At 67.0% G+C, this 54,138-nt stretch carries 57 protein-coding genes and 3 pseudogenes (2 of these 60 running past the window's edge); 30 read left to right on the top strand and 30 right to left on the bottom strand.

The genetic code is table 11. From position 1 onward, the window contains the following. Positions 1 to 593: the 5' portion of a poly-gamma-glutamate hydrolase family protein gene (locus MLGJGCBP_RS12460; protein ID WP_236581053.1), read on the bottom strand. 49 nt of this gene lie to the left of the window's left edge; the window shows 593 of its 642 coding nt (coding positions 1-593); it begins with the start codon at positions 591 to 593; its stop codon lies beyond the left edge, outside the window. 373 nt (positions 594 to 966) lie between these two features. On the opposite strand from MLGJGCBP_RS12460, the gene MLGJGCBP_RS12455 reads away from it, so the two are divergent. Further along, positions 967 to 1,332 (top strand): DsrE family protein, encoded by a 366-nt coding sequence (locus MLGJGCBP_RS12455; RefSeq protein WP_160095913.1) that lies wholly within the window; start codon positions 967 to 969, stop codon positions 1,330 to 1,332. A gap of 97 nt (positions 1,333 to 1,429) precedes the next feature. Continuing rightward, positions 1,430 to 2,395 (top strand): nucleoside hydrolase, encoded by a 966-nt coding sequence (locus MLGJGCBP_RS12450; protein WP_160095911.1) that lies wholly within the window; start codon positions 1,430 to 1,432, stop codon positions 2,393 to 2,395. Positions 2,396 to 2,611: 216 nt separating this feature from the next. On the opposite strand, the gene MLGJGCBP_RS12445 is transcribed toward MLGJGCBP_RS12450, so the two are convergent. The 5 genes from MLGJGCBP_RS12445 to MLGJGCBP_RS12425 form a co-directional block, all read right to left on the bottom strand. Continuing rightward, positions 2,612 to 3,331, bottom strand: a complete 720-nt coding sequence (locus MLGJGCBP_RS12445) for a DUF3105 domain-containing protein (RefSeq protein WP_160095909.1) — start codon at positions 3,329 to 3,331, stop codon at positions 2,612 to 2,614. A gap of 108 nt (positions 3,332 to 3,439) precedes the next feature. Further along, entirely contained in the window at positions 3,440 to 3,694 is a 255-nt protein-coding gene (locus MLGJGCBP_RS12440) for a hypothetical protein (protein ID WP_160095907.1), read from the bottom strand. A gap of 5 nt (positions 3,695 to 3,699) precedes the next feature. After that, positions 3,700 to 3,894, bottom strand: a complete 195-nt coding sequence (locus tag MLGJGCBP_RS12435; RefSeq protein ID WP_087557546.1) for a hypothetical protein — start codon at positions 3,892 to 3,894, stop codon at positions 3,700 to 3,702. A gap of 97 nt (positions 3,895 to 3,991) precedes the next feature. Next, entirely contained in the window at positions 3,992 to 4,321 is a 330-nt protein-coding gene (locus tag MLGJGCBP_RS12430; protein ID WP_201453043.1) for a hypothetical protein, read from the bottom strand. Positions 4,322 to 4,550: 229 nt separating this feature from the next. Then, positions 4,551 to 5,306: a GntR family transcriptional regulator gene (locus MLGJGCBP_RS12425; protein WP_160095903.1), complete on the bottom strand. Its 756-nt coding sequence runs from the start codon at positions 5,304 to 5,306 to the stop codon at positions 4,551 to 4,553. Between the two features lie 165 nt (positions 5,307 to 5,471). On the opposite strand from MLGJGCBP_RS12425, the gene MLGJGCBP_RS12420 reads away from it, so the two are divergent. The 4 genes from MLGJGCBP_RS12420 to MLGJGCBP_RS12405 are packed head-to-tail and all read left to right on the top strand — an operon-like array spanning position 5,472 to position 8,669. Further along, complete coding sequence (locus MLGJGCBP_RS12420) at positions 5,472 to 6,359, top strand: phosphate/phosphite/phosphonate ABC transporter substrate-binding protein (protein WP_160095901.1); 888 nt, start codon at positions 5,472 to 5,474, stop codon at positions 6,357 to 6,359. After that, entirely contained in the window at positions 6,356 to 7,141 is a 786-nt protein-coding gene (phnC, locus tag MLGJGCBP_RS12415) for a phosphonate ABC transporter ATP-binding protein (protein WP_160095899.1), read from the top strand. Before MLGJGCBP_RS12420 ends, phnC begins: the two co-directional genes overlap by 4 nt. A gap of 2 nt (positions 7,142 to 7,143) precedes the next feature. Continuing rightward, positions 7,144 to 7,962, top strand: coding sequence for a phosphonate ABC transporter, permease protein PhnE (gene phnE, locus MLGJGCBP_RS12410; protein ID WP_160095897.1), 819 nt, complete (start codon positions 7,144 to 7,146; stop codon positions 7,960 to 7,962). Continuing rightward, positions 7,959 to 8,669 carry a tyrosine-protein phosphatase gene (locus MLGJGCBP_RS12405; protein ID WP_160095895.1) on the top strand — a complete coding sequence of 237 codons (711 nt, stop codon included), beginning with the start codon at positions 7,959 to 7,961 and terminating at the stop codon, positions 8,667 to 8,669. The genes phnE and MLGJGCBP_RS12405 overlap by 4 nt, the downstream gene beginning before the upstream one ends. A 37-nt stretch (positions 8,670 to 8,706) precedes the next feature. Here the strand turns inward: MLGJGCBP_RS12405 and MLGJGCBP_RS12400 are convergent, their stop codons facing one another. Next, positions 8,707 to 9,183, bottom strand: a complete 477-nt coding sequence (locus MLGJGCBP_RS12400) for a DUF1707 SHOCT-like domain-containing protein (protein WP_160095894.1) — start codon at positions 9,181 to 9,183, stop codon at positions 8,707 to 8,709. A 102-nt stretch (positions 9,184 to 9,285) separates the two neighbouring features. Here MLGJGCBP_RS12400 and MLGJGCBP_RS12395 point away from each other — a divergent pair, with 102 nt between their 5' ends. Then, complete coding sequence (locus MLGJGCBP_RS12395; protein ID WP_087557587.1) at positions 9,286 to 9,804, top strand: PadR family transcriptional regulator; 519 nt, start codon at positions 9,286 to 9,288, stop codon at positions 9,802 to 9,804. A gap of 39 nt (positions 9,805 to 9,843) precedes the next feature. Here MLGJGCBP_RS12395 and MLGJGCBP_RS12390 read toward each other — a convergent pair whose 3' ends face one another. The 3 genes and pseudogenes from MLGJGCBP_RS12390 to MLGJGCBP_RS12380 form a co-directional block, all read right to left on the bottom strand. Further along, positions 9,844 to 10,374, bottom strand: a complete 531-nt coding sequence (locus tag MLGJGCBP_RS12390) for a hypothetical protein (protein ID WP_160095931.1) — start codon at positions 10,372 to 10,374, stop codon at positions 9,844 to 9,846. 60 nt (positions 10,375 to 10,434) lie between these two features. Further along, positions 10,435 to 10,932 (bottom strand): annotated as a pseudogene (locus tag MLGJGCBP_RS12385) (ionic transporter y4hA); the annotation flags it as partial. 125 nt (positions 10,933 to 11,057) lie between these two features. Beyond that, on the bottom strand, positions 11,058 to 11,657 hold the full coding sequence (locus MLGJGCBP_RS12380; protein ID WP_160095892.1) for a TetR/AcrR family transcriptional regulator: 600 nt from the start codon (positions 11,655 to 11,657) through the stop codon (positions 11,058 to 11,060). Between the two features lie 107 nt (positions 11,658 to 11,764). Here MLGJGCBP_RS12380 and MLGJGCBP_RS50480 point away from each other — a divergent pair, with 107 nt between their 5' ends. After that, complete coding sequence (locus MLGJGCBP_RS50480) at positions 11,765 to 12,142, top strand: hypothetical protein (protein ID WP_201453042.1); 378 nt, start codon at positions 11,765 to 11,767, stop codon at positions 12,140 to 12,142. Positions 12,143 to 12,290: 148 nt separating this feature from the next. On the opposite strand, the gene MLGJGCBP_RS12370 is transcribed toward MLGJGCBP_RS50480, so the two are convergent. Next, positions 12,291 to 13,676, bottom strand: a complete 1,386-nt coding sequence (locus MLGJGCBP_RS12370; protein WP_160095890.1) for a DUF2252 domain-containing protein — start codon at positions 13,674 to 13,676, stop codon at positions 12,291 to 12,293. 175 nt (positions 13,677 to 13,851) lie between these two features. Between MLGJGCBP_RS12370 and MLGJGCBP_RS12365 the strand changes: the two genes are divergently transcribed. Genes MLGJGCBP_RS12365 through upp form a run of 3 tightly spaced genes read left to right on the top strand, consistent with a single transcriptional unit; the run spans position 13,852 to position 17,035 of the window. Beyond that, positions 13,852 to 15,123: a GTP cyclohydrolase II gene (locus MLGJGCBP_RS12365; RefSeq protein WP_087557538.1), complete on the top strand. Its 1,272-nt coding sequence runs from the start codon at positions 13,852 to 13,854 to the stop codon at positions 15,121 to 15,123. Beyond that, the gene (locus tag MLGJGCBP_RS12360; RefSeq protein WP_160095888.1) at positions 15,120 to 16,385 is read left to right on the top strand and encodes a URC4/urg3 family protein; all 1,266 of its coding nucleotides are present in this window, start codon (positions 15,120 to 15,122) and stop codon (positions 16,383 to 16,385) included. The genes MLGJGCBP_RS12365 and MLGJGCBP_RS12360 overlap by 4 nt, the downstream gene beginning before the upstream one ends. A gap of 20 nt (positions 16,386 to 16,405) precedes the next feature. Further along, positions 16,406 to 17,035 (top strand): uracil phosphoribosyltransferase, encoded by a 630-nt coding sequence (gene upp / locus MLGJGCBP_RS12355; RefSeq protein WP_087557536.1) that lies wholly within the window; start codon positions 16,406 to 16,408, stop codon positions 17,033 to 17,035. Positions 17,036 to 17,049: 14 nt separating this feature from the next. Here the strand turns inward: upp and MLGJGCBP_RS12350 are convergent, their stop codons facing one another. The 5 genes from MLGJGCBP_RS12350 to MLGJGCBP_RS12330 form a co-directional block, all read right to left on the bottom strand. Next, entirely contained in the window at positions 17,050 to 17,349 is a 300-nt protein-coding gene (locus tag MLGJGCBP_RS12350; RefSeq protein WP_087557535.1) for an HNH endonuclease, read from the bottom strand. A gap of 13 nt (positions 17,350 to 17,362) precedes the next feature. Beyond that, complete coding sequence (locus MLGJGCBP_RS12345; RefSeq protein ID WP_236581052.1) at positions 17,363 to 18,799, bottom strand: FAD-binding oxidoreductase; 1,437 nt, start codon at positions 18,797 to 18,799, stop codon at positions 17,363 to 17,365. Beyond that, the gene (locus MLGJGCBP_RS12340; protein WP_087557533.1) at positions 18,783 to 20,252 is read right to left on the bottom strand and encodes an APC family permease; all 1,470 of its coding nucleotides are present in this window, start codon (positions 20,250 to 20,252) and stop codon (positions 18,783 to 18,785) included. Before MLGJGCBP_RS12340 ends, MLGJGCBP_RS12345 begins: the two co-directional genes overlap by 17 nt. Before the next feature lie 251 nt (positions 20,253 to 20,503). Continuing rightward, positions 20,504 to 20,902, bottom strand: a complete 399-nt coding sequence (locus MLGJGCBP_RS12335; RefSeq protein ID WP_160095886.1) for a hypothetical protein — start codon at positions 20,900 to 20,902, stop codon at positions 20,504 to 20,506. Positions 20,903 to 21,090: 188 nt separating this feature from the next. Then, positions 21,091 to 21,573 carry a DUF1931 family protein gene (locus tag MLGJGCBP_RS12330; RefSeq protein ID WP_087557531.1) on the bottom strand — a complete coding sequence of 161 codons (483 nt, stop codon included), beginning with the start codon at positions 21,571 to 21,573 and terminating at the stop codon, positions 21,091 to 21,093. Positions 21,574 to 21,749: 176 nt separating this feature from the next. On the opposite strand from MLGJGCBP_RS12330, the gene MLGJGCBP_RS12325 reads away from it, so the two are divergent. The 3 genes from MLGJGCBP_RS12325 to MLGJGCBP_RS12315 all read left to right on the top strand — a co-directional run bounded on the left by MLGJGCBP_RS12325 (position 21,750) and on the right by MLGJGCBP_RS12315 (position 27,541). Continuing rightward, a complete protein-coding gene (locus tag MLGJGCBP_RS12325) occupies positions 21,750 to 23,285 on the top strand; it encodes a hypothetical protein (protein WP_160095884.1) in 1,536 nt (511 codons plus the stop codon). Positions 23,286 to 23,461: 176 nt separating this feature from the next. After that, complete coding sequence (locus tag MLGJGCBP_RS12320) at positions 23,462 to 24,694, top strand: hypothetical protein (RefSeq protein WP_160095882.1); 1,233 nt, start codon at positions 23,462 to 23,464, stop codon at positions 24,692 to 24,694. Between the two features lie 15 nt (positions 24,695 to 24,709). Next, the gene (locus MLGJGCBP_RS12315) at positions 24,710 to 27,541 is read left to right on the top strand and encodes an FtsW/RodA/SpoVE family cell cycle protein (RefSeq protein WP_160095880.1); all 2,832 of its coding nucleotides are present in this window, start codon (positions 24,710 to 24,712) and stop codon (positions 27,539 to 27,541) included. Here MLGJGCBP_RS12315 and MLGJGCBP_RS12310 read toward each other — a convergent pair whose 3' ends face one another. From MLGJGCBP_RS12310 to MLGJGCBP_RS12300, 3 genes are all read right to left on the bottom strand, one after another. Continuing rightward, positions 27,542 to 28,531: a rod shape-determining protein gene (locus MLGJGCBP_RS12310; RefSeq protein WP_087557527.1), complete on the bottom strand. Its 990-nt coding sequence runs from the start codon at positions 28,529 to 28,531 to the stop codon at positions 27,542 to 27,544. Between the two features lie 111 nt (positions 28,532 to 28,642). Then, positions 28,643 to 29,989, bottom strand: a complete 1,347-nt coding sequence (locus MLGJGCBP_RS12305) for a permease prefix domain 1-containing protein (protein ID WP_160095878.1) — start codon at positions 29,987 to 29,989, stop codon at positions 28,643 to 28,645. Next, positions 29,989 to 30,351, bottom strand: coding sequence for a PadR family transcriptional regulator (locus MLGJGCBP_RS12300; RefSeq protein ID WP_087557526.1), 363 nt, complete (start codon positions 30,349 to 30,351; stop codon positions 29,989 to 29,991). Before MLGJGCBP_RS12300 ends, MLGJGCBP_RS12305 begins: the two co-directional genes overlap by 1 nt. A gap of 142 nt (positions 30,352 to 30,493) precedes the next feature. On the opposite strand from MLGJGCBP_RS12300, the gene MLGJGCBP_RS12295 reads away from it, so the two are divergent. Next, a complete protein-coding gene (locus tag MLGJGCBP_RS12295; RefSeq protein ID WP_160095876.1) occupies positions 30,494 to 31,237 on the top strand; it encodes a Clp protease N-terminal domain-containing protein in 744 nt (247 codons plus the stop codon). A 40-nt stretch (positions 31,238 to 31,277) separates the two neighbouring features. Here the strand turns inward: MLGJGCBP_RS12295 and MLGJGCBP_RS12290 are convergent, their stop codons facing one another. Both MLGJGCBP_RS12290 and MLGJGCBP_RS12285 read right to left on the bottom strand, forming a co-directional pair. Continuing rightward, on the bottom strand, positions 31,278 to 32,174 hold the full coding sequence (locus tag MLGJGCBP_RS12290) for an SDR family oxidoreductase (protein ID WP_160095874.1): 897 nt from the start codon (positions 32,172 to 32,174) through the stop codon (positions 31,278 to 31,280). Between the two features lie 39 nt (positions 32,175 to 32,213). After that, positions 32,214 to 33,086, bottom strand: coding sequence for a hypothetical protein (locus MLGJGCBP_RS12285; protein ID WP_160095872.1), 873 nt, complete (start codon positions 33,084 to 33,086; stop codon positions 32,214 to 32,216). A gap of 345 nt (positions 33,087 to 33,431) precedes the next feature. Between MLGJGCBP_RS12285 and MLGJGCBP_RS12280 the strand changes: the two genes are divergently transcribed. The 6 genes from MLGJGCBP_RS12280 (at position 33,432) to MLGJGCBP_RS12255 (ending at position 40,593) form a co-directional block, all read left to right on the top strand. Then, the gene (locus MLGJGCBP_RS12280; protein ID WP_160095870.1) at positions 33,432 to 33,857 is read left to right on the top strand and encodes a hypothetical protein; all 426 of its coding nucleotides are present in this window, start codon (positions 33,432 to 33,434) and stop codon (positions 33,855 to 33,857) included. Between the two features lie 151 nt (positions 33,858 to 34,008). After that, entirely contained in the window at positions 34,009 to 35,349 is a 1,341-nt protein-coding gene (locus MLGJGCBP_RS12275; protein WP_236581051.1) for a hypothetical protein, read from the top strand. Then, positions 35,349 to 36,371, top strand: a complete 1,023-nt coding sequence (locus MLGJGCBP_RS12270; protein WP_160095868.1) for a glutamate ABC transporter substrate-binding protein — start codon at positions 35,349 to 35,351, stop codon at positions 36,369 to 36,371. The genes MLGJGCBP_RS12275 and MLGJGCBP_RS12270 overlap by 1 nt, the downstream gene beginning before the upstream one ends. 138 nt (positions 36,372 to 36,509) lie before the next feature. Then, positions 36,510 to 37,631: an agmatine deiminase family protein gene (locus MLGJGCBP_RS12265; RefSeq protein WP_160095866.1), complete on the top strand. Its 1,122-nt coding sequence runs from the start codon at positions 36,510 to 36,512 to the stop codon at positions 37,629 to 37,631. A gap of 67 nt (positions 37,632 to 37,698) precedes the next feature. Further along, positions 37,699 to 38,274: a TetR/AcrR family transcriptional regulator gene (locus MLGJGCBP_RS12260; protein ID WP_160095864.1), complete on the top strand. Its 576-nt coding sequence runs from the start codon at positions 37,699 to 37,701 to the stop codon at positions 38,272 to 38,274. 303 nt (positions 38,275 to 38,577) lie between these two features. Further along, positions 38,578 to 40,593: a TerD family protein gene (locus MLGJGCBP_RS12255; protein ID WP_160095862.1), complete on the top strand. Its 2,016-nt coding sequence runs from the start codon at positions 38,578 to 38,580 to the stop codon at positions 40,591 to 40,593. A 30-nt stretch (positions 40,594 to 40,623) separates the two neighbouring features. Here MLGJGCBP_RS12255 and MLGJGCBP_RS12250 read toward each other — a convergent pair. The 3 genes and pseudogenes from MLGJGCBP_RS12250 to MLGJGCBP_RS12240 form a co-directional block, all read right to left on the bottom strand. After that, positions 40,624 to 40,915, bottom strand: a pseudogene (locus tag MLGJGCBP_RS12250) (hypothetical protein); the annotation flags it as partial. Between the two features lie 166 nt (positions 40,916 to 41,081). Beyond that, on the bottom strand, positions 41,082 to 41,513 hold the full coding sequence (locus MLGJGCBP_RS12245; protein WP_143543056.1) for a hypothetical protein: 432 nt from the start codon (positions 41,511 to 41,513) through the stop codon (positions 41,082 to 41,084). A 71-nt stretch (positions 41,514 to 41,584) separates the two neighbouring features. Next, positions 41,585 to 42,160 carry an FHA domain-containing protein gene (locus tag MLGJGCBP_RS12240; RefSeq protein WP_442972094.1) on the bottom strand — a complete coding sequence of 192 codons (576 nt, stop codon included), beginning with the start codon at positions 42,158 to 42,160 and terminating at the stop codon, positions 41,585 to 41,587. Positions 42,161 to 42,508: 348 nt separating this feature from the next. On the opposite strand from MLGJGCBP_RS12240, the gene MLGJGCBP_RS12235 reads away from it, so the two are divergent. After that, on the top strand, positions 42,509 to 43,741 hold the full coding sequence (locus MLGJGCBP_RS12235; protein ID WP_160095858.1) for a DUF6745 domain-containing protein: 1,233 nt from the start codon (positions 42,509 to 42,511) through the stop codon (positions 43,739 to 43,741). A gap of 33 nt (positions 43,742 to 43,774) precedes the next feature. Continuing rightward, the gene (locus tag MLGJGCBP_RS12230) at positions 43,775 to 44,230 is read left to right on the top strand and encodes a hypothetical protein (protein ID WP_160095856.1); all 456 of its coding nucleotides are present in this window, start codon (positions 43,775 to 43,777) and stop codon (positions 44,228 to 44,230) included. A gap of 33 nt (positions 44,231 to 44,263) precedes the next feature. On the opposite strand, the pseudogene MLGJGCBP_RS12225 reads toward MLGJGCBP_RS12230, so the two are convergent. Continuing rightward, positions 44,264 to 44,704, bottom strand: a pseudogene (locus tag MLGJGCBP_RS12225) (VOC family protein); the annotation flags it as partial. 179 nt (positions 44,705 to 44,883) lie between these two features. Between MLGJGCBP_RS12225 and MLGJGCBP_RS12220 the strand changes: the two are divergent. Then, a complete protein-coding gene (locus MLGJGCBP_RS12220; RefSeq protein WP_160095925.1) occupies positions 44,884 to 45,249 on the top strand; it encodes an MmcQ/YjbR family DNA-binding protein in 366 nt (121 codons plus the stop codon). A 131-nt stretch (positions 45,250 to 45,380) separates the two neighbouring features. Beyond that, complete coding sequence (locus tag MLGJGCBP_RS12215; RefSeq protein ID WP_160095854.1) at positions 45,381 to 46,814, top strand: sensor histidine kinase; 1,434 nt, start codon at positions 45,381 to 45,383, stop codon at positions 46,812 to 46,814. A 9-nt stretch (positions 46,815 to 46,823) separates the two neighbouring features. Here MLGJGCBP_RS12215 and MLGJGCBP_RS12210 read toward each other — a convergent pair whose 3' ends face one another. After that, on the bottom strand, positions 46,824 to 47,273 hold the full coding sequence (locus MLGJGCBP_RS12210; protein WP_201453041.1) for a DUF5990 family protein: 450 nt from the start codon (positions 47,271 to 47,273) through the stop codon (positions 46,824 to 46,826). A gap of 219 nt (positions 47,274 to 47,492) precedes the next feature. Between MLGJGCBP_RS12210 and MLGJGCBP_RS12205 the strand changes: the two genes are divergently transcribed. From MLGJGCBP_RS12205 to MLGJGCBP_RS12195, 3 genes are all read left to right on the top strand, one after another. Continuing rightward, on the top strand, positions 47,493 to 47,936 hold the full coding sequence (locus MLGJGCBP_RS12205; protein WP_087557514.1) for a DoxX family protein: 444 nt from the start codon (positions 47,493 to 47,495) through the stop codon (positions 47,934 to 47,936). An 82-nt stretch (positions 47,937 to 48,018) separates the two neighbouring features. Next, positions 48,019 to 48,777 (top strand): haloacid dehalogenase type II, encoded by a 759-nt coding sequence (locus MLGJGCBP_RS12200; RefSeq protein WP_160095852.1) that lies wholly within the window; start codon positions 48,019 to 48,021, stop codon positions 48,775 to 48,777. 76 nt (positions 48,778 to 48,853) lie between these two features. Then, a complete protein-coding gene (locus tag MLGJGCBP_RS12195) occupies positions 48,854 to 49,267 on the top strand; it encodes a hypothetical protein (RefSeq protein WP_160095850.1) in 414 nt (137 codons plus the stop codon). Between the two features lie 8 nt (positions 49,268 to 49,275). On the opposite strand, the gene MLGJGCBP_RS12190 is transcribed toward MLGJGCBP_RS12195, so the two are convergent. Together MLGJGCBP_RS12190 and MLGJGCBP_RS12185 are read right to left on the bottom strand one after the other, a co-directional pair. Next, positions 49,276 to 50,262 carry a glutamate ABC transporter substrate-binding protein gene (locus tag MLGJGCBP_RS12190; RefSeq protein ID WP_160095848.1) on the bottom strand — a complete coding sequence of 329 codons (987 nt, stop codon included), beginning with the start codon at positions 50,260 to 50,262 and terminating at the stop codon, positions 49,276 to 49,278. Continuing rightward, on the bottom strand, positions 50,262 to 51,626 hold the full coding sequence (locus MLGJGCBP_RS12185) for a hypothetical protein (RefSeq protein ID WP_160095846.1): 1,365 nt from the start codon (positions 51,624 to 51,626) through the stop codon (positions 50,262 to 50,264). The genes MLGJGCBP_RS12190 and MLGJGCBP_RS12185 overlap by 1 nt, the downstream gene beginning before the upstream one ends. A gap of 164 nt (positions 51,627 to 51,790) precedes the next feature. Here MLGJGCBP_RS12185 and MLGJGCBP_RS12180 point away from each other — a divergent pair, with 164 nt between their 5' ends. Further along, positions 51,791 to 52,867, top strand: coding sequence for a substrate-binding domain-containing protein (locus MLGJGCBP_RS12180; protein WP_160095923.1), 1,077 nt, complete (start codon positions 51,791 to 51,793; stop codon positions 52,865 to 52,867). A gap of 13 nt (positions 52,868 to 52,880) precedes the next feature. Here the strand turns inward: MLGJGCBP_RS12180 and MLGJGCBP_RS12175 are convergent, their stop codons facing one another. Continuing rightward, positions 52,881 to 53,300: a nuclear transport factor 2 family protein gene (locus tag MLGJGCBP_RS12175; protein ID WP_160095844.1), complete on the bottom strand. Its 420-nt coding sequence runs from the start codon at positions 53,298 to 53,300 to the stop codon at positions 52,881 to 52,883. Between the two features lie 126 nt (positions 53,301 to 53,426). Between MLGJGCBP_RS12175 and MLGJGCBP_RS12170 the strand changes: the two genes are divergently transcribed. Next, positions 53,427 to 54,041, top strand: a complete 615-nt coding sequence (locus MLGJGCBP_RS12170; RefSeq protein WP_160095842.1) for a class I SAM-dependent methyltransferase — start codon at positions 53,427 to 53,429, stop codon at positions 54,039 to 54,041. Here MLGJGCBP_RS12170 and MLGJGCBP_RS12165 read toward each other — a convergent pair. Continuing rightward, on the bottom strand, positions 53,992 to 54,138 hold the 3' end of the coding sequence (locus tag MLGJGCBP_RS12165; RefSeq protein ID WP_160095840.1) for a TioE family transcriptional regulator. The gene runs 603 nt beyond the window's last position; the window shows 147 of its 750 coding nt (coding positions 604-750); the start codon falls outside the window, past its right edge — the gene reads right to left on this strand; its stop codon occupies positions 53,992 to 53,994. The two genes, MLGJGCBP_RS12170 and MLGJGCBP_RS12165, sit on opposite strands and share 50 nt — an antisense overlap.

The raw sequence follows: 54,138 nt of genomic DNA, 5'->3' as shown, positions 1-54,138 counted from the left end.
GCGGCAGCGATGGCTTCTCCGTACAGCGTCCGCGCGGACCGAGGCTGTTCGATCTGAATTCCGCCCACGCCGTCGACGGTCAGGCGGTTGACCAGGTTGGACGCGGATTGACCGCTGTACCGCTCTCCGGGATCGGCCACGCGAACACGGACTCCGGTTCCGTCGAGTGCTTTCGCGACTGCGTTGCGGACCTCCGATTTGAGCCGTGCGGATGCTCGGCCCCCGATGAGGACGTCGTGTCCTCGGTAGCCGTGGAACGAGACCGCCCACTGGAATCGTCGTGCAGCCAGGGAACGTAGAAGCGGGAAGCTGCGCACGCTGAGATCGCCCGAGGAAATGTGCCATGCCCGGTACGCGTTGCCTGCCGGTCGCCACCCTTTGCACGTCCACAGCGTCGAATCGCGCGATCCGAGCGCCGCAAAAACCTGTTCGGCCTGCTGATCCGTGTGGCTTTCGATGGCGCCGCCGTGGGGTGCAAGGACCACGAGGCGGTGGTGATGCCCGTCGTCTTCGAGTCGCTCGATGAATTCGCCCTCCACTTCGGCCGCTGCCTCGGAGATGGCGGGGTCGATACACCGAAGGTCGAGGACCACCGCGTGTCCGGGCTCAGCGCCGATCCGACTGCATCCACCATCTGTTACCCAAACGGTGTCGATCCTTGCTGCATCGGCGTCCGGTATCAGTGTGAACAACGCGGTCGTTCCCCGGTGACTCACCCGCGCCTGCTGGCGGGGCTCTGCTCCCATCCGGGCAATTAGGCACGGGTGAATCCCGACATGCTCGGCGACGTTTGCGCTGGTGGAGCGACCTCGACGGACTTCGAGGCGAACGGTGACCCTACCGTCACCATTCCGCCGCGTCGAAATCTGCTGTAACGGACGCTCTTCGAACACCTCCTCAGGTTAGGCGCGATACTATCCCCTCGGGCCCTTGTCGGCAGTTGTCGCGCGGCGAAGACTCGAGTTCATGACTAATAGAGCAGTGGTCAGTCTCACCACCGGTCTCGAGGACGCAGAGAAGGTGACGGTTGCGTTTCTGGTCGCGGTCGGCGCGGCAGAACAACAGCGCCAGACGCGGATGTTTCTCACGAAGGAAGCGGTACGGCTCGCGCTCGACGGCACGATTCAGGGCGTCGCCTGCGAAGGTTGTCCGCCGCTCCCCGACCTGGCGGCACGATTCGAGAACGCCGGCGGCACGTACATGGTGTGTCCGATCTGCTTCGAGGCCAAGCACCTCGACAAGGACGCGCTGGTATCCAATGCCGAACTCGCCGGGACGGTGCCGATGTGGCAGTGGATCGGTGACGAAGGGGCGGTCACGTTCAGTTACTGAACCGGCACGGGGCGCGAGCGCTGCTGACTCGGTTACACTGCGCGCGAGTGCATTCGAGTCCGAATCCGATCGAGGATCGCAGGGGACGGGACGGGCAGTGATCGATCGCTACGTACTCGTCGACACCGATACCGGCGTCGACGATGCCCTCGCCCTGCTCACTCTCGCGCATGACCCCGGCACCGAGATCGTCGGTGTCGGAAGCGTCTTCGGCAACTGCACCGAAACACAGGCCGCGTCGAACGCCCTCACGGTCCTCTCCGTCGTCGGTCTCCGCGACGTTCCGGTGTGTATCGGACGGCCACGTCCCGGGCCGCCGCCCGCAACGCCGTCTGCACACGGTCTCGACGGACTCGGCGACCGCGGCCATCGGCCACCGCTGGACACTTGTTCGGCGCCCGGTTCCGCCGTCGAGCAACTATTCCGCGCCGCGGAAGAACGGCCCGGGGCGGTGGACCTGCTGTGCCTGGGACCGCTGGCCAACATCGCCGCCGCCGTCGCACGCGATCCACTGATCCTGACGCGGTTCCGGTCCGTCACCATCATGGGCGGAATGGGACTCGCCTCGCGGAGAGGCGCCGAGGCCGCATCGCAACCACAGTTCCTCGGGAAAGGCGACACGAACACCAACCACGATCCGGCCGCTGCAGCGGTTGTGGCCACATCGCCGGGGCCGATCACGTGGGTGGGAATGAATGTCACCGGCCGACTCGAATTGGACTGGGCCGACCTGGTCGCGCGCTCCGCATCGGGGAAAGTCGCGTCGTTCGTCCGCGACATCACCGAGAACTACCACCGGCACTGCACCAGCACCTACCGCGCAGAGCACCCGATCTACACCTCACACGATTCCGTCGCAGCCGCCGTGATGCTCGACCCGACGGTTGTGCTGTCCGCCACCGACGCCCAACCCCGGGTGCACCGGGTGGACGGGCGGTCGAGTGTCTGGGGCGTCACTCCGACGCAGGGGCGCGTGCACCGTTTCGTGACCGACGTCGATTACCGCTCGATCAGAGACCGGATCGCCGCCACCCTCGACGCAGACATGTCCCGAAGCGACTGACGGTACGCGCGCCGCGGCTCGCATTGCCACTCATACGGTGGCATCGAGCAGATGAAGCTCCTCCGCAACGATCAGGTCGACTTCGTCACTGGTCAGACCGGACAACAGATGTGCCGACAACATCGCTCTCACCTCCTCATTGTGCTTCTGTCAATGAGTCGAATGAGCAAGCGCGATATCGACATGATCGCCGAATCCCGGCGAGAAATTTCAGAGTTAGTTGCCGTCCACCGGAACTGCGTCCACGCCCGGTGCGGAGGGATCGAACGGCGGCGGATCGGCGGGGTCGAATCCGCCGCCCACCGTCGAGCAGGTCGCTCCGGGCTCGGGGTAGGTGTTCGGGTTCTGTCGCAACGCTACGAGGAAGTCGGCGATCCGCTGATCGTGGACGTCGTCGAGTCGGAGTTGGTGTCCCCACGACTGCAGCGACACCGCCGAACCGAGACCCGGATACGGCGACATCAGCGTGTACGGTTCGCCCTCGACGTGCGCAGCCAGTGCGGTGACGTCGTCGGCGCTCAGGCGATCCGGGTCGTACGTCACCCACACGGCCCCGTGCTCGAGGGAATGCACGGCGTTCTCGGTGCGGATCGCATCGGGATAGACAATTCCGGTGCACGTCGCCCAGTACTGATCGTGTGCGCCGCCGAACGGCGGACTCTGGTCGTAGGCCACCCGTTGTGGTGCCTGCACATGGTCGGCGGGCCCATAATCGACGGTGACGATCCCCTCGATTGCCAGTGACGGGTCGGGGTTGTCCGCGCTGGGTGCGAAGTCGTGGGCTTCACCGGCGTCGTCGGATCCGGCGGTCAGCACGTACGCACCGACGGCGACAACCCCCACCACCGCTACCGCGGCAGCCACCAGCCAGGGAGGACGCCGCAGGCCGCCCGGCTTCGATTGGGATTGCGGGCTCTCGCTGCGGTCGTTCGTCATCGCCGATCCTTCGTCTCACCGGGCGCCCGGACCGTGCGTCCCATCTACGAAGGATCGTAGTAGACGGGTGAGGTGTTGCTGACGAAGGGAAGTCGCGGTGCGACTAGCTCACAGCGAGGGGCGCGGGCGGGATATCGCGGAATCGATCATGGCGAAGATGTCGCGCTGTGACATCGTGTCGCCCACGCCGTTCGTTTGAGCGGCCTCGATGAGGTCGTCGGTGAGACTGTCGAACAGCAATGCTGTGCGGGGATCGGCCCGAAGGCTGCCCTGGGTTTCGAGGGCGCGCAGCGCATCGACCGCGTCGCGGTAGTCGGCGAGACCGTCACGGGGCGGGAGCAACTGCATCGCTTGCATGTTCATCGTGCTCAGCTCCGAACCAGGCTGTCGGACAGTCGCGCTTCCTGCAGCGCTCGACTGGTGGGATCGCAGCGGTACTGACCGGTCGTGGTGTGCCGGTAGCCCGGGCCGTCTTTCGCGACGGCGTGCCCGCAGTAGCGGCATTCGTGACCGTACTGCCCGATGCGGATGGTTTCGATGGTGGGATATGTGTTGGTGCTCATGGTCTCGTTCGTCGGTGTGGGTGGTGTGGTCGGTGCAGCGGCGGGGTCGAGTCCGGCCGGGGTGGACTTCGCGGTGACATTGCCGTCGGCGGGCGGGTCATGCGTATTCGACGACGGCGTCGGCCGACCCGGCGTGTGCGGTTCGTTCCAATGCTTCCCACACGAGGTCGTAACGCTTGAGAGTGATCTCGTCCGCGTTGGCGAGTAGGGCGCTGAGGAGGGAGTGCGGGTCGTCCTGCCAGGAGTCCAGGGCTGCCGCGACCATTCCGTTGCTGAACAGGCCCGACTGGGCGAGGGCGTGTGTCCACTCGTCGAACAGTCCGCGGTGGATGCGCTCGACTGTGTCGTGGTCGAATCCGTCGGCGACGAAGTCGCGGGCGAAGGTGGCCGTGACGTAGTCACCGCAGGTCATCGGTTGTGCGTTCATCGGTGCGGGCATCCTCCGTCAGTGGCGGCGTCGGACCATCGGGCGACTCCGTGCTTATGAGTGAGACAGCTCACATCGTCTCCCATACGGGGTGCGTGACACATCGGCCGAATCACCGGGGGGTATACCTATTTCTGGTCCGCGCAACCCCGGCCCGGTCGGAGTCAGGGAGTGTTTGGCCTGCTCACAGCCTCGAGAGTGGGCCGACACACGCTCCGGATATACCCGGTCAGTCTTTCGCGGCGTAGTTCGCGACGAACCGCACCCGGTCGCTGCGGCACGCGCGGTGGATGTACACGGTGGGGGTCTCGTCCTCGTCGAGATTCAGGCCGTCGCGAAAGAGGACCGCTGCACCCGGAGGCACTCCGAGCAGTGCAGCTACCCGGGGAGACGCCGCGCCCGCAGCGAATGAACGCCACGACGCCTTCAGTCGGACGCCGTAGACGTCGCGCCACACGGTGTACAGCGGGACGCCGTCTCGCAGGTGCCGGTCGATGTCGGCGAACCGGCGGTCGTCCATCCAGACCGAATTCGCGAACCACGGCTCACCGTCGACCGCGAGCACCGTGTCGACGCGGCGCAACCGGCATCCCGGCAGGTACTCCTCTGCCTGCGGTGCACTACCGCCGAGGACGATCTCGCTCGAGACGAGTGACTCGGTCAGTGTGCGGCCCACGGACCGGAATGCTTCGCTGAGACCGTCCGCATCGTTGATGTAACTGGCGGCGAGCTCGATGGGGAAGTGGCGGGGCGGCGGGGCGACGAACGTGCCGGACCCCTGCTTGGCGACCAGCCGCCCGGCCCGGGTCAGTTCGCCGATCGCCTGCCGCACCGTCAGCCGGTTGACGCGGAGTTCGGCGGCGAGGTCGGTCTCGGGCGGCAACCGGTCTCCCGGCCGCAACGTGCCACCGTCGAGTCGCTGCAACAAGACGTCCTGCACCTGTCGGTAGAGCGGCACCCGACCGGGGGGCGTTTTGCTCGGCATCCCATAAGTCTAGAGGACTTCGACCTGGGTCGGACGGTGTAGCCGACGTGTCTTGCGAGTTCAGGATGCATTCATTTACCGGTCATCCGAGGTGGTGGTTTAGGCTACTTGTCTAGATGAATATTCGGATATCAGCTTCGGATACATCTCGGAAAGGCCCCGCCCGTGAGCATCAACCCGACCCTGCGCCGCACCTTGGCTGCCGCCGTGTGTGCGGTGGCCCTGTGTGGTGCCGCCGCCTGCGGCGACTCCTCCGCCGAAGACGGCGCGCCCGACGTGCTGAAAGTGGGGTTACCGCCGGCGGAGGCCAATGCGAACCTGCAGGCGAAGTTCGAGCCGGTCACCTCGCTGGTCGCGGCGGGCACGGGGAAGTCGGTCGAGGTGAAGCCGACGAGTGACTACCTGTCGATCGTCGAGGCCATGCGGTCCGGGCTCATCGACGTCGCTGCGTTCAGCCCCTTCCCGACGCCCCTCGCCGAAGCCGTCGCCGGTGTCGAGCCGCTCGTGGTGGCGAAGGGCGCGGCCTACAGTTCTGTGTTCGTGTGCCGCACGGACCGTGGCATCGACTCGCTCGACGATCTTCGCGGGCGCAGGATCGCCTTCGTCGACGCCGGCTCGACCAGCGGCAACTACATCCCCAAGCTCCTGTTGAAGCGGGCCGGGATCGATCCGGAGAGCGGCATCGAGGGCAGCTACGCGGGCGGCCACGACACCGCCGAACTCGCCGTGAAACAGGGCTCGGTCGACTGTGCCGCCGACGCCCGGTCGTCGTATCAGACGATGGTCGACAAGGGCGTCATCGACGGAGCGGCGCAGACGATCGTCGCCGAGTCCGACCCCATCCCGGTCTCGCTGGTGGTCATCGCACGTAAGGATCTCGACCCGGCCATCTCGCAGGGAATCGTGGATGCTTTCGTGAACGGAGACAATGCGGCGGCGCTCGGAGTGGTCGGGGCAACCAGCTTCGAGAAGGCGCAGGACAGCGATTTCACGATCTTCCGTGACGCGGCGTCCGAACTCGGGGTGGATCTCGAGGAGTTGTCGCGGAAATGACGACACGAAACGGAATTCCCCGCGTACAAGCCGATGCGGTGAGCTTCCGATATCCCGACGGCACCACGGCACTGCACGAGGTGTCGGTGCGGGTGGCGCCCGGCGAGATCGTCGCGGTGCTCGGTCGCAGTGGCGCGGGGAAGTCGACGCTCATGCGCTGTCTTGCGGGGCTGGAGGCGCCGACATCGGGCCGGGTGCTGCACGACGGTGTCGACCGCAGCGGGTTGCGGGGCCGCGCCAGGCGGCGGGCGCACGCGCGAGTGGGGTTGGTGTTTCAGGAGTTTCAGCTCGTCGAACGGGCGACGGTGCTGTCGAATGCCCTGATCGGGCGGCTCGCCTGTCAGCCACTCTTGCCGAGCCTCGTGCATTTCGTGCGGAGCCGTGACCGCGAGATTGCCGTCGAGGCCGTCTGCCGGCTCGGTCTCGAGGACCAACTCCGCAAGCGTGCCGACGCGCTCTCGGGCGGACAGCGTCAGCGTGTGGCGATCGCCCGTGCGCTCGCGCAGCAGCCCGACATGCTGCTGGCCGACGAGCCTGTCGCCAACCTCGACCCCGTCCTGGCTCGCGGAGTCGTCGACGACATCGTGCGATTGGCCCGTGTCGAGGGACTCACCGCTGTGCTGAATCTCCACGACGTCGAGTTGGCGCGGCACGTCGCGGACCGGCTCGTGGGCCTGCGCGCGGGACGGTTGGTGTTCGACCGGCCGACCGCTTCTATTTCCGACACCGATCTCGATCTCCTGTATGCCGATTCGGCGCGCCCCCTCGCAGGAGTGCAGTGACCATGACACTCGACACGAAGCCTGCCGAGCGCACGCCCTCGACCGCCGATCTCGCGGCTCTGCGCCGGCCCTCCTGGCAGACGGGCGCCGGGGTGGTGGTCGTACTCGCCGTCGTCCTGTGGTCGGCGCAGACCACCGAGTTCTCGCTGGCCGCCCTCGTTGATGGCCTACCCCATATCGCCGACTTCGTCGGCCGCATGTTTCCGCCCGATCTCGCCGTTCTCCCGACCGCCGTCTCGCTGATGGGCGAGACCCTCGCCATCGCGGTCGTCGGTACCGCGATCGGCGTCCTGCTCGCGCTGCCGTGGGCGCTGCTCGCGGCCCGGTCGGTGTTCGACCACGTCTGGCTCCACCACGCGGCGCGGGCGTCGATCAACGTCACCCGCGCGATCCCGGAACTGATGTGGGCGCTGCTGTTCGTCTCCGCGGTCGGGTTGGGCCCACTCGCGGGCACATTGGCGATCGTCATCGGATCCGCGGCGGGGATGGCGCGGCTGTTCGCCGACATCTTCGAGACCATGGACATGCGGGCATGGGAATCGGCTGCCGCCGCCGGTGCCACTCGGTCGCAGCGGATCAGCTGGGTGCTGCTGCCGCAGAGTGTGCCGACCGTGGCCAGTTACACCCTGCTCGTGCTCGACGGGAACGTGCGGGCCGCGTCGCTGCTCGGCATCGTCGGCGCCGGCGGCATCGGCATGGAACTGACCCAGCAACTCCGGCTCTTCGAGTACGGCAACGTCCTCACAATCGTCCTTGTTGTCCTGGTGGTCGTGGTCGCATTGGACCGCGCCGCCGCCTACCTCAGAAAGAAGCTCATATGACAGTGACCGACCTCGACGTACTCCCCAACCTGCGTGACCTCGGCGGACTTCCCGTTGCCGAGGGCGGCCGGACGCGGAGCGGTGTGCTGTACCGCAGCGCTCTGCCCGCGCCGGGCGACGCCCGCCCTACCGCGGTCGACGACTGGCCTGCCCGCACCGTCATCGATCTCCGCAGCCCCCGCGAGTTCGCGACCCGGGAGCACCCGCTGCGGTCGGACGAGACGGTGGTGCACTCGATCTCCCTGCTGTCCGACGCGGAGGTCACCGCACCGAATCAGGGGGCTCGGCTCGCCGACATTTACCAGGGCATCCTCGCGAATGCGGGGCAGCGGCTCGTGGGCATCCTCGACTTGGCGGCCACCGCGCCCGGCCCGGTGCTGCTGCACTGCGCGGCGGGCAAGGACCGCACCGGGGTCGCCGTGGCTTTGCTGTTGCGCACCGCCGGAGTCGAGCCAGAGCACATCGTCGCCGACTACGAGTCGACCAACGAACACATGGGCGCCGTCCTGGCGCGCATCACCCGCTTCGCCCCCGAACTCGGTCAGACGCATCCCAACGACCGCGATCTGCGCGGTGCCGTCCCCGAGGCAATCGAGGGTGTCCTCGCCCGTTGGGACGCTCACCCGGGTGGAGTCCACGCGTGGCTACGGGAGCGCGGTGCCACCGAGGAGACGATCCGACTCTGGACCACGCGTTTCACCGGGTGACGCAGCCCGGCTGGGCGGAACGGGTGCCGGCAGCGGTTCAGCGACTCGCGACGGCTCTCGCCCGGTCGTCGCGCAGCGCGTTGGCGAGCTTGCCGCACCCGCTTTCGCGACCGAGCAGGGTCCTGCCCAATAGCACCAACCCCCACGGGCCTATCACCCACACCGGCCAGGGGTAGATCATCGCGCCGGTAGCGAGCGAGATGATGCCCCAGATCGCGATGTTGAGTCCGCCCGCGGCGAACCAGGCGAGCCACTCGATCTGCTGGTGACCCGGGATGCGGCGGCGCACCGGACGGGTGGGTGGTGTCGTGAGCGGGGCAGCGGCCGGTGCTGCGGACGGTAGGTCACGCAACACCTGATGCGCCTGCTGCCGGGTGGTCGATCGATAGACCTCTGCCACCCGCTGGTCGAACTCCCCGATGGTCAGCCGCCCGGCGGTGAGGTGCCGCCCGAGTTCACCGACGACCTGGTCGCGTTCGGAATCGGATATCCGGATGTTGTCCGCGTACTGCATCGGACCCTCCTCGGCGATGACGTTCCACTGTGGAATGTCGCTACCACTATGATCGATATGCCACAGTGGAATGTCAACCCCGACCGAGCGAAGGACCGCGAGATGGACGAACGCCCCCTCAATGCCACCGCGGCATCGCTTCTCGGGTTCCTGCACGAGGGTTCCAAGACCGGATGGGATCTGGTGGTGACCGCACAGGAACGCATCGGCAAGTTCTGGTCGATCACGACCAGCCAGGTCTACCGCGAACTCGCGGCGATGGAGCGTGCCGGTTTGATCGAGGCAGGGGAGCGTGGTGCCCGCGAGCGCAAGCCCTACACGCTCACCGACGAGGGTCGCCGGGCGTTCGCGGAATGGATCGAGCGCGAACCGGGCCAGGAGAACATTCGCTATCCGTTGCTTCTCACCGTCGCGTTCGGGGCGCACCTTCCGCCCGAGCGATTGGCCGCCATGCTGGACGCGCACCGCGCGGCCCACGAGAGTCAGCTCGCCGAGTACGAGCGTGACGCCGCCGTGCACGGATCCAACCGATTCGCGCTGGCCACCCTCGACTTCGGGATCGTCTACGAGCGCGCTGTGCTCGACTGGTTCGACCTGGTCGAGGACCGGCTGGGGCAGTGAACATTCGGTTGCGCCTCGTCGGGCGCCGGTGTCGGGCAGTCAGCCGATCACGCCGCCTTCGGTGACGACGCTCGTCGGCAGGTCCACCTGTCGCGGAGTCCGGGCCTCGTCGTAGATGACGGTGACGAAGGCCGGAAATACGATTCGCCAGGAGCCGGCGACGGGAGACAGCGCGCTCGCGGAGAAATCGGCCCACTCCTTCGGCAGCAGCGTCACCGCGTCTTCGTCCAGCCACTGCGGCGTCGGGACCCGCCGATTCTGCTCCTCGGCGGGATCGACGACGAACCGCACGTTGGTGGCGATTCCCGTTCCGACGTTGTGGAGCCGGAACCGGTCGACGGGTCCACGGATGCGCTGGACGTCGAACTCGACTTCGAGCGGTCGTGGGAGCGCTTGCTGCGCGGCGTCGGCGATCCGGGTCATCGCTTCGAGTTGCTCGAGCGCCGCATTCAGCGCGGCCTCCGCTTCGCGCCTGGCCTGATCGGCAAGATGCGCTTTCCTCCATGCTGCTGCAGCGGTGGCGCCGAGCAACACCGCAGTCGCCGCGCTTACCCACGATGCGGTTCTCATGCGCGGAAACTTACCCGAACGAGAATCGGGCGGGCGCGCTGGTGACGCCTCCACGGGCGACAGCACGACCTGGGTCGGACCGAGGCCTCGCAGAAGCCGTCCGTCCAGCCAGATGGACGCGACGGCGATGGCGGGGACGGTCGAGCCGATGCTGGCCATCGCCGATCCATGCGGGTTATTCCACCTTCGCCAACCCCACGACTGCGCACAGCGCCACGACCAGCAGGGCGAGGCTCATCCCGGCCATCCTGCCCGTCGGGGGTGCGGAGGTCCGATCGCCGGTTTCCGGTTCATCGGCGATGACCGGCAGGAAGAAGTGCCGTTGCGGCCCGGTCTGGGTGAGGACGAACATCCCGTGCGGCACCAGCGAGGCCACCGCCGCGAATATCAATTGGGCGAGGAGAATTCGGGGCCTTGCCGGCTCGTCGTGAAGGTCGCGAGCACCAAGCTCAACGTCGCGAGTGATGCCACCGTCGCCAGCGCCGCGCCGGTGCCCTCGGCATTGAACTGCGCGACCCCGTACTTTCGTGACCCGGCGAACAGCGACAACCCGGCGAGGTCAGGCCCAGCGCCGCAACCGCGACGGGTGGTATCACCAGCGGCCACTCCGCAGCGACCGACCACCACCCGAATGCCATGACTGGACCTTGCCAGCTCGATCCGCTCCCGTGCACCGCAATGGGTCAGGTCCGATCGGTCCGGGCGATCGCGGCGCGGGTGGCGGCTTCGACGGTCATCACGATGAATTCGCGTCTTCGTGAGTCCCGATCGTCGCGGCGCGAAGGAGGAGGCGAGAACAGCCGGTCCGCGGTCTGGAGAGTGACCCAACCGTCGACGAGGGTGATCACCGTGATGAGAAGTTCCTGGGCGTCGGCCTCGGAAAGGTCCGTGGCTTTCCGGGCTCCCGCGACCAACGTCTGCGCGTGCTTCCGACGGGTTTCCTCGGCTACCGGTTTCTCGAGTTCGAGGCCTTCCCAGAACAGCAGCCGGGTGAAGGCCGGGTGCGTGCGTTGGTAGTCGAATCGACGGCCGGCGTAGTCGGCGACGGCGGACACTCCGTCTCCGGACAGTTCGACGGCAGCGAGGGACGCCGTCAGTTCACTCTCGACGACGGCGCTGAAGAACGCTTCCTTCTTGCCGAAGTACTGATAGATGCGCTCCTTGTTCACTCCTGCCTTCGCGGCGATCCGGTCGACTCTGCCGCCGGCCAGTCCGAACGCACTGAACTCCTCGGCGCCGGCCTCGAGCAGGAGTCTCTTCGTTCGTTCGGTATCCCACGCCACCGGTGCATCCTAGAGCAAACTCCAACTGTTTGGTTGCAAGTTGCTTCTCCGCGCTTTACGCTCCGAGTGCAACTGGATAGTTGGAATTTCGGAAAGGCACTCTCAGGATGGAATCTCTCGCTCTCGCATCTGCAGTGCTGGAGCAACTCGCCCCGGCGGCAACGAAGACGCGCCGCACACGGCCGGGCCGGGCTGTCGGGGACGTCGTGCCGGTGCCGTCCATCCACCTGCGGGTTGCCGTCACCTGGGTGTCGATCTTTCCGCTCGTCACGCTGGGCATGACCGTCATGACGCTGTCGGGTCCGATCACTGGCACCTGGCCGACCTGGCTTCGGGCGTTGTCGCTGACCGGTGTCGTCGTTCCCACCGCGGTGTATTTCGTCGTGCCGCGAGTGCTGGCCTTGTCCCTCCGGTGGTTGAGCTGGCGGCGGCGGTCCGCCGCAGCAGAGCCCGGCCGGGAGGTTCGTGTCGGTGGGGCGCGGTAGGTTCCTGCTTGCGACGAAACAGGTCGCCACTCACACTCACGACTCCGAGGCAGTTCGGCTCGGGTGGGTACGAGGCGCAACCGCGCGTCGTATCTCGGGGGAGTGGCGACCTGTCTCGGCCCCCGACGATCCAGGTAGTCGTGCCGATTCAGGCCGGTTCGGCGGCGATCCGCCCCGATTTCACTGCGGCCACCAGTTCTGCGTGGTCGGCTTCGGTCTGATCGGCGTAGCGGACGGCATACCGTCCGATCGCCTCGTCGAGTTCCGTGTCGCCGGCGAAGTATCCGGCGAGCGCCCGCGGATCGAGGGAGCGGGTGTGTGCACGCGCGAGCAGGGCGCCGGCCAGGCGGCCGTAGTCGTCGAGATGGTCCTGCTCCAGACCGGTCGGATCGATGTCGCCTTTGAGGTTTCGGAACTGCCGCACGATATAGGGGAGGCCGTCGATGGTCGTCCAGCCCAGGAGGATGTCCGATTCCGCCTGCACCAGCCGGGCGCCGTGCACGATCCGCTTGCCCTCGTGCTTCGGTTCGTCGACCGGCAGGTATGTCGCCAGTGCGGACGGCCGGGCCTGTTTCAGTTGAAGTACGAGCACCTCGTCCCGATTGCCGTGCAGTAGGGCGATATAGCTGCGCAGACCCACGCTGCCGGTTCCGACGATCCGGAAGGCGACGTCGGACACGGCGAATCGGGTGATCAGATTCCGTCGAGACTCCCGAAGTGACTCGACATAGCGTTCCAGCCCGTCGGTCACCGCATCGGCGGTCGCGCGATCCACGTGGGTGAGGATCGGCGGATCGTCGATGAACCGTCGCCTGCGGATCCCCGTCTCGTGGTTCTCGATGTGGGCGGTCCATTTCGCCGCCACCTTCTCGCTGGTGTTGCGTCGCGCCTTCTGCGCGGCCTTGTCGAAGTCGTCGAGCAGGGCGTCGGCCTTCGCCCGCGCAAGCACCGACTTGTCCGGCAGCGCATTCCAGGACTGGAGGAACGGAAGTTCGGCGAGTTCGCGGATGGTGCGCCGATACGATTTGACGGCGTCGTCGGCGGCCTCGACGCACCCGCTCTCGGACACTCCGCCCTCGCGTCCGGCGAGGACCAGGCTGGCGGCGAGACGTTTGAGATCCCATTCCCACGGACCGGGGATGGTCTCGTCGAAATCATTGATGTCCATGACAATGTGACCGTCCGGTGTCCCGTACAGGCCGAAGTTCGCGGCATGCGCGTCACCGCACAGCTGCGCTGTCAATCCGGTGACCGGAGTAGCGGAGAGGTCGGCAGCCATCAGACCGGCGGCGCCGCGGAAGAAGGCGAACGGCGAGGCGATCATCCGACCGATCCGCAGGGGGACGAGATGTGCCAGCCTGCCCTCGTTGTCGGCCTCGACGAAGTCGAGCACATCCGGTCTGTCGGCGCCGGTCGCGGCGTGATCGTGTGCACGGGACGGCACGGTTGCCTGCAACGTGTTCCCACGCGCGAAGACGTCGTCCGCGTCATCCTGGGTTCGCAGGTCCACGGCGCGCGCTCGATTCTTCGTCACCACGGCGACACTATCGGAGGCATTTGCGCGGCCTGAACGCTCCGCGTCTTCGCCGCACGACATTGTGGCTGAAAGGTGGTTATGCTTCGGTTTCCGGTGGCGGGCAGCATCCGGCGCCGGAGACACGTTCCGGAGGCATGCCGTGCCGCCGGGCCTTCCTTGACGGAGGAACGTCATGTCCGCTGAACCCGTTGCCGCGACGCCCGAAAACCCCGCCGGCCACATCCGATTGACGTCCCACAGCGGCGGTGTCGGGGCTATTCCGGTCCACTGGGGCGCACCCACGGCGTCCGAGCGCGGTCCGGTGGTCGGCACCACCACCAATCGCGCCCACCGCAACGTGATCGGCACGCACAGCGGCTCGTACAGCATCTACCGGGCGTTGGCGGTCGCGTCGGGTGCACTGTCGCGGCACCACAAGGCCGACCTCACCAACACCGCGCCCACCAACGCCATCGGCCCGTATCCGCAGTGGAGCGAGCCCGGCAAGATCGTGAGCCTGGACCCGTGGGGCGCCACGGTGGCCGAGGTCTTCGCGGCCGAGCTGGCGGCCGGTCACGACATCCGGCCCAGCATCGCCGTGACGAAGGCGCACGTGATCCTGCCGGAGATCATGGAGGCCATCCAGAAGGGCCGCCTGCACCCGGACGGCCGTTTCCTGCTGCCCAGCGGTGCTGCGCTGGTCACCAAGGCGGCGATCGAGCCGGTCTGGCATCTGCCTGGTGTGGCGGAACGTTTCCACTGCAGCGAGACGGATCTGCGCCGCGTGCTGTTCGAGGAGACCGGCGGCATGTACCCGGAGCTCGTGACGCGCTCGGACCTCGAGGTGTTCCTGCCCCCGATCGGCGGGCAGACCGTGTACATCTTCGGTGACGCGCGAGACCTGGCCGATCCCGGGGTGGAGCTGACCGCACGGGTGCACGACGAGTGCAACGGTTCGGACGTGTTCGGCTCCGACATCTGTACGTGCCGCCCGTACCTGACACATGCGATCGAGGAATGCATCCGGGGTGCGCAGCGTGGCGGTGTCGGGCTGGTGTCGTACTCCCGCAAAGAGGGCCGCGCGCTGGGCGAGGTGACCAAGTTCCTGGTCTACAACGCCCGTAAGCGTCAGGTGGGCGGAGACACCGCCGATCAGTACTTCGCCCGCACCGAATGCGTGGCCGGAGTGCAGGACATGCGCTTCCAGGAAATGATGCCCGACGTGCTGCACTGGCTGGGCGTCAGAAAGATCCACCGCTTGGTCTCCATGAGCAACATGAAGTACGACGCCATCACCGGCTCGGGCATCGAGGTCGGGGAGCGGGTCGATCTGCCCGCCGACCTGATTCCGGCCGACGCGCGCGTGGAGATCGACGCGAAGATGGCGGCCGGCTACTTCACCCCGGGCGCGGTGCCGGACGCCGAAGAATTGGCGAAGATCAAGGGCCGGGAGTTGGACGAATGAGCATGACCGGCGTCGGTCCCGCCCTGGACGTCGGGCAGGCCGAGGGTGCGGCCGCGGCCCTGCGCACCACGTCCGCCGTGCGGGAACGTGCGCAACTTCTGCTGCGTCGCGCGCGCGAGGGCGGTTCACACTGGTTCGGCGTGGACGACGACGCGCTGCAGACTGCCGCGGGCGAGGTCGTCGACGTCACGCGTGCTCGCTATCCGGACCTGAAGATTCCGTTCCACAGCCGGTGGCGCCATTTCGAGGCCGGTGGAGTGGATCGAAAGGCCGAGTTGGATGGACGGCTGGCCGCTCTGGACGCGCCGGGCCGCGCCCGCGCCATGATCGACCTCGCGGTGGTCAGCGTGCTGCTCGATGCCGGCGCCGGTCCCGATTGGCAGTACCGCGAGGCCGCGAGCGGGCAGCACTTCGCCCGTTCCGAGGGTCTGGGCGTCGCGAGTTGGCACGCCTTCCTGGGCGGATTGTTCTCGAGCGATGCGGCGCAGCCGCTGCAGGTCGACGCGGCGGGACTGCGTGGCCTGGACGCGGACCTGCTGGCCGAGGCGTTCCAGGTGGGTCCGTCGAATCCGTTGGTGGGACTCGACGGTCGGGTGCTGCTGCTGCGCCGGTTGGGCGAGGCGCTCGCTGCGCAGCCCGACGTGTTCGGTCCGCACGGTCGGCCGGGTGGTCTGTTCGACCTGCTGGTCGATCCGCAGGGTTCGGCCGCTTCGACGGTAGCGGCCCACGACATCCTGTCGCAGCTTCTGACGTCGCTGTCGGGCATCTGGCCGGCGGGCAACGCCATCGGCATTGAGCCGTTGGGCGACTGCTGGCCTCACGAGGCAGTGGACGGTCCAGGCCTGACCCGGGGCTGGGTGCCGTTCCACAAACTGTCGCAGTGGCTGACCTATTCGCTGCTCGAGCCCTTCCAATGGGCCGGTGTGCAGGTGGTGGGGCTGGACGCGTTGACGGGCCTGCCCGAATACCGCAACGGCGGCCTACTTCTGGACACCGGCGTGCTCCGCCTGCGCGACCCCGACTGGTCTGCGCGCAGCTGGACGGCGGGCGACGAACTGATCGTCGAGTGGCGCGCATTGACGGTCGCGCTGCTGGACGAACTGGCCCCGCTGGTGTGCGCAGGCCTGGGTGTCGATGCCCGGGCGATGCCGCTGGCCTGCGTCCTGGAGGGCGGCACCTGGGCGGCGGGCCGCGCGCTGGCACAGCGCACGCGTGGCGGGCTGCCTCCGCTCTCCGTCGTCAGCGACGGCACGGTCTTCTAGAACGAAACGAGGACGAACACATGGGGACAGTACACCTGATCGACCACCCTCTGGTGCAGCACAAGCTCACGATGATGCGCCGTAAGGATGCCTCCACCAACAGTTTTCGGCGACTGGCGAACGAGATCTCCGCGCTGATGACGTACGAGGTGCTGCGCGACATCCCGATGCAGGAGGTCGAGATCGAGACGCCGCTCGAGGTCACGACCGGCAGGGTTATCGACGGGAAGAAGCTGGTCTTCGTCTCCATCCTGCGCGCGGGTACCGGCATCCTGGACGGCATGCTGACGATCGTGCCGGGTGCGCGGGTGGGGCATATCGGTCTGTACCGCGATCCCAAGACCCTCGGCGCGGTCGAGTACTACTTCAAGATGCCCGGCGACCTGCACGAGCGCGACGTGGTCGTGGTCGATCCGCTACTGGCGACCGGCAATTCCGCGGTGGCGGCGGTGGAGCGGCTGAAGGAGTGCGGTCCCAAATCCATCAAGTTCGTCTGCCTGCTGACCTGCCCGGAAGGCGTTGCCGCGCTGGACAAGGCCCATCCCGATGTGCCGATCTACACCGCCGCCGTCGACCGCCAACTCGACGAGCACGGCTACATCCTGCCCGGCATCGGCGACGCAGGCGACCGCATCTTCGGCACCAAATAGCACGTTGCCGGTGGTTACGCGGGGAACCGCAACGCGAGCGCTGTTTTGATCTCGATGTGACGCAGGAGGAATGCGCGCTCGTCGAGCCGCTTGCGCCGCAGCCAGCCGGTGACCTCGTCGTTGCATTTGCTGGCGTTGCAGGAGCCGCAGGCCGGGGCAATGTTGTCGAGGGTGTACCGCCCGCCGCGGGACAGCGCCTGGACGCAGTCGCGTTGCAGCGGCTTGTCGGTCGCACCGCAATACGCGCACCCGCCCCACGCCTCGGTGAGCGCATTCCACTGCTCGTCGGTGAGGTCGTGCTCGACACTGTCCATCCGACGCTTGCGTTTACGGGCCCCCCTGGCCTTGCGACTTCGGTTGACCGCCATCGCCCCAGGGTAGGGCTCGGGACGGGTCAGCCGGCGACGGGGGCACGCTCTGCTCGAAGTTGAACACGTTCTCCGGGTCGTAAGTGGCCTTGACCTGCCGCAGCCGCTCGCGGTGGGAGCCGTAGTACTCGCACTCCCAGTCCGACGCGGCGGCGTTGGGCACGTTGACGTAGGCGCCGTCGCCGTAGGGGCGCAGCGCGCGCCAGAAGTCGGCGGCCCAACCCAGCGCCGCCGAGTTCAGTGCAGGGTCGTTCCACGCTGCGCCCGGCTCGCAGTAGAACAGCGCGTCGCGATGCGGGAACGCGGATCCCCCCGGCGGCGCGTGCCGCACGGCCCCGCCGAAGCTCGAGCAGAAGAAGTTGCTCGGCGGGCTGGGGGTGTTGCCCATGAAGCGGACGATCAGATCGATCGCCTCGTCGGGGAACGGACGGGTGACGAACTGGGAGTAGAACTTCCAGAGGGCGACGTCGTTCGGACCCCTGTCCACGCCGCCGTACACGGTCGGCCAGGAACCCTCCGTCACCGTCACGTCGGGACTGCCGATCGTCAACAGCGAGCGCAATTGGTCCTCGAGTTCTCGCCGCGAACCACCGTGCAGCAGCGCAGACAGCTCGACCGCGGTGGAATCCGCCTCGAGTGCGCTCGTCAGCCGCTCGTCGGCGACCGGTGCCGCGCGCTGCCATGCTCGAAGCAGATCTCCGAGATCGCCGTGTCCGGTCCACCTCGCGACCAGGAAGGTGACGTTCGACAGCTCGTGCAGCTTCAATGTGTAGGACGTCGCGATCCCGAAGTTGCCGCCGCCTCCACCGCGGCACGCCCAGAGCAGGTCGGAGTTGCTGTCCGCGGAGGCCTCCACGACCTTCGCCGAGCGTGCGCCGTCGGCGACCACGACGTCCGCGGCGAGCAGGTTGTCGCAGGCCATGCCCATGCTGCGGGTCAGTAGTCCGAAGCCGCCCCCGAGAATCACACCACCGAGCCCCACACCGCCCTCCGAGCCGGTAGGAACGACGAAGCCGTGTTGCCCGAGCGCCGCGACCGTCTCCATCTGCGTCAGACCCGTTCCCACGGTCGCCGTGCCCGCCGATTCGTCGATCACGATGTTCTTCATCCGGCTGACGTCGACAACGAGGCCGCCGTCCAGTGACGACCAGCCCTCGAGACTGTGGCGTCCGCTGCGGGCACGCAGGGCGATGCCTTCTTCTCGCGCCCAACGGACCGCGTTGACCACGTCCTGTGTGTCGCAGCAGAACACGATCGCCTCAGGGTAGCGGGAATACAGGCGGTTCCAGCCGACCCGCGCCTCCTCGTACCCGGAATCGCCCGGACGCACCACGTCACCGGTGAGCATGTTGGTGGCGGTGAGGGGCGTTGTCAGTCGGTCAGTGCGAGAAGACATCGGCGTCTCCGGGCTCGGTTTCCAGTACCACACGTTGGAATATCAACAGGTAGGCGAAATACACTCCGCCCGCTAGGAGCAACCCGATCGCAATCAGAATCGAGGTCAACGCACTCGAGGGCGACACGATCACGAACACCACGAAGGCCGACCACACCAGTGCACCGATTGCGATCGGCAGTTCGAAGCGCCCGAGATCGAACGCGCCCGACTTACGTTCCAATCGTTTGCGGACCGCAAGATAGAGGACGATTATGCCGCCGTAGAGGACCGCCGAGATGACTGTCCCCACCGTGAGCAACTCAAGCAGTGCGCCTCCGGGCAGGGCAGCCATCAGGACGACCCCTATGACGACGATCAAGATGGTCGCCGGAATGGGGGTCTGCGTGCGCGGATTGACCCGGCGCATCACCCGGTGAGCAGGGAAACGTGCGTCGCGGGACATCGCGAACACCATCCGCGAGCAGGTCGCCAACGTCACCATCCCCGCGCCGAAGAAGGCAAACGCGATCGCGACCAGCAGTGTCCGCTCCATCACCGGACCCAGTTGATCGCGCAGGATCGCCGCCACTGGCGTGTCACTGCCGCTGATCCGGGGAACGTCTTTGATCGCGATCGTGAGCGCGATCAGAAACACCAGTCCCAGCACCGCCGCCGCCACGACCGATCCCACGATCGCGCGCGGGACGCTGCGAAACGGATCCTTGGCCTCCTCTGCCATGTTCGCCGCGGAATCGAAGCCGACGAGCGTGGCGAGTCCCATGATCATGGCAGCCATCAAACCGCCGCCGACGGCGAAATAGTTGGGGGCGCCCTCGGCGACACCGCGGGAAGTGAGATTGCCGACCGAGCCGTCGCCCGTGACCGCCACCGCGACGAAGAGCCCGACCGCCAGCACCACGACGATCACTAGTTCGAGTCCTACCGCGCCCGACGTGATCAAGCCGACGAGGCGCGTGGAGAACACGACGAGCACTGCTTGGACAAGCACCACGACGAGCGTGATCACGCGCGCAGTGCCCTCGTCTGGCTCCATACCGAAAAGCGGCATGAGGGCGGAGCTCGCCATCGCATTGTCGACCGTCACCACGCCGAGCGCCAGGTAACAGAAGGTCAGCCAACCGAACAGCCAGCCTATCTTCGGGTTCGCCAGCCGTGAGGCCCACTGGTAGGAGGAACCGCTGAGAGGGATGCGGGCCGCGAATTGCGCGATCACCAGCGCCACCAGGGTCTGCCCCAACGCCACGACGACCCAGAGCCAGATCCCCACCGGCCCGGCGTCTCGAAGGACGTCGTCGTAGGTGCCGAAGATCCCGACCGCCACCGAGATGAACGCGAACGACACAGCGAACACTTGAAAGGAGCCGAGAGTTCGCTTCAGTTCCGGTTTGTAGCCGCAGTCCTCACATTCCTGATCGGCGCTCTGCGAGCCCAACACGTTTTCTGCCGTCATCTCGGCCGCCTCACGTTCGATCGGGAACTGCGGAGAAGGTGAATCGCTTCGAAAAGACCCGCGACAACGGGACCCGTTCCACGATCAGAGCGAGACCGGTCTGTTTTATCGTCCTCCTCGCGCGTGCGAATGTCAGCGATGGTTCGTCTTTCTAAATATTTCGGCTGCGCAGGACAGTCGTCTTCACACACCTCGGCCGCCGGGGCCATGGGCTCCGGCGGCCGAGTCGTCTATTTCAGGTAGTCGTCACATCACATCCAGGGCATGTCGGGATCGAGCGGGTGGGAGATCACCCCGTCGTCGGGCTCGAGGGGATAGTTGACCTGATGGATGACCGCGGAGGCCGGACCGTAGAGGGATGTGCCACCGGGCTCGACCAGGGTGGTGCCGGGTTCGACGAGGGTGACCTGCGGCGGCACGTCCTCGTCGGGGGCGTCGCAGGAGACCATGGGCCATGCATTGGCGCAACCGATACGGTCCCTGACCTCGACCTTGTACGGGGAGAGCCCGGAATCCGGAGAGACGACCTGAGGCGACGTCGACTGCGCGGGTGCGGCGATGGCAGTGGCGCTCTGGCTCAGGAACATTCCGAGTCCGAGGGCGGCGCCCGTTGCGGCTGCTGCGGCGATGCGTGTCTTGGTCGAATTCATGGCGTTGCTCCTGAGTCTGGTGTGGGTGGGTTTCCGTGTCCCTTGTGGACGAACACCAGTCTTCGCCGTTACGGGGCCCCGCCAACTCCCCCCAGAGGGGTGGTCGACCCTCCATCCGGGGGTGGATGTTTGCACCCCCAGGGGTGTTCCCAAAGCTGTGAGTGGGCAGTGACCCGTCGTCGGTGGCGTCAGAGATAGAGGTCGACGAGGGTGCTGACCAGCGACCAGTGCGTGGCCCGGGCCCGCAGGGTCCTCAGCTCGGGGTAGACGATGCGGAAGGTTCGCGCGAGGGCGACGCTCAGCCCGCCGGTGATGTCCGGGAGCCCGGATCGGGTGTCGGTGGCGAGGACGCCGTCGAGCGGCGGGTAGCCGGTCAGTCGCTCGAGGATCGGGCCGACCCGGAGGTGTGGGCCGAGTTCCCGGAACAATCCGATGTTCTCTTGCAGGCCTCTGGTGATCGGCAGGTCGGTGAGTTCGATGACGTCGCGGTGCTGAGCCGCGGCATCCGACTGGGCGACGACGAGCAGGTCGTACAGCTTCCCGGTGACGACGTCGTCGAATCGGTGAAAGTCGTCCCTCACGACGCCGATACTGGCGGCCACCCGGAAGATGTCCTCGAACTGGTCGAACGTCATGAGCGACCCGTGGCTTCCGACCTCCGCACCGTCCATCAGGTGATCATCCTCCCCGATACGCCCCGGCTATGTCATGTTCATTCTTCCGCCGGGATGATCCTGCCGCAGTGACAGAGCTGCCTCGCCCTGGAATCGTGTTGTCCGGCACGAAGTCCTGCGTGGCCGGCAGGCCGGGTTGTGCACGACCACCGACAGCGAGTACAGCCAAGGGTATGAGCCGGTGGGAGCGGCGCGGAACGCGGTGGTGGCCGTTGGTGGTCGCCGCTGTGCTGGTCGTCGTGCTCGCGCTGTGCAGGGTGGTTCCGGTGTGGCCGGGACTGTTGCACCTCGTCGCGCTGCCGCCGCTGGACCAGTTCGCGGACCTGCGACTTCTGCTGGTACGCACCGACTCGTGGCCGCAGTTCCTGGTGTTGCTGGCCGTCGTGTCGGCGGTGCGGATCATGCTGATGGCCTGGCTGCTCGGTGGACTCGACACGAGGCGTATCCGCTTCGCGACAGCGTTCTACGCGACTGCGTTCGGCCCCGTTCTGCTGGCGTCGTGCGCTGACGCGACCGCCTACGCGATGCTGTACTCGCGGGCGTTCTGGCCCGCGGTAGCGCTCGTCGCGGTGCTGGTGTCGATACTCGGGCCGGTGCCGTGGCAGGGCAGTGTCACCCTGCGCGCGGCGATGGGGCGGACGTGGCGCCGCGGCCTGCGAATCGAGGTGATGCTGCCGTACTGCGCGGCGATTCTCGCACTGGGCGCCTTGGCGGACCGCGTGCCGGCCCTCACCGTGATGCTCGTGCCGGCTTCTGCAGCGGTGACGGGGCTGACGGTGTGGGCGATGGGCCGTGCGCCGCTGAGGCGACCCGCCGCGGTACTTGCCGCGGTGCTCGTCGCGTCGACGGTCGTGTCGGTGATCTTCGTTCGGACCCGCGCATACGACGATCCGGAACCCGGACCACGACAGGCTGGTTCGCTGCTCCTCATGTCCGGTATCAACTCGCGTTCGGGTGAGGGGGCGATTTTCCAGGCCGACGTGCAGCGGCTGGGTTACGAATGCGAACAGGTGTACTACTTTTCCTACGCCGGAACCGGTGGTGGGCAGCCCCGACGCGAGTCCACGTGCCCGATCCGAACGGGCGCCCCCTACGAACCGGTCGACACCCAGCGGCCCGTCGAAGAACAGGTCGCCCTGTTCGCCGAGCAGGCGGCGAACCTGCAGCGGCCGTTGACCGTTGCCGCGCATTCCCACGCCGGCTGGATCGCGTGGGAAGCGGTCGCCACGGGTCGGGCACAGGTGGACGTACTGATCCTGGTGGGTGTGTTCCCGGATACCCCGCTCGGATTTCCGCCGCCGCAAGTCGCCCGACCGGGGCGGGTGTTCGGCGACCTGTTGCGCTGGGCGGTGCCCGCGATCGAGTTCGCGTTCTTCCCCTTCGACCCGGACACTCCCGCGGCGCGGCAACTGCTCGGGGACGCGGGCAGCGCACAGGCCGTTCTCGGCGAGAGACTGCCCGAAGAGGTGCGCGTGCTGAGTATCGCGTCGGCCGCCGATCTTCCGTTGATGCCGCACGGTCGGCGCCTGGACGTCGAACGCAACGGCTGCCCGGTCCGCGCCGCGCACTCGTCGCTACCGACCTCCGCCGCCTTCGACGATGAGGTGATCCGGTTCCTGAACCACCGGGATCCTGTTTCCTGCCCGGCATGGCGGGACTGGGGTGCGGGCGTGGTGCAGGCGTTCGGTGTACCCCCGACCGAACGCTGACGAGACTGTGCGGAAGCGGACGGGACGATTTCGCGGACGCCGGAGCATCGGCCGGAGTTAAATGGAATGACGCAGGCGTAAAGGATTTCGGCACAGGGTAAGCCCAACTCAAGGTCCGTCGCCGTCCGCTCCGTTCTCGTTCGCACGGTGCGGGAGGCAGAGCGTCGGGGTGCGCGATGATCGAAGCAGTGACAGGGCTCCTCACGAGGAGAAACGAACCCGCCGATGCTCGATCCGAACCGCCCGCACAACCCGATCACGCCGGCCCTGTCAGTGGTGTGGCACTCGGAAGGCTCCTCGCGGCGGCGATACTGTCACCGGCACAGGCGTCACTGCTCGTTGCCGATGCGCTCGATCAGCTCCAACCGGCGCGCAGCGAAGGGCCGGACCGCAGCCGTATCCGAAACGTGACGGTGTCCGACAGCGGGTATCTCACGATCGAATACGGGCGCGGTGCGGTGTCCGGGCAAGATTTCAACGAGGAGGTTGCCGGGCTGTTCCGAAGCATCGCGACGAACTGTCGCGGTTCGGCCCTGCCCGACCGGTTGCACGAATCGCTGGTCGAAACAACAGATCTCGATGCGCTGCTGCAACGAGTTCGCCTGGCGGTCGAACCCGACGTCGAACCCGACGAGGAGCGGCGGAAACGCTGCCAACTCGCCCGGCTGGTCGCGGCGACCACGGGACGACCGCGCCTTGACGGCCGCACCGTGGAGGAACCGCCCGCCGGTGAGAAGCCGCCGCCGGTGGTCAGCGGTTTCACTCTCGCATCGCCGGGCTGGTTCCCGCCGGTCCGGAATCCGTGGCATCGCAGGAAGAGGCGTCCCTCGCGGCGGCAGGGAGCTCTCGGGCTCGTCGCGATCCTGATACTTTTCGCCGCAGTGTGGATGGCTCCACGGGCGTGGACTGAACTGCAGCGAGGCTGGGACGCCGTCCTGAATCCGGTGAATCCCGAGGAGCAGAATCAGATTCGACCCGTATCGCCGCCACCGGAACCCCCGGCTGATCAGCCCACGCCGGCGACGACCGAGGCCGGACGAGTGCCGCCACCCGTCGACGTCGGTGCGCCCGCCAGCGCCGGGCCGATCACGCTCGTCACGGCCACGCGCGCCAACGGGGAGTGCGGGCCCGGGCAGGCGTGCGAGATCCGGGTCGACGTCCACCTCGATCCGGCGGCGACTGTCGATGCCGTGACGTGGAGGGTGAGCGTGTACGATCGCTGCTCCGGCGAGGTGCGGGCGGGCGGCGAGGTGTCGGAGCGTGTCCAGCCCGGGTCCCAGCAGGTGTACGGCATCGTCCGGACCGATCTTCCGCCGGGGTCCGCGCTCGCCGTCGCGGCGATCACGAGCGCCCCGGCGACGGCCGGGTCGGAGCCACTGCTGATACCCGCCGAGAACGCACGCTGCTGAGCGCCGGGGGCTGCCATGCAGGACGGCAAGCGTGAATCCGACCCGTGGATCGTCGGGGCGGCGATCGTCCTCGTCGTGCTCGGACTCCTGAATCTGACGGCGACCGGGATGACGGGGCACGCTGTCCGACACGCCCTCTTCGCGGCGGTCGGACTCGTGATCATGTGGGTGTTGTCCCGCCTGCGTATCAGTGACCTCCGGGCCTTCGGGTGGGCCCTGTTCGCGGTGGCAACCCTGTTGCTCGCGGCCGTGTCCCTCGCAGGAGTCGCGACGAAGGGCGCGCAGCGCTGGCTGAACTTCGGCGTGTTCACCGTTCAGCCCTCCGAGTTGGCCAAGCTCGCCCTGATTCTGGTACCCGCGGGCATGCTCGCGGGTGGGTTCACCCTCGCGCGATTCGCCGCGACCCTGGCGATTGCAGCGGTGCCGGTGGCACTCGTGGCGGTACAGCCCGACCTGTCGACGGCCGTCGTGCTCGTAGCGACAGCCGGGTTCATGCTCATCCTGGCGCGGGTTCCGTTGCTGCCGCTGGTCCCGTTGTTCGTGATGGGGATCGCGTCGCTACCGCTCGCGGTGCTGTTCCTCCGCCCGTATCAGCTCGAACGGGTGCACGTGTTCCTGTCGAGCAACGCCGACCCGGTAGGCGCGGGGTGGGCCGAGTTGCAGGCGAACATCGCGATCGGCAGTGGCGGCCTGTGGGGTCTGGCGCGAGAACCGCTGTACGACGTGCGGGCACAGTTTCTCCCCGAATCGGAGCACGATCTGGCGTTCGCCAGCCTCGTGTACGGGTGGGGGCTGATCGCCGGCCTGGCCGTCGTGGTGGCGACGTCGGTGATCGTGTGGCGGGCCGCACTCGCCGCGCGGACGGCACGGACCCGGGAGGCTGCACTCGTCGCGGCCGGGATCGGTGGGTTGTTCGGAATCCATGCTCTGGTGTCGATCGGTCAGAGTCTGTCGCTGCTACCCCACACCGGGATGCCGATTCCCCTCTTCAGCTATGGGGGGACGGCCGCGATCGTCGGATTCGCCGCCATCGGACTGGTACTCGCGGTGCGCCGCGACGGCGTCGCACGACCACTGTGGGCCCCCGACCCCCGTCGCCGGCGCCGCCCACGCGGAGTGTCGGCGGGCACGATGACGATGATCGCCGCACTCGTGGCCATGTCGGTGTTCGCCTGGCAGGTGCAGCACGACCGGGGTGCGGAGTATCGGGCGATGAGCGATGCACAGATGATGCGGTGCATCCGCCTGCCTGCCGAACGCGGACTGATCGTCGACCGCAACGGTGTCCCTCTCGTGGTGAACGTCGCCGAGTACGCCGTTGCCGTGGTCGCTCGGATGTTCGAGGACAGCGACGACGACGCCCGCAACCGGCTCGCCGCGCTGCTCGTGAAGTCGCCCGACGAGCTGTCGGACCTGATCGACGCCGGCGGCGACGGTGAAACCCAGGTGGAGGTGGGCAGAGTCGCGCCCGATCAGGCTCGGCGCATCGTGGACGCGCACCTTCCCGGTGTCCTCGTGGTGCCGTCCGGTCGCAGGCAGTACCCGTACGGTGCCGTACTCGCGTCCATCCTCGGACACGTCGGGGTCGCCGATGCCGACGACATGGAACGCTGGCCACACCTCGCGCTCGGATCCCGGGTCGGCAAGGCGGGACTCGAGAAGCAGTACGACGCTCTGCTCCGCGGCAGTGACGGCAAACAGTGCATGTACGTCGACCCATCGGGCAATCCGGTGGCCACCGGCGAGCGCGTCGACCCGGTGCGGGGCCACGATCTGCGTCTGCACCTCGACATCGGTGTGCAGACCCTGGCCACCGATGCGCTCGTGGAGGCGATGCGCACCAGTAAGGGCGACCTCGGCGCCGCGGTCGTGATGGATGCGCGGACCGGAGCCGTGCTCGCGCTCGCCAGCGTCCCGGGCGCCGACAACAATGTCTACGGTCCCCCGGCCGACCTCGTCGCCCTCGCGGCGCAGAGCCAGACCCCGGGCCCGAGTGCGTTGGTCAACAACGCCACCCAGACCGCGGTCCCGCCCGGTTCGACATTCAAGATCGTCGTCGCGTCGGCGGACATGCAGTACCCGGTACTCTCGCCCGACGCGGTGATCGAGACCGGCGCGGCATACACCTACGGTGGCCACACGTTCCGGAACTGGCAGCCGATGGGCCCGAACAATATGCTGCAGGCGATCCAATGGTCCGACAACGTCTACTTCTACAAACTCGGTGAGCTCCTGGGACCGGAGAAGATGGCCGACGTCGCGAGTCAGCTCGGCGCGGGACGGCAGTCCGGGATCGACCTGCCCGGCGAGGCGGAGGGATTCCTCGGCACCCCGGAGAACGTCGGAAGCATCGGGTCCACGTGGTATCCCGGGTCGACGCTGCTGATGGGTATCGGGCAGGGCACGGTCAGCGCAACCCCGATCCAGGTCGCGCGCTGGACGTCCGGGGTCGCCACCGGCGCGATGGTGACTCCTCAGCTGGCCGCGTCGTACGGGCCGGAACTGATCCCCATCCCGACAGAGCCACCACAGCGGCTCGCATTCGCGGATCGTCTCGATCCTGTCCGGGCCGGGATGCGGGCGTCCGCGGCGGCCGGGACCGCCGGGCAACTCGCGGACCTCCCGGTACCGGCCGGCGCCAAGACCGGAACTGCGGAGGATCCGTCGGCGCCGGGGGAGGGACTCAATGCCTGGTTCTCCGCGGTGGCGCCGTTCGACGCCCCCGAGATCGTGGTGACGGCGCTGGTCCGGGGTGGCGGTTCCGGGTCCGCGACTTCCGGCCCCGTGGTCAAGAAGATCCTCGAGCACTACTTCCCGCGACCACCTGCCCCGACGCCGCCCCGGTGATCAGCTGCTGTACGCGGCAACGACCTCGGGATGCACGAGACACGCGGTGGCGCCTTCGGCGACGCAGGTGAGGGGGCGCTCGGCCGTCTTCACCGGGAATCCGAACGCTTCCTCGAGCAGCTGCGAGAGGCCGCGCAGCATCGCCCCGCCGCCGATCACGAGCAGCCCTTCCGACATCACGTCGCCGATCGCCTGGGGCGGAAGGTCTTCGAGGCACTCGGTCAGGGTGCGGACGATTCCGGCTGTGGTCGGCCGCAATGCATCCACGATCTCCTCGGTTTCGAGAGTGACGAACCGTGCCCGGCCGGTGGCGGCGTCACGCCCCTCGACGACGAGTGACTGCCCTTCGTCGGTGTCCGGTGCGCCCAGCTTCGCGCGCTCTGCGGTGAGCTCGCCGACGACGATGTTGTGCTCCGACCGCAGGTAGTGGTACAGCGCGTTGGTCAGTTCGTCCCCGGCGAGTCGGCAACTGCGGTGGGAGAGAATGCCACCGAAACAGATGGCGGTGATTTCCGAAGTGCCGCCACCGATGTCGACGACGAGGTGGGCGCGGGCTTCGAGCGGATTGATTCCGCAGCCGAGGGCACCCGCGACCGGCTCGGGCACCAACCCCACCTTCCGCAGGCCGGCCTCGTGCCCGACCTCGAGCAGAGCCCTGCGCTCGAGCGGGGTGGCGCCGGCAGGCACCGAGATGACGGCCTTGGGCCGCACCCCGTATCGCCTGCCCGGCGACACCCGTTTGACGATCGCCGTCACGAAGGCCCGTGCCGACTCCAGGTCGACTATCACCCCGTCACGCAACGGCCGCACCGGAGTTATCCCGATAGGCGTACGGCCGACGAGACTTCGCGCCTCGGTGCCGATGGCAAGAGCACGGTGCGGTTCCTTCGTCCGAACCAGCATGAACGAAGGCTCGTTCAGTACGATGCCGTCGTCGGGAGTTCCGACGACAGTGTTGGCAGTTCCGAGATCGATACCAAGTCCACCCACGTCGGCCTCCAGAGGGATTCCAGCGAGATGTGCTTGATGTTACGCAGCGGCAGCGTCATTCGGAAGGTATCGCGTGCATTGGAAGAATCCCGGAAAGCGGTCACGACGTCGTCACGCGAAGTCGAACAGTGGTGGAAGCACACCGACCATCAACGCCGCCCACACACCGAACACGGGGAGGTAACGGGTCTGCCAGCGTTCGGTGGACCCGAATTCGCGCCGGCCCCGCAGGAACCCGAGGATGAGAACGGCCGACCACGTCAGATTGACGAGGAGGACCAGGTTCATTCCGAGTGCGGCCACCTTGTTCGGGGTGAAGCCGAATTCCGCGATTCGCGTGAGCATGGCGAACAGCATCAGCAGGTCGACCGCGAGGGCGCTGACGACGAGGACGAGTTGGAGGCGGTCGAACAGGTCGGGCGGTAGGTAGGGGTCGCGGGCGGAAATCGCATACAGCAGCAGGCCCAGGACGACGACCAGGATGAGGTCCATCAGGATCAGCAGGTTCCGGTCGACGTCGACCACGCTGCCCGTCGTCGCGAACGCGACGAGCAGCACCAGCAGCATGAGAGTCGTCAGTGGTGTGAACACCCGCGTGAGGACGGGGGCGATGTTCTCCACGACGTTCTGTTTCGCCTCCACGAGCCATGGGGCGACGATGACCGCACCGGCCGCTCCGAACGGCAGCACCCAGTCCTCGACTACCCACTCGACGCTCAGTCCGAGGGCGTCGAAAGCATTGACCGTCAGGCCGATGAGCACGCCGCCGCCGAGGGCGAGGAGGGTCAGGTAGACCACCCATTCGCCGGTGAATCGAATGAAATCCATCCGCCGCCGGTCCGACCGCCACTGGCCGCCGACGTACGCGACGCCGACCGCGAACCACAACGCGATCGGTGTGTGGATCGCGGCGATCACCTCGGTGGAGCCGTTCGAGACGAACGGGAAGACGTTCAACAGCACCGCCGCCAGCGCGAACGGCACCACCAGTGCCGCGGCCAGTCGGAGCGTCACCTTCCGCTTCCACGCGAAGTATCCGGTGAGGAAGGGGAGAACGAACAGGCTGAGGTTGCGGGCGAGGTCCTGCTCGTCGAGTGTCGCCAAGCCCGCTTTGAGGGCGAGCGCGGCGCCGACCGCGAACCCGAGAACGACGAGCAGTTCACGGGTGGGGCGAGTGCGATCGCCGTCCGGCACGGCGGGCAGCAGGACGAGTTGCTTCCACAGCCGATCGGAGTGCTCCCGCGCGAACTCGCGGGAGATGTCGTCCACGTTGCCCATCCGTTTGACCGCGACGAGGAACGCCTCGTCGGTCTTCAGGCCGGCGGCGGACAGATCCGAAATCTGATCGCGTAGATGGTCTTCCATCTCATCCGTGTCGGCGGCCGATATCGCGTGACGGCGCTCGACGAACCCCCGCCACTGACCGATCTGCGATTCGAGTTCCTTGTCGGTATCCATCACGACCATCCTTCCGCGGGCGCCGGGGGCAGTTGGACGGAGCGCCACACCTGGCTCAGTGCGTCCGCGACCACATCCCACTGGGCGCGCCGTTCTGCCAGCATTTCCCGGCCCTTGTCGGTGATCGTGTAGTGCTTGCGCCGCCGCCCGCTGTCGGAGGCGCCCCACGAGGCCGACACCAATCCCAGCCGTTCGAGCCGATGCAGCAGGGGGTACAACATGCCGTCGGTCCACTGAATCCGTCCGCCGGACAGGTCGTTGACCCGCTTCAGGATGGCGTACCCGTAGGACTCGCCCTCGGCGAGAATCCCGAGCACCAGGGGAGTGGCCGACGCGGCCACCAGATCTTTCTCGATATGCATAGAACCCCTATCCCTAGATCTGCTAGCCATCAAAGTAGCAGATTGCCCGTCGCTCAATTGCCCTCTCGGCGCGGAGCGGAATGAATGCCTCGGTCGACAACCCAGGGTTGACGCTTCGTTAGCGTCAACTTAGAGTTGACGCATGGAGAATTCAACGCCGGCCACCCCGCCCATTCGCCTCGACGACCTCATCGACGCGATCAAGAAGGTGCACTCGGAGGCCCCGCTCGAGCAACTCACCGACGCGGTTCTCGCTGCCGAACACCTCGGCGAACTCGCGGACCACCTCATCGGTCACTTCGTCGACCAGGCCCGCCGCTCGGGTGCGTCGTGGACCGAAATCGGCAAGAGTATGGGAGTCACCAAGCAGGCCGCACAGAAGCGGTTCGTCGCCAAGGACCCCGGGCAGGCCTCCGACCTCGATCCGAATCAGGGATTCAGCCGATTCACTCCCCGCGCACGGCAGGTCGTTGTCGTCGCGCAAAACGAAGCCAGGGCCGCACACAACTCCGAGATCCTGACCCAGCATCTCGTCCTCGGACTCCTGACCGACCCCGACGGGCTCGGCGCCCGGGCGATCGCTGCACAGGGGGTGGATCTGGACACGGTCCGCCACGCCGCGACCGCGACGCTGCCGCCCGCCGTCGAGGATCTACCCGCACTCATCCCTTTCGACGCCCAGTCACGCAAAGCACTCGAACTGACCTTCCGTGAGGCCCTTCGACTGGGGCACAACTACATCGGAACCGAGCACATTCTCCTCGCCCTGCTCGAGGTCGAGGACGGCGTCGGTGTGCTCGCCGGACTGGGTGTCGACAAAGCCGCCGTCGAGGAGAACATCGCCGCCAGTCTCGCCGCCATAGTCGCCGCCCAGAACAAGGAGTGAGCTCGCCCAGAGTGCGGTCGCACGCCAGTCACCACGGCGCTCACGTGAAGGGGATTCCCCCGGTGACGCCGAGTACTTCTCCAGTGACGTAACTGGATTCGTTCGACGCGAGGAACACGTACGCGGGAGCCAGTTCGGCGGGCTGGCCGGGCCTGCCCAACGGCACGTCCTCGCCGAATTTCCGGTAGCCGTCGGCGGGCATGGTCGCGGGGATCAGCGGCGTCCAGATGGGGCCCGGTGCTACGGCGTTGACCCGTATTCCCCGCTTCGCCACATCGGCGGCGAGTCCCTTGGTGAAGTTGATGATCGCCGCCTTGGTGGTGGCGTAGTCGAGCAGGCCGGGGGAGGGATTCATGCCCTGGATCGACGACGTGTTCACGATGGTCGATCCCGGTTCCATGACCGCGACGGACTTCTTGCACAGCCAGAACAGCGCGTAGAGGTTCGTCCGCAGGACGCGGTCGAACTGCTCGGTGGTGATGTCGGCGATGCCACCCGTTTGCACCATCTGAAACGCCGCGTTGTTCACGAGGATGTCGAGGCCGCCGAGTTCGCGGACCGTCAGGTCCACGAGAGTCTGGCAGTGGTCCTCCGACGTGATGTCCCCGGTCGCGACGACTCCTCGCTGCCCGGCCTCGTCCACCAGTCGCACGGTCTCCCGTGCATCAGGTTCCTCGGCGTCGAGGCAGCTGACCACCACGCCCGCACCCTCACGGGCGAACGCGAGCGCCACGGCCCGTCCGATGCCCGAATCCGCGCCGGTGATCAGGGCCCGGCGGCCCGCGAGGCGGCCGCTACCCCGATAGGTCTTCTCGCCGTGATCCGGCGTGGACACCAGGTCGGCGGTCAGTCCCGGGTGCGGTATCTCCGGTTGATGCTCGCGGTCGGGATCGGGGTACTGCGTGGTGGGATCCTGTCGGGCGTACTGGTCGGCCATTGTCGTATCCCTTTCGTCATTCCCGGTCTGCAGAGACAACTACCGGCGAGCCGGTACGAAGCGCCGAACCGCGCGGATCGCGGCGGGCGGTCGCGCCGGATGCCACACCTCGCGATCGGTGTACGACCAGGCATAGGTCGGGCTGCCGTCGCGAATGCAGTCGAGCAGACGCGGTTCGTCGAGCTCGTCCGCCGACCATTCGTACAGCTGTTGCAGGCGCGGTCCGATCAGGCCGTAGTCCAGCATCTCGCCGAGGTTGTGCTCGGCGGCGACATACGCAGCGACGTCGTCTCCGAGTGGATATCGGTTGGGGAGAACCCGCGAGAGGGAAAGGAAGATCCCGGTCATCGACAGTCGCGGATCGCCGAGCAGGGGTCCTGCCGGCGCGAGCCGCCCGAGCGCCAGACGTGGCGCCGCGACCAAGGCATGGGCGAAGAGAACGCGGAGCAGCACGACGTTGAGAAAGAAGCGCTCGGGACGGCTCTCGGTTTCGGCGAGGTCGCGATGGTCGAGGTAGGCGGAGGCGATGCTCGCGTTGTGGGCTCGGTACCAGGTGCGTGCGGTCGGATCGGCAACGAACAGCATCCACAGGTCGACCGCGTGCGATGACGGCGTCCCTCCCATTCCGCCGCTTCGGGCGACGGCCTCGCACCCGTCGCGCAGCAGTCGCTCGTTGACGGCCCGCCACCAGGGACTCCCGGGTGGCGTCGCCTCGAGCGCGGCCAGCACGCCGCGGCCGACCTGCCAGCGCATGAACGACAGCGCCGCACGGCGAAACGGCAAATGCCGCGGTGCGTTGCCCACCGGACCGTGATACGTGCGGGCACTCAGCTCGAGGCGGGCATCAGGATCGTCACGCACGGCGTGGACCTGGCCGAGTGCCCAGTCTGCGGCGGAACCTCGCGAACTCACCGTCCCATTGTCGGACCCGACGGTCCGGGAGGAAAGGGCTGGACGAGTGGCAAATGGACATCGGGGAGGGGAGTTGTAGCTTTGTCGCGGAGCGTTGTCTCGTTCCGTGGGCAGCGCAGATGTCGGATCCTTGATCATGAGGTTGCCCCGCGAACCACGTGATCGACCGCGACATCGTCTCTCCTCCAAAGGATTCGATGCTTCACGACGATGACTACCCGTCTGACTCTTCCGCGTGAGGCCGGCGCATGCTGGACAGCACTGACGACAGACCCGGTTGGCGGTGCAGAGTTCCCGATTGCGCCCGCCGCACCGGCGAGAGCAGGACGAAGAGGAGGGGTAGGGATGACCGCAGCTCAGGCAGTCTCGATCGCGGTGACGTTCACCTGGCTGGGGATGGTCATCGCGATCTCGTTTCTCGAAGCGCCGCTGAAGTTCCGTGCACCCGGGGTGACGGTGCCGCTCGGGCTGGGGATCGGCCGGCTCGTGTTCCGGGCGCTGAACGTCACCGAAATGGTGTGGGCGGCGGTGCTCGTTGCCGGGCTCCTCATCGAGGGGCCTCCGACCCGGGTGGTGGTGGCGGGCGCGACCGCGATCGCGGTGCTCGTGGTTCAGCTGGTCGGGGTCCGGCCCCGGTTGACGCGTCGATCCGACCGCGTCCTCGCCGGCGAGGACGTCCCGCGTTCTCACGCGCACTACGTCTACATCGGTCTGGAAGTAGTGAAGGTCGTTGCTCTACTGGCGACTGGGGTGTTGCTCCTCGGTGTATGACGGGGTACGTCCCGTCGCGGTGCCGAGTTCGCAGCGTGCCGTGTCCTGCGAGTCGGCGCGTCGAATACCGCCTTCGGTGCACACTGGACTCAGCCACGCCGCCCGGATCGGTGCTCAACCGATATCGCGGGCGGCGGTGCAGGAGGGCGGGATGTTCCACCGCGGCGACCACGTCGTCATCGAAACCCCGACGCTCGACGAGGATCTGCTCGTCGAGCCCGAAGGTCGCCGCCCGTGGGTCGAATTCCTCACGTCCACCCCCGGACGGCTGACCGCGCTGGGAGTCGCGCTCATCGCCGTGGTCATAGCCGCCGGCGTGATCACTTCGGCGGCGGTCGGCGCGCGGCAACAGCGAGTCGAGGTACTGCGCACCCACACCGAGCCCCTGGCGAACGCCGCCCAGACCCTCTACAGCTCGCTGTCGATCGCCGATGCCGCCGCTACGACGTCGTTCATCTCCGGTGGCGAATCGGGTACCGGCGCGGAGCAGTTCACGCAGGCGGTGGGTGATGCGTCGAACGCGCTGGTCACGGCGACCAACGGGGTGTCGTCCCAGGATGCCGAATCGCTGGCACTGTTGTCGGACGTCGTGCGCAACCTCGCCGAGTACTTCAATCTCGTCGCCACGGCTCAAGCGAACGATCGGGCCGGCAACCCGGTCGGGGTGGCATATCTGTCCGATGCCTCCGCGCTCATGCAGGACACCATCCTCCCGTTGGCGGAGCAGCTGTATGTCCGTCAGTCCGACGCGGTCGCCGAGACCCAGACACACACGGCCCAACTTCCCGCGGCCGCGTTCACGGTGACCGCGGCCGCGCTCGTCGCGCTCGTCCTCGCCCAGCTGTACGTGGTGCGGAAGAGCAGGCGCCGGTTCAACCCCGGTCTCGCTGTCGCGACGCTGCTCATGGCGGGGCTCCTGGTCTGGCTGATCGCCGGAAGCCTGGTGTCGACGTCGGCAAGCGAACACGCGAGAACCGAAGGAACACAACCCATCAACACTGTTGCGCGCGCTCGTATCCTGGCGCAGCAGGCCCGCGCCGACGAGACCCTCGCCCTCCTGCAGCGCGGGGCCGACACCCAATCGGAAGTCGATTACACGCGGCACTCCCAGGCGTTGTCCGACGAACTCACCCGGCAGCTGGACAGCTCGCACGGTGACGTCGCCGCGGACGACCTCCGCGACGCCGTGGCGGCCCGCGACGGCTGGCTGGCCGCGCACCGGGACATCGAGATCGCCCTCGAGCGCGGTGACTACCCGACCGCCGCGGCGATCGCCGCCGGCTCCGGCTCCGGCACGTCGGCGGCGAAGTTCGCGGCCATGGACGAGGCCCTGCAGAACGCGATCGACCGACTTCGCGACGACGAGGCAAGCGCCGTGACCGACGCCTATCGGTCGATGTCGTCCTTGGCGATCGGTAGCATGATTATTGGCGTGTCCTGCGGATTCGCCGTCGGCGGGGGTATCTGGCCGCGACTGAACGAGTACCACTGATGACGCAGATGAGGATTTCGAGACCGGGGGCGCGGCCGCGTGCTCGGCACCTCGTCGGCATTCTCGCTGTCGCCGTCCTCGCCGGCTGCGCAGCACCCGACCCGCTCACCCCGACGGTCGCGGGCACGTACACCACACGACCGATGACGAACGGTGCACAGATCATCCCGCCCACGAACAATCCGCCGCCTGCAGGACCGTCCCCCGAGTCGTGCGGAGCGCTCGCGAGCCTGCGGCCCGGCCCGCAGCCCCCGCCCGGGCAGATGCCGCCCGGTGGGTCACTCGCCGAGATCGCGGCGCGCGGCCGGTTGATCGTCGGTGTCGATCAGAACACGAACCCGTTCAGCTTCCGCGACCCGACCACGGGCACCCTGCAGGGTTTCGACATCGACGTGGCGAAGGAGATCACCAAGGACATCTTCGGCGATCCGACAAAAGTCGAATTCCGGTTGCTCACCTCGGCCGGGCGGTTCACGGCACTCGAGCACAACGATGTCGACGTCGTCGTTCACGCCACCGCGATCACGTGCGAACGCGCCCAGCGCGTCGCCTTCTCCACCGAGTACTTCCGCGCCTTTCAGCGAATCATGGTTCCGCGGGGTTCCGATATCACGGGGCCCGCGGACCTGGCCGGAAAACGGGTCTGCACCTTCGTCGACACCACGTCGCTTCCCACCGTCCAACGGGTCGCGCCGGAGGCCACGATCGTCGCGGTCCCCGATTGGGACGACTGCCTCGTCACCATGCAGAAACGGCAGGCCGACGCGACCAGCACCTCCGACTCGCTCCTGGCCGGCCTCGTGTCCCAGGACCCGCATTTTCAGATCGTCGGACCGCCGATGGAGGATGAAGAGCACTGGGGGATCGGTGTCAACAAGTACAAGGACGACATGGTGCGGTTCGTCAACGGCACCCTCGACCGCCTGCGCGCGGACGGCACGTGGATGCGCCTGTACGACCGGTGGCTCGCCGGTTCGCTCGGGCCGATCGCAGGCCCACCCCCGGCTACCTATCGAGATTGAGTGACGGGATCGCCCCACAGTGTCTTCGTCATTGCGCACCCACTAACTAACAATTTAGTCAGACTAGTATGGTCGCAGTTGATTCCCGGCTGGATCGGGGTTGCGATGCGAAAAAAAACGAAAGGGGAAGGCGGAGTGATGCTCAGACGGCGCTTCATCCAGTCGGGTCTGTCCGCGGTCGGTGGGCTGCTGGTAGCGGCCTGCACCGGCCCGGTGTCCTACCTCGAAGGTGGCAGCAGCACCGGTGAGGGTGATCAGCGGATGTGGCGAATGCCCGAGGAGGGCGAACCGCACAAGCGGACCTGGATGGCGTTCGGGGCGAGCGAGGAGATCTGGGGAGCCGAGTTGCTACCGGAGGTCCGCCGCAATCTGGCCACCATCGCTCAAACGATCGCGCAGTTCGAGCCCGTCTCGATGCTCGTGCGCGAGGAGGAACTCGACCTCGCGCGCGGGCTCGTCGGCCCCGCCGTCGAACTGGTAACGGCCCCTCTCGACGACCTCTGGATGCGCGACACCGGCCCCGTGTTCGTCGAGGGCAACGGAACCAGGGCCGGGATCAACTTCAACTTCAACGGCTGGGGCGAAAAGCAGGACTTCGACCGGGACGCGGGAGTGGCGGACGTCGTGACAGGCCACGCCGGCGTCGAATCGTTGCCCACCGACCTCATCCTCGAAGGCGGCGGCATCGAGGTCGACGGCGAAGGAACCGCCATCATCACCGAAAGCTGCGTGCTCAACAACAACCGCAATCCCGGATGGTCCAAGGCGGACGTCGAGGCCGAACTGGGACCGTTGCTCGGGCTCCAGAAGATCATCTGGCTGCCCGGGATCGCGGGAAAGGACATCACCGACGGCCACACCGACTTCTACGCCCGCTTCGCCCGCCCCGGCGTGGTCGTCGCCGGATTCGATCCGGATCCCGAATCGTTCGATCACGACGTGACCACCCGCCACCTCGAAATTCTCGAGAAGGCGGTGGATGCTCGAGGCCGCCCACTCGAAGTCGTGGTACTCGAGGCGCCGGGTTCCGTCCGGCCCGAATTCGAATCAGACGACTTCGCGGCCGGCTACATCAACTTCTACGTCTGTAACGGCGCCGTGATCGCGCCCGAGTTCGGCGACCCCGTGGCGGACGCGGCCGCCAGGGATGAACTCGAACGACTCTTCCCCGACCGTCGTGTGGTGCAGATCAACATCGACGCCATCGCCGCCGGCGGCGGGGGAATCCACTGCACCACCCAGCAGGAGCCCGCGGGCTGATCACGCGGTGCGGCAACCGAGGTCTCCGCGGCGGCCGCACCGCCGCCTTCCCGTAAAGTGAGGTTCCGTGTCCGAACGTCAGACGTTGATTCTGGAAGCAGCCGTCCGTGTGATCGCGCAAAGTGGTGTGCGCGGGCTGCGGATCGAGAAGCTCGCCGCCGAGGCCGGGGTCTCGACCGCCTTGATCTACTACCACTTCCAGGACCGGGCGGGTGTGCTGCGCCGCGCCCTCGAGCACATCAACGAGAGGGCCGAGCGCTACACCACGGAAGCCCTTGCGTCGACGAATCCGCGGACCCAGCTCGAACAGACGCTTCTGCTCGAGATTCAAAACACCCCTTCTGTCCGTGAAAACAGCATCGCCTGGGGCGAACTCCGGGCCACCGCAATCTTCGACGAAGATCTCCGCGACCAACTCCGCGACGCGACCCGCGCCTGGGCAACGGATGTCGAGTCCCTCATCGTCGAGGCGCAGGCCGCCGAACTGGCAGACCCGGACGCCGACCCCGCCGATGCCGCCGAACGACTCACCGCCCTCATCGAGGGGCTGAGCGAACGCTGGCTCAGCGGATCCATCACCCTCGAACGGGCCCAGCAGCTCGCCGCCGGAGCGATCACGGCTGAACTCGGACCCCGACCCTGACGGTGCCGAAAACGCACCCGCCGAACCGTGTGCGGGTGCTCCAGGGTTCCGTTCTTCAGCCCCGTACTTCTTTTCATTTCGGCTGTTCTGCAATGTCATTCACATAGCTGACACACGACCGTGGGATCTTGTCGACCTGCTGAGACAGTGATTATCCGCGGCGACACGATGTTTGCCAGGTGGTGTCCACGACCGAAACGAACCGATTAGTATGCGCAGTTGATGCGACGGACGTCGGTTCGGCACAGGCCCTGTACCGCCGCACGAGTCGTTGCGGTTCCGGGTCGAACGAAGGTGGTTGTGGTGGAGTTTCCGATGCTGTCCAAGGGGCAGAACCTGTCCCTGCCCGCTGATATGGAGCAGATCGACGTGGTGCTCGGGTGGACCGAGTCGGACGTCGAGGTCGACGCGTCGGCGTTGCTGCTCAACGCGGACGGGAAGGTGCGCTCCGACGCCGATTTCGTGTTCTACAACCAGCCGGAGTCCACCGACGGATCGATTCGGTTCCTGGGCACGAGCGGCACCGAGGAAGGTGCGCAGGCGAGGATCGCGATCGACCTGTCCACCGTGCCGGACGATGTGCACACCGTTGCCCTCGGAGGCAGTGTCGCTGCCGGCCAGTTCGGTGATCTCGGCAAACTCGCCCTCCGGGTCGTCGACGGCGCCGGGCACACGCTGGCGGAGTACGTCACTGCCGATGCCACCACCGAGTCGGCCTTCGTGTTCGGCGAGGTGTACCGCCGCAATGGCGACTGGAAGGTTCGGGCGGTCGGGCAGGGCTGGGACTCCGGGCTGGCGGGGTTGGCTACGGATTTCGGAGTCGACATCGACGACGACCCGGACCCCGAACCCGCCGACGCCCCATCCGATCGTGAGAATTCCGACGCAGCGGTGCCTGCCGACTCCGGCACCCCGCAATTGGTGCCCGAGCTGCCCACCACACCGGTCGCACCACGGAAAGCGACGACCCGGGGTGTCCGCACCACCAAGCGGGCGGTGAAGAAGTCGAAGCCACTCGTATTCGGTCTCGCCGAACAGGACACCTGGCAGCCGGCGCGGTTGTTCTCGGTCATCGGTGTCGGCGCGGGTGAGGAGCAGGAGCGGCGTGCCACGTCCGCCCTGATCTCGACCATGCAGGCGGTGCGTCCGTTCGCACGCGCCGTGTGTGCCCGGGTGGGGGCTCCGACGGGCACCTTCGAGGGATACGTGGAGGTGGCGTACGAGCGGGGCGAGACGAAGGTGATTCCCGATGCCGTCCTGAAGGTTTCCCGCGGGAGCAGGGTGTGGACCGGTCTGCTCGAGGTCAAGACCGGCAGCGGCAAGCTGAAGAAGGAGCAACTCGAGAACTATCTCGACGTGGCTCGGAAGAAGAAGTACGACGTGGTGGTCAGCCTGTCGAACGACGTCCCGGCCAGCGCGGGGGAGTTGCCGGTGGAGGTCGATCGGCGCAAGCTCGCCAAGGTCGCTTTACGGCATTTGTCGTGGGCGGAAGTGGCGCACGAGGCACGGATGTTGCTGTCCCATGGCGGAATCGACGACGATCTGCAGGCGTGGGTCCTTGCGGAGTTCCTGCGGTACCTCGACCATCCGCGTTCCGGGGCGGTCGAGTTCGTCGACATGGGCCGGCACTGGGTCACGGTTCGCGACGCGGTCACCGCCGGCACTCTGCGCGCCGGGGACCAGAAAGCCCTCACCGTGGCCGAGACCTGGGTGTCCCTGTCCCGGCATCTCGCACTGCGCCTGACCGCCGAGTTGGGGGTCACCGTCAAACACGTCCTGCCGCGCAGGCACGGCACCGATCCGGTGGCCCGTAACGCGGCGGTTGCCGAGCGGTTGGCGGCCGACGGCGTGTTCGAGGCGGTCTTGCGGATCCCGGAGACTGCCGGTGATCTGGTGGTGATCGCGGATGTGCGGACCAACAAGATCCGCTGCCGCACCACGGTCGAGGCGCCGAACGAGGGAACCTCCGGTCGCCGGCTGTCGTGGCTGCTCAAGCAGCTCAAGGACGTCCCCGGCGACGTTCAGGTGGAGGCGGTGTTCTCCGAGCGCGGGAACGAAGCCTGCGAGCACATCGAGGCGGTGCGGGCCGATCCGAAAGTGCTGACCGCCGGTAGGTCCGGGGACATCGTGTCCTTCTGTCTCGAACAATCGTTCCCGATGGGCGGCCGAAGGTCGGGAACGGCGGCGAGTTTCATCAGCAGCGTGACGTCCTCCGCGGACGCGTTCTACGGGACGGTGGTGCAGCAACTACGGGAATGGGTGCCGGCTGCACCCAAACAGACCGAGCAGCCGAGGACTGCAGAACCCGAAGACGAATAGCGGTCGGCCGACGTGTGGTGGGCCTCGAGCTCACAGCGTCGGCCGGTCCAGCGGCCGTGGGAGCGGCGCGAGTGCGCGGGCGTCCCGCAGCCGTTCGTACGCACGAACCACCGTGTCGATGTCACCCGACGCGGCGATGCGCAGAAGCACGCTGCCGTCCGAAACGGCCTGACGGCTCGCGTCCAGGCTGTCGGGTATCAGGGCGGCGCGGGTCGGGCACAGGTAACCGAACCGGCCGACGACAGGATCGCCGACGACGAATCCGGCGTCGTCCTCGACGGCATCGAGGATGTCGTCGTCGGTCCCGGTCGCCGAAATCCGGCATCCGGCGCACACGCGGTATCCGGTCCCGACGCGTGCACCTGCCTCCACTCGCCTCCTCCTTGTCCCGCGAGTATCGTCCCCCGCCGAGATCGGCGAGCGTACCTGCGGGCACAGTGTATTCGCGATTCCTGTCGTGCGACCGAACGCCGAATACGAGTGTCCACTCAACGAGCGCCGAAGTTCGGTGCCTCCGTTGGTCCTTCGCCGATCGCCGCGAGTAGAGCATCGGCTCGTTTCACCTGGCGATGCATCCCGAACGCGTCGACAAGTAACAAAACAGCCGACCCGGCGAACAGCCATGTGAGGAGTGAGCCACCCTCGTCGGCGAAGTCGGTGAGCGCGACGAATGACATGATGAGACCAGCGGCAAGCATTACCCAGCGGCCCCGGGTGATCGACTGTCGGTTCTCCACCAGTCGCGTTCGCCATGACCCGATGTCTGCGTCCGGGGGCAGCGCGCCGTCGCTGATCGCCGTCGACACCTCACGTTTCGCGGCCAGTCGTGGACTGCGACCGCTTCTGATCAGCCAGAGCGGCACGACATATGCGGCGACGGCGCCCACCGCGCCACCGACAATCACGATGATCGGATCCATGGATTCCTCGCTGGATAGATGTTATTGGCAACAACAGGATCCGCCGGATCTCCCGCGCATCGAAACGCATCCTAGGGCTGGAAATCGACCCCCTTCGGCTTGGAGAGGACCCCGTTGTTGAGGGCGAGAGTGACGAGTCGGGAGCGTTTCTGATTCTGAGGGAGGTCCTCGATCTCGAATGTGCAGAAGAGGGCACGAAGATGGGTCTTGACCGTTTCGGTGCTCAGGTGCAGAGCGTCGGCAATCTGCCGATTCGATGCCGGGATGGGGTGGTCGGTGCCGTCGTGGAACGGCCGGCACAGTTCGGTGAGGACGGTGCGTTGTGCGGGCGTAAGAATGATGTCGGAGTCGAGGGTGTTCCCGATGTGGGTGATGCCGCAGTCCGTACCCGGCTCCCCGTGGTAGTTGAGGATGCTCTCGCCGACTTGGATGACGTCTCCGGGGTGCAGTGTCCGGCGCCCTTGCAGGCGGGTGCCGTTGACGAAGGTGCCGTTGCGGGAGAGTCCGTCGTCGGTGATGGTCCAGTGGATGCCGATGCGTTCGATGGTCGCGTGCAGGCGGGAGATGTCCGGGTCGGTGGGCAGCGACAGGTCGGCGTACGAGGAGCGGCCGATGACGATCGGGGAGTGGTCCGGGATGAGCGTCATCTCGTCGGTGTGCCCGCGGTCGGTGTACGACAGAACAGAGTCCGTCACTGGGAGTTCCCCTTTCGGAGTGCGCCTGTCGAGGCAGTGCGTTGCTGGGGTCCGTCGGTCGGCGGGTCGCTGTAGTTGGTTGACGTCATGGTGTGCTTTCTGCCGGTTCCTCCATCGTGGCGCGAAGGGTCGGGTCGTGTTAGACCCCCTGGGGGTGGTGTCCGGCCACCCCCGAATCGAGTCGGCGAGTGGTAGGGACCGCGACGGATCGTGGCGTCAGTCGGAGGCCTTGCGCTCGAGGCATTCGCGTGCCACGCTCATACACATGACTATTGGAAAGGCGGACTCCGCCACAATCGCGTGAGCGCCGCATCGCTTCGCTCGGTGGTTCGACACCGACCGACATTCACCGCCCACCCTGATCCCTCCGCCGAATTCATGCCCGGGTTCGAAGCTGTGCGTGACGTATGGCTCGGGCACGGGCTGCGCGCCTGGCCTTCCGATCGCACGACGGCGGAATCTGCCGTCGAAACACTGTATCGGCGAGCAGGATTCCGCGAACCGGAGTTCGTCTGGGTGCCGTCACCCCCAGCCGGATCGGACCTGATCGCCACCGAGGGATTGGCGACGACGCTGTCGTTTGCCGGCGACGGAGTAGCGTGCGTCTCCGCCCGAATAGCGACGATGTTGTCGGAATCGCGCAGACGCATGGACACACTGATCGCCCGAGGCAGATCAGACTGGCCGCACGAACGTCGGGCCATCGAGACCGCGCGAACCCAATCGCCCGACGACTCTGCCCGCGTCGGCATCAGCCCCAACGCAATCATCCGAGCCGCCGTGTGGGATTCATTGCGCACGAGCCTTTTCGACGGGGTTGCAGCTGCGATCCGAACATTGATGCCCGCCGTCGTCGGTGGGGTGAGCTGGTATGGGCAGCAAGAAGCGCATCGGGTCGCGTGCTACGACACGTACCGCCGGTTCGGGCTCGCCAGGTTCCGCTCCGACGATGTCGAGCTGCTCGACCTCCATACCGCCCTGACCGGCGCGACCGGGTGGTGGTGGGCGTTCGACAATGTGTGCGTCATGGCGGAACGCCCCACCGCCCTTCATGCCGAGTCCATACCGGGCCGTGTACACAACGAACGCCGATTGCACCACCCGGATGCGCCTGCGCTCGAATTCGAGGACGGTCGTTTACTTTTCGCGGATCACGGGACCATCGTGCCCGACTGGGTGGTTCTGGAGCCCACCGTCGAACGCATCGCACGCGAACGCAATGTCGAGGTCCGCCGATGCGCGATCGAGCGCATCGGATGGGACACCTACATCGCCGAGGCCGGGCTCGCGCTGATCGACCGAGTCGACGATCCCGGCAACGTCGGTCACACGCTGCAGCTTTACGTGATATCGGACGGCTGGGGCCGTAGCGATCACATCCTGCTCGCCGTCAATGGTTCTCCCGAACGCGACGGACGTCGGCGACGATACGGGATCTATGTGCCGACACGGATTTCGTCGGCATTGGAGGCCGCCGCCTGGACCTACGGCATCGACGGCACCGACTACGCCCATCTCGTTCGTCGAACCTGAAACCCGAAACCCATAACTCCAGAGGTGATTCGCATGAATTCGATCATGACCCTGTCCGATCTCACCGCCCTGACCGGCCTCGATGTCTTCGACTATCTCGACCAGGAAGTATCAGTACCCGTCATCGACGGTATGCAGGCCCAGGGCGACCTCCTTGTGATCCCGTATCCCATTGTCGCCGACGTCGTCACGCCCGGTCCGTGGACGCGATCGGAGAACGTACCGCTGTCGGGAGTGGAGTTGCTGCGGAGCGCGGCGGGCGGAAACCCGCACAGCCTCGTCGCCGACGAAGGCATGTGCATGTGGTCGACGCCGGTGAACGACCCCCGGCGCCTCGCACTCGGCATCCTCGACACCCGCGTCACCGCCTACCTCATCCACCCCGAGCACGGAGCCACCGGCATCGCCCCCGGCCGGTACGTCATCGGGCGACAGCGGGAACGGGGCGTCGGTCGGCTCTTCGAGCGGACACAGTTCGTCGTCGATTGACGTCCGAGATTCCATCCGATTCGGCTCTTCCTGTCACCCCTTCGCCGAATGGGCTCCGGTCATGACGGCCGCGAGGTCGTCCGGTTCGAGGAACGACGGAGGCGGCGGCGGTCCCCAGGCGTAGAGGCCCTGCAGTCCGTGCAGCACCTCCGGGGACCACAGTTCGTCCTCGGGGACGGTGTCCATGTCGGAGTAGTACTCGGAGAAGTTCCCGGCCGGGTCCTCGAGATACCAGAAGAAGTTCGCGCCCGCATAATGCCTGCCGAGACCCCAGATGTGGCGTTCGGGGTTGCCGTCGAGCATGGTGTGGGCGCCGCGGCCGACCTCGTCGATGTCGTCGACCTGCCAGCTGGCGTGGTGCATGAAGTCCACCGGTGCGGCCATGACGAGGACGTTGTGGTGTTCGACGGAGCAGCGCAGGAACGCAGCCTTGTCGCCCATGTAGTCGCTGACCTTGAATCCGAGACCGTGAACACACCCTTTCCGCGATGTCGAGCCCGAGTCGGCGTAGTAGGCGATGGTCGAGGCCGGGCGCACACACGGCCTGACGACCCTGTGCCTAAGCGCCCCGGATCAGAAGCATTTATGGTTGTGAGGTGGGAACCAGCAGGCGGGCGGCACGGGTCGACGACGTGCACGAATTGGCTCTCGGCATGCCGCACGTCACCGTCACCCACGGCCCCGGAGACAATCCCGTCTACCAGGTCGGGGGCAAGTCGTTCGTGTTTTTCCGCAATCCCCGACCCGATGCGACGGACCCCGACACCGGGGAACGCTACGACGACGTGATCGTGTTCTGGGTGCCGTCCGAAGCCGACAAGCAGGCGCTGGTCCGCGACCGCGCGACACCGTTCTTCACCACCCCACACTTCGACGGCCACCTGTCGGTGCTCTTGAGGGGGAGCCGTATCGGTGAGTTGTCCCGGCAAGAATTGGCGGAGCTCGTTCAGGATGCGTGGCTCTCGCGCGCGTCGGCGCGCAGACAAGCGACCTGGCTCGGAACACACCCTCCCGGGTGACCCAGGATCCGGCGTCGATCGGACTGTGCAATCGGTTCCGCCGCGTAGGTCGGGCGCAATAGTGTGGAAACCGGCGGGGTCGGGCCGTCCAGGCAACCGATCCCGCGTCCGGATCGGGTGAGAGGCTGACCATGTCGGGTCGGACTGCGAATGCCAGGCGGATGTCGTTGCGGACGTTGCTGTGGCTGGCGATCGGGATCCTCGTGGCCCTGTTCGCCGTTTCCGCCGCGGTTTCCGTGTACGGGAGACTGGTGGTTCGTGCGTCCGAGAACGTGCTCTCCGAGCGCCTCCTGCCTGCGCAGAATGCCGTGTCGGATCTGACGACCGCCTATGTGGACCAGGAGACCGGGCAGCGCGGCTACGTGCTGACCGGTGATCCCAGTTTCCTCGAACCGTACGACGCAGGCAGGGACGCCGCGGCCGCGTCCCTGTCGGATCTGAACGCGCTGCTTGCCGGCGACGCCAAGGCTTCGGCAACGCTGGACGCGGTCGTCGAGGCGGCGAACACCTGGACCGCTCAGGCCAGTGAGCCGGAGATCCTCGCTCGTCGCAATAACGAGATAGCGGACGAGCAGGTCGTGGCCATGACTGCCACGGGCAAGGAATTGTTCGACGGGCTGCGCTCACAGCTTCAGGACCTCGATGCCCTGACGGATGAACGGGTGACCGAACAGGTCGATCGGGTTCGCTCGGCGCAGGTCTTGGCAAATGTCGCGACCGCCGTCGCGTTCGTTCTCGCGATCGGCACCGCGATAGCCGCCCTCTATCTGACGCGACGATTGCTGACCCGGCCGATCGATCGTCTCGTCGCCGATATCGGCGCGGTTGCCGAGGGCGACTACGAGCGGGAAATCGGCACCGACGGGCCGAGGGAAGTCTCGATGATCGGCGGCGCCGTCGACACCATGCGGACCAGTCTGCTCACCCAGAACCGGCTCCTCGTGCGGGCGGAACACGAACGAACCCGCCACGACGAACAGACCCGGATGGCGGCTGATCTGCACGACCTGACAATTCAGCGCGTGTTCGGGCTCGGGCTTGCATTGACCTCCCTGGCTCGACGGCATCCCCGCCTCGCCACGGATCTGGATCCGCTGATCGACGAAACCGACAGCATCGTTCGCGGATTGCGGGCGGTCATCTTCGACCTTCAGATCGGTGCGACCGGGCTGTCGAACGGGACCGCGAGTTTGAGTGCCGCGGTCGGTGAGATCGTCGAGAGCAGTACGGCCGCACTCGGTTTCACTCCCGACGTATGCCTGGACGGGCCGGTCGACCAGTTCTCGGGCCACGACGCCGATCCGGAACTTCAGGCGGTGCTGCGCGAGGCCCTGAGCAACGTTGCCCGGCACGCCCATGCGACGTCGTGCCGTGTCCTGGTCGCCGCCGACGACGACCGTCTGGCGCTGAGCGTGACCGACGACGGTACCGGCATGGGCGCGGACGTCGTCCGGGGGCACGGGCTGGCGAACAACTGCAACCGAGCCGCGCAACTCGGCGGTCGTGCTGTCATCCGCGACGGCGCGCCGGGGACAGTGGTCGAGTGGGAAGTGCCCGCGTCCTGATTGCGATGGCTAGGCAGACCACTCGACCAACGGTGGACGCACTGCAGCGCACAGGGGGTGCCCGCGGGCGTCGGTGAGTCCGAGTCGCGCGGTGATGCGCCCGGCCGACGCCGCCGTGTCCGCGGTGGCCCGCTCGACCCCGTCCCACATCAACTTCGCCCGCCGGAACATGTCGAATCCACCGTCTTCGGCGACTGACCCCCACGACAGGTAGACGAAGCGCCCGCCGGGACGGCCCTGTACGTACGGCCCGGTGATGTCGAGGCCCGTCGGCGTCGGGGTCGTCTTGCACTCGAGAACCCAGCGGGCCGTGGTCGCGTCCCCGGGATGCAGGTTGAGAAGATCGCCGGGAGCGCCGCGGCGCTGCACGGCCACGTGGATGTTGTCGTAGCCGGGGAAATCGGCCCCCGGCGGGCACGACGATCCGGGAAGGTCGGTCGCCTCGATCACGAGTTGCACCAGTCCATCCAACCACCCGTGAAAACCTCTGTGCGGGCGGTCGAAGAGTGGGTGGCGCACCAAGTTCGCCCCGCTGCGGTGAGTTTTCCCGTCACCTCCGGTCTGTACTGGTGTGAGGACCCACGAAGCGTGTTGGAGCGGACAATATGCCGCGCTTCACCGCCGGCAGGCATTTCAGGCCGGCGGTCTGCAGCTTCCTGAACAACAAGGAGAAATCTCATGACCACGACACCTCCCGCCACCGGAGCGTCCGACGCGACATCCGCGCGCACGGACGGAACGACGAAGAAGGCCCGCGTTGCGGGGCTGATCGTCAGCGCACTCGCGGTGCTGTTTCTCCTGTTCGACTCGCTCATCCACATCGCGAACACCCAGATGGTGCGTGAAGCGATGGCAGACCTGGGCTTCGCCGAGAACCTCAACCGCGTGATCGGGGTCGTTCTGCTGGTGTGCCTGATTCTCTACATCGTGCCCGTCACCTCGATCCTGGGCGCCGTGCTGCTCACCGGATACCTCGGTGGAGCGGTCGCTACCAACATGCTCACCGAGCAGCCGATCGTCAGCACCACCCTGTTCCCGATCTATGTCGGCATCTTCGTGTGGGGCGGGCTATACCTCCGTGACCCGTTGGTGCGCTCGATCATGCCCGTTCGACGCGCCTGAACCATCCGCGCGGCGACTCGTGACGACGAGTCGCCGCGCCTATTCTGGTGCGACGTCGTACGTTCGAGCCAAAGGACGCCTCATGGGTGGTGTGCGGTTCCGGTCCCCGTCGACGGGACGCAGTATTCGTGCCGTGCTGTTCGATACGTTCGGCACCGTCGTCGACTGGCGCACCGATATCGCCTCCGCTGTGGCGGGCTACGCGGAACGCCATCGGCTCGAGTTGGACGCAGCCGCGTTCGCCGACCGGTGGCGGGACCGCTACCAGCCGTCGATGGAACCCATCCGGTCCGGCGCCCGCGAGTTCGTGACGCTCGATACCCTGCACCGCGAAAACCTCGACGCCGCGCTCCTCGAATCGGGCATCGACCCCACGGATCACGACCCCGGAGAGCTGGACCAGCTCTCGCGCACATGGCACGAGCTCACTCCGTGGCCTGACAGCGTGCCCGGTCTCACCGCAATCCGGTCCGACTACATCATCGGTCCGCTCTCGAACGGCAACACTTCTCTGCTGCTCGACATGGCGAAGAATGCCGGAATCCCGTGGGATGTCATCATCGGCTCCGATATAAACCGGATCTACAAGCCGCATCCCCGGGCTTATCTGCACACCGCACAATTTCTCGGCCTCAACCCCGGCGAAGTCATGCTCGCGGCCGCACACAACGGCGACCTCGAGGCCGCGCAGGCTGCGGGACTGGCGACAGCGTTCATTCTCCGGCCCCTCGAACACGGACCCGACCAGACCACCGATCTCGCGCCCACGGGTAGCTGGGACATTTCGGCGCCCGGTATCACCGATCTCGCAGTACAGCTCGGCTCGGCATCGCCCGGGTAATTCGGCACGTGTCAGGTAATCCTTGACGTCCATGCCAGCAGCTGTCAGGCTTGTCCTGACAGAAGGGGAGATCGACATGGAACTCGTCGAACGTGCCGTCAGTGCCGATATCGACGCCGCCGCACGCGCCGTGATCACGGCTGCGGCAGCCGAAGCGAGCCGTTTCGCCGACGAAATCATTGGCACGGGGCCGCTTCCCGGCACGGCGGAATGGGATGCCGAGCAGAACACGAACATTCCGAACCAGCGCACCCTGGCCTGGCATCTGTTGAGTCTTCGCATCCAGCTGGCCGCCGGGCTGGACGGCATCGAAACCGTTCTCGGACTGCGCTTTCAGGGCGCGACGTGGGCAACGATCGGGAAGGCCGCCGGAATGACCCGGCAGTCGGCGCACGAGCGATGGGGCGCCCGCACGACAGCCCTGCTCGACCCGATGGGGACCGGCCTTCCGCAGACAGTTGCCGACGATGATCCCGAGGTCGCCCGGTAATTGCGGCTTCAGTCCCGGTACTCCGGGGACGGCGGTGCGGGCGCCGGGCCGAGCGGCGACAGCCAGCGATCGTAGAGGTCAGTCCAGGTTCCGTCGGTGCGCACTCGCTCCAAGGTGCCGTTGACGAACCGGACGAGGTCGTCGTTGCCGGGCGCGAGGGCGATGGCGTACCGGGCGGAATCGGAGTCGGGACCGACGATGTCGAGATTCGGATCCTGGGCGACGAGTCCGGCGAGGTGGGCGGCACCCACTACGGCGTCGACCTGCCGTTGCTGGATGGCCATGAGGCAGTCGTCCCAGTCGGGTACGGCAAGGATCGTGGCTTTGGGGGCGATGCGCGACAGCGCCGACACGGACGCCGGATCGTCGTGCGTGCAGACCCGTCGCCGCGCCAGGTCCGCGGGTTCGGATATTCCGGATCCGTCCCGCACGACGAGCCGACGGGGCGTCTCCAGATACACCGTGGAGAAGGCCAGATCCTGTGGGCTCTCACAGGGCAGTGCCACCGGGCGCACGATCAGGTCCGCGTCCCGGTGCGCGAGCATGTCGGCGCCGTCGTCGGAACCGAGTGGCCGGAATTCGACCTTGGTGGGGTCGCCGAGCAGGTCGCGGGCGACCTCCCGCGCGAGGTCGACGCCGAAGCCGGTGAGGGTGCCGGTAGTCGGATCGCGGAAGCTGAACAGGTTGGTGTTCTGATCGACGGCGACGACCAGGGTTCCGCGGGCCCGGATCTCGTCGAGAGTGCCGCCGACGCCGGCAATCCCTGGACGAAGGCTCGCCGTCGGTGTGCAGGACGCCGGCTCCGCGGGGGGCGGTGATTCGGATGGTTCGATGATCCGGGCGCCGACGGACACGGGAAACTCCGTGAAGTCTCCGGAGAACATCGGGGTGGGTGCATCGGGTGCCCCGCAACCGGCGATCAGCACACTTCCGATCGCGAGGCTCCCGAGCAGCCGAGAGAGCCCCGGTCGCCGTGAACGGAAAGGTCGCACCATCAGTGATACTCACTCACCCTGGGCTCGATCCCCGCGATCACGGCGAGCGCAGCGGAAACGGCGAGCACGACGGCGCCCACGGCGAGCGCCGCCATCGTCCGGTACGACTCACGCATCGCGTCGAGTTCCTCGGCACGCAGCGCGATGATGGCATCTTCGAGCGATTCGTCGAGCGCCCGGAACTGGGCCGTCGACGCCGTCGATCCCGGGCCGACCGCGACGTCCGCCGCACCCTGGTAGTCGCCGGCCGCAAGCTTGCGCTGCAGTTCACCGTGCGCGTTCCGCCACCCCTCGAACGCGGCGGACGCATCGTCGATCGCCGGCACGTCGACGGCGTCCGGTGATGCGTCCGAGTTCAGAATCGAGGTGAGGGCGTCCGTGTGCCGGGTGTAGTCGCTGCCCGCCGGATCGAAACCCGGCCGGAGCAGTCCGAGCGTCTCGTCCGCGCGGGCCTGCTGCGCGAGGATCCGCGCCTTCGTGACCGCCGCGAGAGGCTCGGCGCCGTCGATCCGCGCGCGTTCGCTCGCCCACGTCGACAACAGTCCCGCGATCACGATCCACACCACGAGCGCAGCGAGCAGGACCGCCGCGCACGCAAGCCCCGGATTGACCCGACGGCGACTTCGATGCGCCACGTAGACGTGCGCGACGCCGAGGACGACGACCCCCGCCGACGCGACCACGATGGCGGTGACGGGCAGTCGCGCGGTGTGGGACTGGGTGTCGGCGACCGCACCGGCCTGATCGTTGTAGAGACGTTCGGCCAGCGGCAGGATGGTGTCCTGCATCAGTGCCGACGCGGTTCCCAGGTACGCCACCCCGACCGGATTTCCGGCGGAGTCGTTGGACCTTGCGGTTGCCACCAGATCCGTGTACACGGCGAGGTGCCGCGACATCTCGGTGAGGAGGTGCAGCGAGTCCACATCACCGGAGGTGACGCCGTAAGAAGCGGTGACGAGTGCGTTCGACGCGTCGCCGATCGCCTGGTTGTACCGGTCGCGGACCGCGAGCGGTTCGATGGCGCCCGCGATGAACGACGACGTCGCCGCCGCGTCGGCGATCGACAGCGAGCTGAACAGATTCTGCGCGGCGTCCGCCAGCGGTTCCGTATGGGCGCGAAGGGTTTCCATTCGTTGCTGCCGTGCGTTGATCACGGCGGACGTCACCACACCGGCCGTCAGCGCCACCGCGACGAGGACGACAGCGAGGACGGACAGACGCCCAGGCGTCGACTCCAGGAATTCGCGCCACGGGCGTCGGCGGATGTCGGGTTCGACGAGCAGGGATTCCTTCAGGAGGTGCTCCTCCGCCGGCGAAGTGTCACGCTCTTCGCTGGATACGGTGCCGCGGTCCTGGTCGAACACCCTCTCCTCCTCATCCCTGCACTCAGTGTGCGCCGATCGGTGCCGGAAAACACCGAAAGCATCGACGAGCACGCGTAGCCGCCCGCGCCCGCGGGTATGTCCACACCAGGCATAATCAGCCTGGAGGTCCTCGGATCATGAAGACGAGCGTCGTGAACGCAAGAGTGCGCGCGTTCGGTGTCGCAGCCTCGGTCGCCGCGATGGTGCTCGGGGCGTGCGCGGCCCCGCCGCCAGGCGACGACGGGGCGAAGAAGGTCTATTTCTTCCTGCCGAACACCACGACCACACGGTTCATGGAGCGCGACGAACCCTTGTTCACCGACTTCCTCGAACTGTTCGCGCCCAAGGCCACCGTCACGGTCCGCAACGCCGAGGGCGATCCCGACCGACAGCAGAGCCAGGTCGAGTCGGCGATCGACGACGGCGCGTCAGTGCTCGTGCTGATCTCCGCGGACGCGAGATTCTCGGGAGGAGCGTTGACCGCCGCCGCCGACGCGAACGTTCCGGTGGTGCTCTACGACCACGACGCGGTCGGCGGACCGGCTGAGGTTCAGGTGATCTTCGATCCGCTCGAGGTCGGACGACGACAGGGGAGTCGCGCCGCGGATCTGATCGCCGCGATGCCCGGCGACGGTCTGAAGGTCGCCAGGGTGCAGGGCAATCTGGGTGAGTACGGAACCCGCCAGTTTCTGCTCGGTCAAAACGAGTATCTGCAGCCGCTCGTCGACCGCGGCAAGATCCGCGTGGTCTGCGAGACCACGATCGACGACTGGGACCCGGCCGAAGGTCAGGCATTCGCGGACGAATGCCTGACCCGGGAGAACAACGACATCGACCTGTTCGTCACCATGAACGACGACCTGGCGGGCGGAATCGTCGCCTCCCTGGCCGGCCGTGGGCTGGCCGGACGGATACCGGTCACCGGGGGACAGGATGCCAATCTCGTTGCGCTGCAACTCATCGCACAGGGCTCCCTCGACAACACGATCTTCAAGAACCTGTCCGACCAGGCGAAGGTCGCCGCGCAACTGACCACATCGATCCTGCACGGCGAGGACCTACCCGACAATATGATCAACGGCACGATCGACAATCAATACATGGCGGTGCCGACGGTCTTCCTGCCCGTGCAGAACATCACGAAGGACAATCTCCACGTGGTGGTCAACTCCGGTTTCTACACCTGGCAGCAGATCTGCGCACCGGATCCGGACTCCGCGGTGTGCCGGGAGCACGACTGAGCCGTACGACTGGTCAGCGGGGCGCGATGACACTCCGATCGCCGATTTCGGCGCGCACGTCGATCTCCCGCCCGGACAGCAACCAGCCCGACGGGCCGCGCCGCCACTCGTCCCGGTATTCGCCGAGGCATTCGTACGTCGCGCCGGCGCGGTCGCCGAGGCCGACGTGAAAGGCCCGGAAATACGACGTCGTGCGTGCCGTGTCGCCGTCGAGGTCGATGCGGATGTTGCCGAGCAGGTGCTGGGTGGCGCCGCAGACGTCGAGGTGGGAGCGGACACGCGCGACCACGTCGGCAGGCCCCGTCCGGCCGTAGGCCACGGTGTCGTCGGTGAGGGCCGCGGTGAACCCCGGCCAGTCCTTCGTGTCGAGCAGGATTGCCACGACGTGCAGTCGGTCGGTGATCTGGACACGGTCTGGAAGGGACTCGGGCATGGCTCGATACTCCCCGGAGGCTTCGCCGGGAGGGCCCGGGCGTCCCGGTGACCGAGACGTTTCGCGAGATCCGGGTTCGCTACGGTGGCAGTGGCCCGAACGGGCCTGATCGAGGAGGAATCGACAATGAGCGAGCGCACCCCCAGCCGGTGGGAGGAGATCACCGCGGCCGATCCGGGGCATTCGACGTGGTATGTCGAACGGTTCCGTGCGATGGAGGCGAAGGGCCAGGACATCGTGGGCGAGGCCCGGCTGGTCGATGCGATGCTGAGCCGTGGCGGCCGGGTTCTCGATGCGGGGTGCGGACTGGGCCGGCTCGGTGGCCATCTGCACGATGCAGGTCATGTCGTGGTCGGGGTCGATGTCGATCCGGTGCTGATCGGCGTCGCGGAGGAGGATCACCCCGGCCCGACGTGGCTGGTCGGTGACCTCGCGGAGTTGGATCTGCCCTCCCGCGGCGTCGCGGCCGATTTCGACGTGATCGTGTGTGCGGGCAACGTGATGACCTTCCTGGCGCCGTCGACCCGGGAGTCGGTGCTGGCGGGATTCGCTGCTCATCTCGCTCCGGCCGGCCGGGTGATCGTCGGATTCGGCGCCGACAGGGGCTACGAGTTCCCACACTTCCTCGCGGACGCCGCAGCCACCGGTCTGAGGGCGGATCTGCTGCTCTCGGCGTGGGATCTGCGTCCGTTCACCGACGACTCCGACTTTCTGGTGGCGGTGCTGTCGCGCGCGGACTGACATCGGACGGTGGTAGAAGCCCGGCGAGCGCGGCGGTTGCGTCGACCAGGGCTCTGGAGCGGGTCGTCAGGGTCTCGTCGCGGATGGCGAGTGCGGC

Source organism: Rhodococcus sp. T7 (assembly GCF_009872365.1).
GTDB lineage: Bacteria > Actinomycetota > Actinomycetes > Mycobacteriales > Mycobacteriaceae > Rhodococcus_F.
This window is presented reverse-complemented; position numbering and strand designations above follow the sequence as displayed.

Excerpts from the sequence above, each read along its gene's own strand:
- MLGJGCBP_RS12360 (WP_160095888.1), top strand. The coding sequence starts at position 15,120 with ATGAGCATGACCGGCGTCGGTCCCGCCCTGGACGTCGGGCAGGCCGAG.
- MLGJGCBP_RS12195 (WP_160095850.1), top strand. The coding sequence starts at position 48,854 with ATGGAACTCGTCGAACGTGCCGTCAGTGCCGATATCGACGCCGCCGCA.
- MLGJGCBP_RS12350 (WP_087557535.1), bottom strand. The coding sequence starts at position 17,349 with ATGGACAGTGTCGAGCACGACCTCACCGACGAGCAGTGGAATGCGCTC.
- MLGJGCBP_RS12455 (WP_160095913.1), top strand. The coding sequence starts at position 967 with ATGACTAATAGAGCAGTGGTCAGTCTCACCACCGGTCTCGAGGACGCA.
- MLGJGCBP_RS12275 (WP_236581051.1), top strand. The coding sequence starts at position 34,009 with ATGTTCCACCGCGGCGACCACGTCGTCATCGAAACCCCGACGCTCGAC.
- MLGJGCBP_RS12305 (WP_160095878.1), bottom strand. The coding sequence starts at position 29,989 with ATGGATACCGACAAGGAACTCGAATCGCAGATCGGTCAGTGGCGGGGG.
- MLGJGCBP_RS12215 (WP_160095854.1), top strand. The coding sequence starts at position 45,381 with ATGTCGGGTCGGACTGCGAATGCCAGGCGGATGTCGTTGCGGACGTTG.
- MLGJGCBP_RS12430 (WP_201453043.1), bottom strand. The coding sequence starts at position 4,321 with ATGAACGCACAACCGATGACCTGCGGTGACTACGTCACGGCCACCTTC.
- MLGJGCBP_RS12200 (WP_160095852.1), top strand. The coding sequence starts at position 48,019 with ATGGGTGGTGTGCGGTTCCGGTCCCCGTCGACGGGACGCAGTATTCGT.
- MLGJGCBP_RS12390 (WP_160095931.1), bottom strand. The coding sequence starts at position 10,374 with ATGAGAACCGCATCGTGGGTAAGCGCGGCGACTGCGGTGTTGCTCGGC.
- upp (WP_087557536.1), top strand. The coding sequence starts at position 16,406 with ATGGGGACAGTACACCTGATCGACCACCCTCTGGTGCAGCACAAGCTC.
- MLGJGCBP_RS12425 (WP_160095903.1), bottom strand. The coding sequence starts at position 5,306 with ATGCCGAGCAAAACGCCCCCCGGTCGGGTGCCGCTCTACCGACAGGTG.
- MLGJGCBP_RS12365 (WP_087557538.1), top strand. The coding sequence starts at position 13,852 with ATGTCCGCTGAACCCGTTGCCGCGACGCCCGAAAACCCCGCCGGCCAC.
- MLGJGCBP_RS12395 (WP_087557587.1), top strand. The coding sequence starts at position 9,286 with ATGGACGAACGCCCCCTCAATGCCACCGCGGCATCGCTTCTCGGGTTC.
- phnC (WP_160095899.1), top strand. The coding sequence starts at position 6,356 with ATGACGACACGAAACGGAATTCCCCGCGTACAAGCCGATGCGGTGAGC.
- MLGJGCBP_RS12405 (WP_160095895.1), top strand. The coding sequence starts at position 7,959 with ATGACAGTGACCGACCTCGACGTACTCCCCAACCTGCGTGACCTCGGC.
- MLGJGCBP_RS12240 (WP_442972094.1), bottom strand. The coding sequence starts at position 42,160 with ATGACGCTCATCCCGGACCACTCCCCGATCGTCATCGGCCGCTCCTCG.
- MLGJGCBP_RS12315 (WP_160095880.1), top strand. The coding sequence starts at position 24,710 with ATGCAGGACGGCAAGCGTGAATCCGACCCGTGGATCGTCGGGGCGGCG.
- MLGJGCBP_RS12290 (WP_160095874.1), bottom strand. The coding sequence starts at position 32,174 with ATGGCCGACCAGTACGCCCGACAGGATCCCACCACGCAGTACCCCGAT.
- phnE (WP_160095897.1), top strand. The coding sequence starts at position 7,144 with ATGACACTCGACACGAAGCCTGCCGAGCGCACGCCCTCGACCGCCGAT.
- MLGJGCBP_RS12270 (WP_160095868.1), top strand. The coding sequence starts at position 35,349 with ATGACGCAGATGAGGATTTCGAGACCGGGGGCGCGGCCGCGTGCTCGG.
- MLGJGCBP_RS12190 (WP_160095848.1), bottom strand. The coding sequence starts at position 50,262 with ATGGTGCGACCTTTCCGTTCACGGCGACCGGGGCTCTCTCGGCTGCTC.
- MLGJGCBP_RS12400 (WP_160095894.1), bottom strand. The coding sequence starts at position 9,183 with ATGCAGTACGCGGACAACATCCGGATATCCGATTCCGAACGCGACCAG.
- MLGJGCBP_RS12170 (WP_160095842.1), top strand. The coding sequence starts at position 53,427 with ATGAGCGAGCGCACCCCCAGCCGGTGGGAGGAGATCACCGCGGCCGAT.
- MLGJGCBP_RS12335 (WP_160095886.1), bottom strand. The coding sequence starts at position 20,902 with ATGAATTCGACCAAGACACGCATCGCCGCAGCAGCCGCAACGGGCGCC.
- MLGJGCBP_RS12280 (WP_160095870.1), top strand. The coding sequence starts at position 33,432 with ATGACCGCAGCTCAGGCAGTCTCGATCGCGGTGACGTTCACCTGGCTG.
- MLGJGCBP_RS12220 (WP_160095925.1), top strand. The coding sequence starts at position 44,884 with ATGCCGCACGTCACCGTCACCCACGGCCCCGGAGACAATCCCGTCTAC.
- MLGJGCBP_RS12435 (WP_087557546.1), bottom strand. The coding sequence starts at position 3,894 with ATGAGCACCAACACATATCCCACCATCGAAACCATCCGCATCGGGCAG.
- MLGJGCBP_RS12440 (WP_160095907.1), bottom strand. The coding sequence starts at position 3,694 with ATGAACATGCAAGCGATGCAGTTGCTCCCGCCCCGTGACGGTCTCGCC.
- MLGJGCBP_RS12230 (WP_160095856.1), top strand. The coding sequence starts at position 43,775 with ATGAATTCGATCATGACCCTGTCCGATCTCACCGCCCTGACCGGCCTC.
- MLGJGCBP_RS12320 (WP_160095882.1), top strand. The coding sequence starts at position 23,462 with ATGATCGAAGCAGTGACAGGGCTCCTCACGAGGAGAAACGAACCCGCC.
- MLGJGCBP_RS12445 (WP_160095909.1), bottom strand. The coding sequence starts at position 3,331 with ATGACGAACGACCGCAGCGAGAGCCCGCAATCCCAATCGAAGCCGGGC.
- MLGJGCBP_RS12295 (WP_160095876.1), top strand. The coding sequence starts at position 30,494 with ATGGAGAATTCAACGCCGGCCACCCCGCCCATTCGCCTCGACGACCTC.
- MLGJGCBP_RS50480 (WP_201453042.1), top strand. The coding sequence starts at position 11,765 with ATGGAATCTCTCGCTCTCGCATCTGCAGTGCTGGAGCAACTCGCCCCG.
- MLGJGCBP_RS12175 (WP_160095844.1), bottom strand. The coding sequence starts at position 53,300 with ATGCCCGAGTCCCTTCCAGACCGTGTCCAGATCACCGACCGACTGCAC.
- MLGJGCBP_RS12205 (WP_087557514.1), top strand. The coding sequence starts at position 47,493 with ATGACCACGACACCTCCCGCCACCGGAGCGTCCGACGCGACATCCGCG.
- MLGJGCBP_RS12325 (WP_160095884.1), top strand. The coding sequence starts at position 21,750 with ATGAGCCGGTGGGAGCGGCGCGGAACGCGGTGGTGGCCGTTGGTGGTC.
- MLGJGCBP_RS12330 (WP_087557531.1), bottom strand. The coding sequence starts at position 21,573 with ATGGACGGTGCGGAGGTCGGAAGCCACGGGTCGCTCATGACGTTCGAC.
- MLGJGCBP_RS12345 (WP_236581052.1), bottom strand. The coding sequence starts at position 18,799 with ATGTCTTCTCGCACTGACCGACTGACAACGCCCCTCACCGCCACCAAC.
- MLGJGCBP_RS12300 (WP_087557526.1), bottom strand. The coding sequence starts at position 30,351 with ATGCATATCGAGAAAGATCTGGTGGCCGCGTCGGCCACTCCCCTGGTG.
- MLGJGCBP_RS12245 (WP_143543056.1), bottom strand. The coding sequence starts at position 41,513 with ATGGATCCGATCATCGTGATTGTCGGTGGCGCGGTGGGCGCCGTCGCC.
- MLGJGCBP_RS12265 (WP_160095866.1), top strand. The coding sequence starts at position 36,510 with ATGCTCAGACGGCGCTTCATCCAGTCGGGTCTGTCCGCGGTCGGTGGG.
- MLGJGCBP_RS12340 (WP_087557533.1), bottom strand. The coding sequence starts at position 20,252 with ATGACGGCAGAAAACGTGTTGGGCTCGCAGAGCGCCGATCAGGAATGT.